This is a genomic window from Streptomyces oryzae, assembly GCF_017676365.1.
GTDB lineage: Bacteria > Actinomycetota > Actinomycetes > Streptomycetales > Streptomycetaceae > Streptomyces > Streptomyces oryzae.
In genome coordinates this window covers 1-49,414 of the sequence record NZ_JADKMA010000029.1, presented here as the reverse complement: position 1 = coordinate 49,414, position 49,414 = coordinate 1, and the positions used below count along the sequence as shown (strand labels likewise).

The window sequence follows — 49,414 nt, the reverse complement described above, 5'->3', positions numbered from 1 at the left end:
GGGGCGCCGGGTCGACGGGCGCGGGGACGGGGAGGGAGAACCACACGGTCTTCCCGGAGCCGTCGGGCTGGGTGCGCATCCCCCAGCTCTCGCTGATGGACGCCACCAGTGCCAGCCCCCGCCCGCTGGTGGACAGCTGCTCGTGCGTGGCCGAGCCGTGCACCTGGGGCAGCCGGGGATCGTGGTCGTGTACGGAGACCGTGAGCCTGTTCCACGCCAGGGACAGCTCAACGGTGCAGTGCTTGTCGGCCGGCGCGTGACCGTCGCCCGCGCGCCCCTCGGGGGCCGCGTGCCGGTGGACGTTGGCCAGCAACTCGGTCAGCCCCAGCGCTGTGGCGTCTGCCAGGGCGTCCAGACGCCAGTGCCGCAGCTGCGCGGAGATGATCCTGCGTACCTGGCCTATGCGCGAGGGCAGCGCCTGGAACTCCATGGCACAGTGGCGCGCCGGGGTGCTGTGCTTGCTCGTGCTGCTCGGTGGACTGATCACGACTGTGACTCCCTCACGAGGGGCCGCCCGGGGAGGGCGGGGACGGATCACATGTGACGTGTGCTACAGAGCCAGGATGCGAGCGGACGAGCAGAGGTGCAAACGCTCAGCGACGACGCGGTCACACAGCGGCTTGGCGCCGGCTCATCTGCCGAGGACACCGCGCTCGGCGGCGGCCTTCGCGCGCGCCGTACGCACGGCCGACAGCAGCCCCTCCCGGTGCCTCAGCCCGAGCCGCAGCAGATAGCTTCTGCCGCGCAGTGTCGCCAGTGCCTGATCGCGCATCCCATAGCCGCTGATCCGCACCTCGTCGACCGGCGCGCTGTCGATCTCACTGCCGTAGCTGGTCATCAGCACCAGCTCGCCGTCCCGCACCAGCACATGGCCGGCCCGGGTGAGTGAGCGAAGCATCCGGCTTATCCCAACCCCAGTCGCGTCGAACTCCGGCTCCGCCACTACACACCGCCTCCCACGGTCCTGCCGAGCAGGGGTACCCCCGAACGGTGCCCGTACACCCCGGAGAACGCCACCCCTCGCGGGGAGCATGCCCATGTCCGGGCCTGTCTACCTGCCCCCTCTATGATCGGCCCGTGAGCACGACCGAACCCGCCCCTCCCGTCCCGGACCTCCCCACCCAGGACGTGGACCGCAGCGACCCGGACCACCGCGGCTGGCTGAAGGAGGCGGTACGCAAGGTGCGGGCCGAGAGCGGCCGTAGCGCCGACACCCACCTGCTGGCCTTCCCGCTCCCCGAGGAGTGGGGTATCGACCTGTATCTCAAGGACGAGTCGACCCACCCCACGGGCAGCCTCAAACACCGCCTGGCGCGCTCGCTGTTCCTCTACGCCCTGTGCAACGGGTGGATCCGTCCGGGCCGCCCCGTCATCGAGGCGTCCAGCGGCTCCACGGCACTGAGCGAGGCGTACTTCGCCAAGCTGATCGGCGTGCCGTTCATCGCCGTGATGCCGCGCACGACGAGCAGCGAGAAGACCCGGCTGATCGAGTTCCAGGGCGGCACCTGCCATCTGGTGGACGACCCCCGCACCGTCTACGAGGTCTCCGCGCGGCTCGCAGCCGAGACCGGCGGCCACTTCATGGACCAGTTCACCTACGCCGAACGGGCCACCGACTGGCGCGGCAACAACAACATCGCCGAGTCCGTCTACCAGCAGCTCTGCCGCGAGCGCTACCCGGAGCCCGCCTGGATCGTCGCCACCGCGGGCACCGGCGGCACCTCGGCCACCTTCGCGCGCTACATCCGCTACATGCAGTACGACACCCGGGTGTGCGTCCCCGACCCGGAGAACTCCTGCTTCTTCGACGGCTGGACGCGCGGTGACCCGGACGCCACCAGCGAGACCGGCTCCCGGATCGAGGGCATCGGACGGCCCCGTATGGAGCCCAGCTTCGTACCGGGCGCCATCGACCGGATGATGAAGGTGCCGGACGCCGCCAGCGTGGCCGCCGTACGCACGCTCGACCGGGTGCTGGGACGCAAGGCGGGCGGCTCCACCGGCACCGGGCTGTGGAGCAGTCTGCGGATCGTCGCCGAGATGCTGGCCGCCGGTGAGCGGGGCAGCGTCGTCACTCTGCTCTGCGACCCCGGCGAGAGGTACCTGGACAAGTACTACTCGGACGCCTGGCTCGCCGCACAGCAGTTGGACATCGGCCCGTACACGCGCACGCTGGAGCACTTCCTGGCAACGGGGGAGTGGACGGAGCCTTCGTAGGCGGCCGGTCGCAGCGCTACGCCGCGGCGCTCACGGGCGGAGTCTGCGCTCCAGCTTCCGCATCGCGTCCCTGAAGGAGACCCCGAGCCCGGCCCTGCCCAGCCGCAGCACCGTACGCAGCGCCGGGGTGCCGTCCACGGCCATCGTCCAGCGCACCCGGGCGCCACCGGCCGGCGGGACGGCGAGATGCCAGTCCTCCACCATGGCGCGAAGGCCGGGGGCGTTGGTGCGGTCGATCCGGTAGGCGTACTGCTCGCCGGGGAGCGCTGCCAGCACCGTCTCCTCGAAGAAGCCGCCGCCCTTCAGCCGCACCTCCCGGCCCTTCCCTCCAGCGGTCGGCCGCAGCTCGGTGACCGCGGTGAACCAGCGCGGCCACACCTCCAACTCGTCGGCCAGCGCCACGTACACCCGCTCGACCGCAACCCCCAGGTCCGCGGTGAAGGAGAGCCGCAGTGGCGCGGTATCGGCGAAGTCGAGCCCTACAGGACGCAGTTGCCGTGCCGACAGTCGACGTGCCATGGGAACGACCCCCTGCAGTACGCGAACGGACGTGCGGAGCCCACCCAGCCTAACCGCCGGACAGGCCCTCGGCCCTGATGTCGGACAGGCCCTCGGCGTCCTGCTCCCCGGTCTCACCGGCCACCACCAGCTCCGGCAGGTGGTCCCGGATCTCCGCACGCGCCTCCAGCGGCATCCCGCTGTCCGTCACCAGCGCGTCCACCTGCTCGAGGGAGGCGAACGAACTCAGCCCCACCGTCCCCCACTTGGTGTGGTCGGCGACCACGATCACCCGGCGCGCCGAGCCCACGAAGTGCCGGTTCGTCTCCGCCTCAGCCAGATTGGGCGTGGACAGCCCGGCCTCCACCGATATGCCGTGCACCCCCAGGAACAGCGCGTCGAAGTGCAGCGCCCTGATGGCCGCGTCCGCGACCGAGCCCACCAGCGAGTCCGAGGGCGTGCGCACTCCGCCCGTCAGCACCACGGTCGCCGCACCGGGACGGTTCCCCGTGGCCCCGGCGCCCGCGCGCTGCGCGGAGTGGAAGACATCGGCGACCCGCACCGAGTTGGTGACCACCGTCAGGTTCGGCACGTCCAGCAGATGCCGCGCCAGCGCGAACGTCGTCGTACCACCTGACAGCGCGATCGCGGTGCCTGGCTGCACCATGGTGGCCGCCGCACGCGCGATGTCCTCCTTCGCGCTCAGCTCCAGGGAGGACTTCGCCTCGAACCCGGGCTCGTGGGTGCTCGCCTCGGCGACCGGTACGGCACCTCCGTGCACCTTCTCCAAGGCACCCTGCCGCGCCAGCGCGTCCAGATCGCGCCGCACCGTCATGTCCGAGACCGACAGCTTCCGGGTCAGCTCGTTGACCCGCGCCCCGCCCCTGCGCCGTACCTCCTCCAGGATCAGCGCGCGCCGCTGCTCGGCGAGGAGGTTCTGGTTGTCGCTCACTACCGCTGTCTCCGTTCCTTTCCTGACCGGTTTCTCGGGGCTGTGGGGGAGGCCGCCGGTGGGGTCATCCTGCCACGCGCACAAGGGGCGCGCCGCTGTCCCTGCCGAGCACTCCGCACCCCACCTTCACCCTTGAGGGGCTGGCACAGCGGCGGGCCCGGCGGAGATGCTGTCCCTACGGAGCCGACACCTAGCTGACACACCGTTCGGGGGACTCGGGGGAAGCACAGTGCCGTCAGACCACGCACCCGATGGCGCGCCCGGAAAGCCGGGACTCGCGCTCGAACTGCTCGTACACGGAGTGGGGGGAACCACTCCCGCCGAAATGCTCGGCGACCCGCGCACCGTGCGCATCACGGGGGACAGCACGGCGGCGGTCCACCGCCGTGCCGACGACAAGGACGCCGAGCAGCACCCGGAGGACCACACGGGCGAGCCGGTACCCGAGGCGTACTGCTGGTCCAACCTCACCTCGGGCAACGGGGCACGCGCCCTGTGGCTGATACTGCTGCCGTTCATGGTGGCCAACCTCGCGCACTGGACGCGGCCCGCCTCCCTGGGCCGCTGCCGCACCGTACGGCTGCACGGCCTCCTGGTCCGGCTGATCGCGCTCTCCTTGACCGTGCTGCTGGTCGCGGCGGTCTGCGAGGTCGCGCTGGACCTGATCGCCTGGCAGTGCGCCGGAGCCGCGCGCTGCGGCCAGGACCGCTCCTGGCTGGCGTTCATGACGGCGCCGCGGCAGCCCGGCGCCTCCGGCGGCTGGTGGAGCCAGCCGGGCCGCAGGCTGGCGCTGGCTGCGGTGCTGCCCGCCGCTGTGGTCGCACTGCTGTGGTGGCTCTCGCACCGCACCTGGAGCGCGTACGAGTCCCAGCCGCCGCTGGAGGGCACCGTCCCCGAGGACGCGCCGGAAGCCGACGGACGCGCGCCGCTGTCACTGCCCGGCTTCTGGTACGGCAAGCGCCTCGTCGCCCGGCTGCGGGCCGCGCACACCGCGATCGGCTTTCTGACCGTCGCCGCCGCACTCACCGCCGCCACCACCCGCCACGACCGGGGCCCCGGCGGCAGTGCCGTGCTGGAGGCCTGCGGGCGGCTGCTGGAGGGCCTGGTGCTGGTCGGTGCCGCCTGGGCGCTGTTCGTCGTCTGCCGCAGGGGCCGCAAGGAGAGCGAACCGGACCATAGGTCCGACTCCCTCGCCGTGACAGCGCTGCCCGGCGCCGCCCTCGCCGTGCTGCTGCTCGCCGTTGTGCACAGCGGCTGGAGCCGGTCCGGCTGGACCTCCCGTGGCACGCTCCCGGGCGACGAGACGTTCAGCGTCATCGCGGTGCTCCAGGGCACGCTCGTGGTCGCGCTCGGCGTGCTCGGACTGCGGCTGCACCGCGTCACGCGGGTGCCCCGCACCGCGCTGGGCGGGCTGGCCTCCGCCGCGGTGGGCATGCTGGCCTGCGCACTGGGCGGCCTGCTCTCCGGCGGCGTCTCCCAGCGGGTCGGCGACTGGCTGGACGGGTCCGGCACGCCCGGCCACGGCGGCGGCGACATCGAAGGGCCACCCACCGTCCTGACCTGGCAGGCGTCCATCATCCCCGTCCTGCTGGCCCTGGTGCTGCTGCTGGCCTGCTGGTTCGCGTTCCGCGTCTGGCGCGACGCACGCCGGCTCACCGACGACGTGGCGGCCGGCTATCCAGGGGTCGTGCCCGACGAGTCCCGGTCCCGGCGGATCGCGTCGGCGATCGCCAGGGCCGGACTCACCGACCGGGCGCCCTGGCTGATCGCGACCGTGGCCGCCGCCACGCTCGTCCTCGGCGGCGTCGCGGTGGTCGGCACCCTGTGGACGGGACAGGTTCCAGGGGAGGCGACCAACGGTGCGCCCGACGTCGTCGCGGGGTTCGCCGACACCGTGCAGACCCTCGGCTCCTGGCTGGTCGGCTTCGCCTTCGTGCTGCTGCTCGCCTGGAGCCGCCGCGCCTACAAGGACGCCTCGGCCCGCCGCACCATCGGCATCCTGTGGGACGTGGGCACCTTCTGGCCGCGCTGCGCCCACCCGTTCGCGCCGCCCTGCTACGCCGAGCGCGCCGTGCCCGACCTGGCCTGGCGGATGGCGATGTGGACCGACCGGCAGCCGGAACGGCAACTGGTGATCTCCGGCCACTCACAGGGCAGCGTGCTGGCCGCCGCGGCCGTCTGGCAGCTGGACCCCGGCACCCGCCGCCAGATCGCGCTGCTCACCTACGGGTCACCGCTGGAGCGGCTCTACGGGCGCTGGTTCCCCGCCTACTTCGGGCCGCACCGGCTCGCCGCGCTGCACGGCGGTCTGGAGTGCTGGCGCAACCTGTGGCGGCTGACCGACCCGATCGGCGGCCCCATCCGGCCCGAGACCGCCGATACACCCGAGCCGGGCCCGCCCGAGGAGTGCCGGGGCGTGGACCGCGGCCCGCTGCACGATCCCCTCGTCTACGGCCGTACCCGCGAACTGCCGCTGCCCGAGCCGATCCTGGCGCACGGCGACTACCAGGCGGACCCGGCCTTCGCCGAGGAACGCGCCGGACTGCTGGCCCGCCTCAAGGCCCGCTCCCGGCGGTCCGGCGAGCGCACCGAGGGCGTGCCGCGGCAGCCCGAACCCCGGCAGGACCGCTCGGAGAACGGCTCCCGGGTCCGGGCCGCTCAGTCCGAGCCGGGCAGGCCGGAGGCATGAGCCGGGCAGGCCGGAGAGGCAGAGCGCTGCTCAGTCCGACCCTGGCAGGTCGGAGGGGTAGAGCAGGGTGAGGTCCTCGGTGCTCGGGTCGGGCAGCTGTGCGACCCGGCCCGCGTGCCGCTCGACCATCGCCTCGAACGTCTGCCGCGCGGTGCGCCCGTTGCCGAACGAGGGGCCCTTGGGCAGCCGCGCGAAGTAGCCGAGCAGTGCCTGCCGCGCGCCCTCGCCCAAGTGGTATTCGTGCTCGTCGGCCTGTTGCTCCACGATGTGCAGCAGCTCCTCCGGCGCGTAGTCACCGAAGGTGATGGTGCGCGAGAAGCGCGAGGCGACGCCCGGGTTGGCGGCCAGGAAGTGCTCCATCTCGGTCGTATAGCCCGCCACGATGACCACCACGTCGTCGCGGTGGTCCTCCATCAGCTTCACCAGCGTGTCGATGGCCTCCCGGCCGAAGTCGCGGCCGGAGTCCTGCGGGGCAAGTGCGTACGCCTCGTCGATGAACAGCACGCCGCCCTTGGCCTTCTCGAACGCCTCCTGGGTGCGGATCGCCGTGGAGCCGATGTGCTCGCCCACCAGATCGACGCGGGAGACCTCGACCAGATGCCCGCGCCGCAGCACTCCGAGGGAGTGCAGGATCTCGCCGTAGAGCCGGGCCACCGTGGTCTTGCCGGTGCCGGGGGAGCCGGTGAAGACCAGGTGCCGCCGCGCGGATGCGGCCTTGAGCCCGGCGGCCTCCCGCCTGCGGCCGACCTCGATCATGTCGGTGAGCGCCCGGACCTCGCGCTTGACGCTCTCCAGGCCCACCAGCGCGTCGAGTTCGCCCAGTACATCCTTGGCCGGGCGCGCCGCCTGCTCGTCCGACTCGCTGGATGCGCCCTCGCCCGAAGCCGCGGGGCCGCCCGCCAGTGCGGCCGGCTCCGGCGCCGTCGCGGGCGTGCTGCCCGAACGCTGCCGGGGGAGGGCGGCCTGTGCGGTCAGCAGCCCGGTGGAGCCGTCGCCGGACCCGCCGCCGGCCGCTGCGGGAGAGGGGGCCGCGGCGTCGGCGGTGGCGGGCAGCGCGGTGACAGTGGCGGCGCTCTCGTCGCTGGAGCAGTCCTCGACTGTCGGGCCCTCTTCGGCGAACTCGTAGCCGCCGCGCGTGCACCGGTCGGTGCGGCAGCGGCGCAGCGTGGTGCGGCAGCCGTCGATGATGTGGAATCCGTAGCCGCGCGAGCCGGTCACCCGGCAGTTGTGGAACGTTCCGCGCCCCTCGGCGGACACATAGAACCCGGCCTCCCCTGAACCGCTCACCGTGCAGCGCTCGATGGTGGGATCCGCGCCCTTGGTGACGATGACGCCGGTCGCCGCCTGGTCGATGGTGCAGCCGTTGAGCACACCGCCGCTGCCGTGGTCGCGGAACCAGGCACCGGTGGCCGCCTTGCTGATCCGGCAGTCGTCCAGCTGTACGACGGCACCGTCGCTCACCGAGACGGCCGTACCGCGCACCTGGGAGAGGTCGCTGTCGAGCACGTCGGCGCGCGAACCCCGGTCGAGCACGAACAGCGCGTCGGGCACCGAGTGCACCCGGCAGGTGTCCAGCACCGCCGTGGCACCGTCGCTGACCCACACCGCCGGATAGTCGCCCGTACTGTCGTGTATCTCGCAGCCGTTGGCATCCGCGCGGGTGCCCGGGTCCCACACCGACAGACCGTTGCGGCCGAAGCGGCGCACGGTGGAGCGGGTCAGCGTCAGCACGGAACGGGAGCGCAGATCGACCGCGTTCTCCGGGATGTCGTGGATGTCGCAGTCGGCGAGGGTGAGCACGGCGTCGGCCTCCAGGGTGACCCCGTCGGCCGAGGTGCGGTGCACCCGGCAGTCGGTGAAGTGCCCGCTGGCGCGCGAAGCGACGCGCAGCCCGCTGCCTTTGATCTCGTACACCTCGCAGTCGAGCGCCTCCAGCGTGCTGCCCTCGCCCTGGAGCGCGATACCGGCCCCCGAGGCGAGGTGCACCCGGCAGTGCGCGAGCCGCGGGCGTGCGCCGTCCCGCACCAGGACACCGGACTGACCGGCGGCAACCACCTCGCACTCCTCGTAGACGCCGCTAGCGCCGCCGGTGATGCTGAGGCCGATCCCGGCCGGGTTGTCCACGGTGCAGCGCCGCACGGTGGGCCGGGCACCGGCGCGTACCTCGATGCCCGAGGCCGAGCGGGTCATCACCCGCAGCCCGGCAAGCTCCGGAGCCGCGTCCTCCACCAGCACGGCGGGCACTGCCGAGTCCTGGCCCTCGATCTGGAGGTCCTGTACGAGCGCCGCGGAGCGCACGGTCACTGCCACCCCGTCGGCGGGGGCGATACGAACAGGCCCGGAGCCGCCTCGCTCCGGGCCGCGCAGGGTCACCATGCGGTCGATGACGAGGTTTTCCCGGTAGGTGCCGGGCGCCACGGTGAGGACGTCACCGTCTCCCGCCGCCTCCAGCGCGGCGGACACCGTCGCGTATTCGCCCGTGCGCCGCCGCCACCGCGACGTGCCGCTGTGCGTCACCTGGACCGAGCCCTGTCCCATGGAGTGCTGTGCCCCAACCTCGTGCGTGCCAAGATGCGTTAAGCCTGTCGCACGGAACGCGGAGTGAGCCGCCCGTGCCGGCCGCACCACCGTAGCGTGCGCTGGTGGTCGGCGTTGACGGGTCCAACCGAGTGACCGGCACGGACACCGCTTCGTGACCGGCACGGACACCTCTCCGTGACCGGCGCGGACACCTCTCCGGAACCCCTTCGGGGCCGCTTCGGGATCTCTTGGGAATCTCCTGGGGAGCTCCTGGGGAGTTCTTCGGAACCGGCCCGGAATCCCTCAGCTACTGGTGCCGGTGCGGCCCCAGTCGGGGCCGATCCGCCCCCACTCCTCGTCCCAGCGCGCGTACCGGCGCCGCAGCAGCAGCCGTACGGTCGTGCGGCGCCCGGCCTCCAGCACTCCGGCTGTGACGGCGGCAGCGGCCAGCCCGGCCAGCAGCGAGTACGAGCCGGCGCTGCGCGCGCTCATCGGACGGGACGTCAGACGGCCGTGCGCATCGGCCCATACCGGGAAGCGGCTGCCGGGCTGCACAGGATGGCGCAGCATCACCACGCCGGTGTGCCGGCTGCCGTCGCGCCCCGTCCAGTGCGCCGTGACCCGGTTCCGGTTGGGGGCACCGGCGGCCGTCTCCGTCTCGGAGTCCAGTGGCGGGAGCACGGTCACATGCGCGACCGTCGCCCAGGTCCGCTGTCTTTCGTGCTGCTGCTCCTGCGCCGTGTTCAGCAGTGCTCCGTGGGCCGCCTCCGCCGCGCCCCAGCCCGCCAGTGGGGTGCCCAGGACGATCAGCAGCGCGGCCCACAGGGACAGCCAGGCCTCACGGCGGTCGCTGCGGCGGCACAGCGGATTTCCACGCCAGCGCCACAGGCCGACAACAGAGCGCACCGCTGCTCACCCCCTTCTCGCCGTCCCTTACGTACCTCATCGGGCTCGGTGCATGCACGAGAAGGGCCGAAGAGCCCCCGAAGCCGCCGAATTGTGACCGGTGTGCCGGTCGGCAGCCGCTTGGTCGGGTGGCGCCCGCATCTGGTCGAGGTGCGGGCGTGGTGTCCGGGCGCACTCCCTCTGTGGTCCGTGGGCCCCTTTCCATGCCGTGGGTCCGCTTCGTTCCCCTCGTGATCCGCCGAGTTTACCGAGTGGTCTTGCGGAGTCGGACGGCGGGCGCGGACCTCGTGCCGTGCGCTCCCATGGCGCGCCTGCACATCCTGGCGGGTTTCGTGACGGGGTGGGCACAAAACGCATCGGAAAGGTCGCGCACGGTGAGAGTTGCCCGATTTTCGTCACCGTCAGTTAATGAGGCCGGAGTCAACGGCGGCCTTTACCCCGGGAATCGTGCGGACATTCGGAAGGCGGCGTCATCTTTTGAGCGATTGCCGCCCCTCGCGCGCCTCACCTAGCTTCGAGCCGCAGCGCGCGAATTGACAGATGATCACGAGGATTGGCGGTGTCGGATGACGACTGCGGCGGAGCGGAATTCCGGTAACGAGGGCGCGGAGCAGACGCCGGGACAGGCGCAGCAGAGCCTCGCCACAACAGCGGCACGGAATCTCGCGACCACCACGAAGACACCCCCGCAGATGCAGGGGGTCACCTCGCGGTGGCTGCTGCGGGTCCTGCCCTGGGTGCAGGTGACCGGCGGCACCTTCCGGGTGAACCGGCGGCTCACCCACACCCTGGGCGACGGCCGCGTCGAGTTCGTCTCCACCGGCGCCGAGGTCCGGGTCATCCCGCTGGAGCTGACGGAGCTGCCGGCGCTGCGCGGCTTCGAGGACGGCGAGACGCTGGAGGCCCTCGCCGGCCGCTGCGAGCAGCGCGACTTCGGCCCCGGCGAAGTGATCGTCGAGGAGGGGCAGCCCGCCGACCGGCTGGTGCTGATCGCGCACGGCAAGCTGCGCCGCTCCGTCCACGGCAGGTACGACCAGGACATCGCCCAGGGCGTACTCGCGGACGGCGACTTCGTCGGCGACGACCGGCTGACCGGCGAGGCCGGCACCTGGGACCACACCCTCACCTCGCTCACCAGCGGCACCGTCCTCACCCTGGAACGGCGCGCGTTCGACGCGGTTCTCGCCGACTCCGACTCGCTTCGCGCCCATCTCGCCTCGACCCGCTCCCTGATCCCGCACCAGCGCACGGAGGACGGCGAGTCCGCGATCGAGCTGGCGTCCGGGCACGTGGGCGAGCCGGCGCTGCCGGGCACGTTCGTCGACTACGACATCAGCCCCCGCGAGTACGAACTGGAAGTCGCCCAGACCGTGCTGCGCGTCCACACCAGGGTCGCCGATCTGTACAACCACCCCATGAACCAGCTCGAGGAGCAGCTGCGCCTGACCGTCGAGGCGCTGCGCGAGCGCCAGGAGAACGAGCTGGTCAACAACCGGCAGATCGGACTGCTGCACAACGCCGGGATGAAGCAGCGCATCCACACCCGTTCAGGCCCGCCCACCCCGGACGACCTCGACGAGCTGCTGGCCACCGTGTGGAAGGACCCCAGCGTCATCCTTGCTCACCCCAAGGCGATCGCCGCGATCGGCCGCGAGTTCAGCAGGCGCGGCCTGTATCCGCAGTCCGTCGACTACGAGGGTCACTCCGTGCCCGCCTGGCGCGGCGTCCCCATCCTGCCCTGCAACAAGATCCCGGTCAGCCGGCAGGGCAGCACCTCCGTCCTCGCCATGCGCACCGGCGAGAAGGCACAGGGGGTCGTCGGACTGCACCAGACGGGAATTCCCGACGAGTACAGCCCGAGCCTTTCGGTCCGCTTCATGGGCATCAACGAAAAGGCCGTCATGTCCTATCTGGTGAGCGCTTACTACTCCGCTGCCGTGCTCGTGCCGGACGCACTCGGAATTCTCGAGGACGTCGAGATCGGGCACTGACGCAGAGCCGTCGCAGGACGTCGTAGACGAGCAATCAGGCAGTCGGAAACACCAGGAACTGGCGAGAGATGACGCACCCCGAAGAAGTCCGGCAGGACCGCTCCAGCCTCTCCACAGCGGCCGCGCGCAAGCTCACCACCACGACCAAGACGCCGCCGCAGATGCAGGGGATCTCCCCGCGCTGGCTGCTGCGCGTACTGCCCTGGACCGAGACCACCGGCGGCACCTACCGCGTCAACCGGCGGCTCACCCACACCCTGGGCGACGGCAGGATCGAGTTCGTCTCCACGGGAGCGGACATCAGCGTCATCCCGGCCGAGCTGCGGGAGATCCCGCTGCTGCGCGGCCTGGAGGACGAGGCGGCACTGCGCGCCCTGGCCGACGGCTTCACCCAGCGCGAGTACGCACCCGGCGACGCACTCGCCACCCGCGGCGAACCCGCCGAGGAGCTGCTGCTGATCGCGCACGGCCGGGTCGTCAAGCAGGCCGCCGGGCAGTACGACGAGGAGATCGAACTCGGCGTCATCGCGGACGGCGACCACGCCGGCGACCAGATTCTCACCCACGAGCCCGGCAGGTGGGAGTGCACCCTGCGCGCCACCACACGCTGCACCGTGCTGGCGCTGCCGCGCAGCACGTTCCAGCAGACGGCGGACGCCTCACGGCCGCTGCGCGACCACCTCGACGCGGTGCTCTCCCGCGCCGTCCCCGCGCAGAACCGGCGCGGCGAAGCCGATATCGCGCTCGCCTCCGGCCACACCGGCGAGCAGCTGCTGCCGGGCACGTTCGTCGACTACGAACTGGCGCCCCGCGAATACGAGCTGGCCGTCGCGCAGACCGTGCTCAGGGTGCACAGCCGGGTAGCGGACATCTACAACGATCCGATGAACCAGGTCCAGGAGCAGCTGCGGCTGACCGTCGAGGCGCTGCGCGAGCGCCAGGAGAACGAGCTCGTCAACAACCGCGAGTTCGGGCTGCTGTACAACGCGGACCTCAGCCAGCGCATCCGTACCCGCTCGGGCCCGCCGACCCCCGAGGACATGGACGAGCTGATCTCCCGCCGCCGCAAGACCCGCTATCTGCTGGCGCATCCGCGTGCCATCGCCGCCATCGGCCGGGAGTGCAGCAAGCGCGGAATCTACCCCGAGCGGACCGAGGTCGAGGGCCGCAGGGCACACGCGTGGCGCGGCATCCCGCTGCTGCCCTGCGACAAGATCCCGGTGCGCGAGGACGGCACGACCTCGGTGCTGGCCATGCGCACCGGAGTGGCGGACCAGGGCGTCATCGGGCTGCACCAGACGGGGATCCCCGACGAGGTCGAGCCCGGCCTTAACGTCCGCTTCATGGGCATCGACGACCGGGCGCTGATCTCCTACCTCGTCAGCGCCTACTTCTCCGCCGCCGTGCTGGTGCCCGACGCGCTCGGCATCCTGGAGGACGTGGAGGTCTGACCCCAGGTGCCGTCCGGCCCCCGGTGGCAGGGGCGGGACGGCACCTGGCGGTCACGGAGGTCACCGGCCCGGCCAGCGCCAGTCGGTGACCTCCGGCATGTCCGTGCCGTGCTCGACCACATAGCTCCGGTGCCGTTCGCGCAGATCGGCCGCCCGCTGCCGGACGCCAGCCGCTCGTGCGCCGAGCCCCTCCGTCCGGTCGATGACGTCCATCACCAGGTGGTAGCGGTCCATGCCGTTGCGCACCACCATGTCGAACGGCGTCGTCGTCGCGCCGGACTCGCGGTAGCCGCGCACCGCCAGCTGGTCGTGTACCGCGCGGGAGTAGGTCAGCCGGTGCACCAGCCACGGATAGCCGTGGTACGCGAAGATCACCGGGCGGTCCGTGGTGAAGAGGGTGTCGAACCCCGCGTCGCTCAGCCCGTGCGGGTGCTCGGCCGGGCTCATCAGCCGCGCCATGTCCACCACGTTGACGACCCGCACCGCCAGCTGGGGCAGCCACTCGCGCAGCAGCGAGGCGGCGGCCAGCGTCTCGTGGGTGGGTACGTCGCCCGCGCAGGCCAGCACCACATCGGGCCCGGTGTCACCGCGCTCCGTCCCGGCCCACTCCCACACCCCCAGGCCGCGCGCGCAGTGGGTCCGCGCCTGGTCGAGGTCGAGCCAGTCGAAGCAGGGGTGCTTGCCCGCCACCACCACGTTCACCGTGTCCCGGGTCCGCAGCGCGTGATCGGCCACGCACAGCAGGGTGTTGGTGTCCGGCGGCAGATAGACCCGCACCACGTCGGGACTCTTGCTCAGTACGTGGTCGATGAAGCCGGGGTCCTGGTGCGAGAAGCCGTTGTGGTCCTGACGCCAGGCGTGCGAGGTGAGCAGGTAGTTGAGCGCGGCGACCGGCCGCCGCCACGACACCTCCCGAGCGCTGTGCACCCACTTCACATGCTGCGCCGCCATGCTCGCTACCAGATTGGCGAACGCCTCGTACGAAGCGAACAGCCCACTCCTGCCGGTCAGTACGTACCCCTCCAGCCAGCCCTGGCACAGGTGTTCCGAGAGCACTTCCAGCACCCGGCCGTGCCGGCCCAGATGGACATCCGTACGCAGCAGATCGGCCTGCCAGCCGCGGTCCGAGGCGCCGTAGACGGCGGACAGATGGTTGGAGTCCGTCTCGTCCGGGCCGAACAGCCGGAAGTCACGGCGCTCCTCGGTGGCCGCCAGCAGCCCCTTCAGCAGCTCACCGAGCGCCCGCGTCGGCTCGTGCGCCCCGGCCCCCGGCCGCTCCACCGGCACCGCGCAGGACTCCAGAGCGGGCACCGGAAGCTCGCGCAGCAGCCGGCCGCCGTTCGCCTCCGGAACGGAACCCAGCCGCAGGTCGCCCTCCGGCACACACGCCAGCACCTCGGGCCGCGGCCTGCCGTCCTGGTCGAACAGCTCGTCGGGGCCGTACGAGCGCAGCCAGCGCTCCAGTTGCCGCAGCCGCTCCGGATCGTCCCGTACCCCGGGCAGCGGCACCTGGTGGGAGCGCCAGGTGCCCTCCACCGGCTCCCCGTCCAGCTCCCGCGGACCCGACCAGCCCTTCGGCGTACGCAGCACCACCATGGGCCAGCGCGGTCGCCCGCTGTCGGCGTCGCCCGAGCGGGCCGCACGCTGGATGGCGCCGATCCGGTCCAGCGCGGCGTCGAACGCCCCGGCAAGCGCGCGGTGCGCCTCCAGCGGCGGGGTGTGCTGGTCCGCCGTGACGAAGAGCGGGTCGTAGCCGTAGCCGCGCATCAGTGAGCCGAGCTCGTCCTCGGGCAGCCGGGCCAGCACCGTCGGGTTCGCGATCTTGTAGCCGTTCAGATGCAGCACCGGCAGCACGGCCCCGTCGTGCACCGGGTCCAGGAACTTGTTCGCGTGCCAGGAGGTGGCCAGCGGCCCCGTCTCCGCCTCGCCGTCCCCGACGACCGCACACACCAGCAGATCCGGATTGTCGAACGCGGCACCGTAGGCGTGCGCCAGCGCGTAACCCAGCTCGCCGCCCTCCTGGATGGACCCCGGGACACTCGGCGCCGTATGGCTGGGGACGCCGCCCGGCTGGGAGAACTCCGCGAACAGCCGCTCCATTCCAGCCACGTCCCGCGGCACGTCAGGCCGCAGCTCCTGATAGCTGCCCTCCAGCCAGGCGCCCGACAGCACGGCGGCGGCACCGTGCCCCGGCCCCCATACGCCCATCGCACGCTGCCCGCGCCCGCTGATCAGCCGGTTGAGATGGGTGTAGACGAAGGTGAGACCGGGACAGGTGCCCCAGTGGCCCAGCAGCCTCGGCTTGATGTGTTCCGGCCGCAACGGCTCGCGCAGCAGAGGGTTGGCACGCAGATACAGCTGGCAGGCCGAGAGGTAGTTGAGGGCACGCCAGTGCGCGTCCAGCGCCTCGGCCTCGCGATCGGTGAGGGGTTCGTGTTCCGGCATGCCGGATGGGTACCAGGACGGCCGGATTCCGACACCTTGATCCCCGGTCAGGGGGCCCGTACCGGGTCAGGTGGCCGAACCGTGGTCAGTGGGGGCGATACCGTGCGGGAGCCGTTGTCTGCCGCCCTCGGGCGCTGCACGATGACGGGGTGCGCAATCCATGGCTGGCGCTGGAAGCAGGCGCCGACGCGGCCGAGCGGGCCGGGCAGCTGCGCCGCGCCCACGAACGGTTCCTGACCGGCGGCCCCATTGCCGCGCCCGTCCGCGAGGTGGTGGCCGACTCCTGGCGCCGCTGCGCCGGAGCCCGGCTGGGACCCGAGAGCATGGCCGGGGTCGAGATGGACGACGCCGGGCTCGCGCTGCGCCGTGAGACCCACCCGCTGGCCCGCGCGATGCCGCTCTTCCGTGAACTGCTGGGCACCATCGCCGACGACGGCGCCCATCTGCTGTCCGTCTGCGACGAGCGCGGCACCATGCTGTGGGTCGAGGGCCATCCACAGGTGCTGCGCCGCGCCGAGCGGATGAACTTCGTCCCCGGCTCCCAGTGGGCCGAGCGGGCCAGCGGCACCAACGCACCGGGCACCGCGCTCGCCGTCGACCACGCCGTCCAGATCTTCGCCGCGGAACACTACTGCCGCCCCGTGCAGTCCTGGACCTGCGCCGCGGCGCCGGTGCACGACCCGCACACCGGGCGGGTCATCGGCGCCGTCGACCTGACCGGCGGCGACCATCTGGCCTCGCCGCACAGCCTCGCCCTCGTCCAGGCCACCGCACAGGCCGCCGAGTCACGGCTGGCCGCGCTGGAACCGGCACCCAACTCGAGCGGAGCGCCGTTACCGCCGGACGCCTGCACCCTCGCCGTCCTCGGCCGGGACGAGGCGCTGCTGCACACCCCGCAGACCCGCGCCGCCGGCGGCCCGCTGCGCCTGGGGCGGCGGCACAGCGAGATCCTGCTGCTGCTCGCGGCCCACCCCGACGGGCTGACCGGCGAAGAGCTCGCCCGCGAGCTGTACGGCGAGCGCGACGTCCACCCCGTCACGCTGCGCGCCGAACTCTCCCGGCTGCGGCAGTTGCTGGGCCCGCTGCTGGGCTCCCGCCCCTACCGGCTGCTGGAGCGCCCGCACACCGACTACGACACGGTCACCGACGCGCTGGCCGCCGACGAACCCGCCGCCGCGCTCGACGCGTACAGCGGCCCGGTGCTGCCCGGCTCCGAGGCGCCGGGTGTCGTACGGCTGCGCAGGCTGCTGGAGCAGCGACTGCGCCGCCGCCTGCTCACCAGGCCCGACGCGCGGCTCCTGGAGAGCTGGCTGTGCACCGCGGCGGGGGAGGAGGACCTGGAGGTATGGGAGACCCTGCACGCCGTACGTCCCACCCCGCACACGGCGGCGCGCATACACGAACTGCGCTCCTCTTACGGGCTTTTGCCGCCCGGCCCGCAGCCCGCGCGCACGGGGCGCCGGCGCGCAACGTATCCGCAACGTTCCCGGAACTAGCCTCCCGGCAACCTCGCCCGCGCACCGGACAGGCGGGGTGAGAACGCCCAGTACCGGCAGAGATGCCTGGTACGCCGAGCACAGGGAGGCACAGCAATGAGCCGCTACGCCGCACCGGGAACCGACGGCGCGCTGATGAGCTACCAGCCGCGCTACGACCACTGGATCGGCGGCAGCTATGTCGCCCCGAAACAGGGCGGATACTTCGAGAACCCCACCCCGGTGACCGGGCAGCCCTTCACCGAGATCGCCCGCGGCACCGCCGAGGACGTCGAGCGCGCCATCGACGCGGCCCATGAAGCGGCACCCGCCTGGGGCCGCACGCCACCCGCCGAGCGCGCCCAGCTCCTCAACCAGATCGCGCAGCGCATGGAGGGGCACCTGGAGGAGCTGGCCGTCGCCGAGAGCTGGGAGAACGGCAAGCCCGTCCGCGAGACGCTGGCCGCCGACATCCCGCTGGCCATAGACCACTTCCGCTACTTCGCCGCCGCGATCCGCTCCCAGGAGGGCTCGCTCTCCCAGCTCGACGAGGACACCGTCGCCTACCACTTCCACGAACCGCTGGGCGTCGTCGCGCAGATCATCCCCTGGAACTTCCCGATCCTGATGGCGGCCTGGAAGCTGGCGCCCGCCCTCGCAGCGGGCAACGCCGTCGTCCTCAAGCCCGCCGAGCAGACCCCCGCCTCCATCCACTACTGGATGAGCCTGGTGGCCGACCTGCTGCCGCCCGGCGTCGTCAACATCGTCAACGGCTTCGGCGCTGAGGCGGGCAAGCCGCTGGCCAGCAGCGCCCGCGTCGCCAAGGTCGCCTTCACCGGGGAGACCACCACGGGGCGGCTGATCATGCAGTACGCCTCGGAGAACCTCAAGCCCGTCACCCTGGAGCTGGGCGGCAAGAGCCCCAACATCTTCTTCGAGGACGTCTCCGCCGACCGCGACGACTTCTACGACAAGGCCCTCGAAGGCTTCACCATGTTCGCCCTCAACCAGGGCGAGGTGTGCACCTGCCCCTCGCGCGCCCTGATCCAGCGCAGCCACTACCGCGACTTCCTGGACGCGGGCATCGAACGCACCGAGGCCATCGCGCAGGGCCACCCGCTGGACACCGGCACCATGGTGGGCGCACAGGCGTCCAACGACCAGCTGGAGAAGATCCTCTCCTACCTCGACATCGGCAGGCAGGAGGGCGCCCGGGTGCTCACCGGCGGCACCCGCGCCGAACTGGGCGGCGAACTGGAGGGCGGCTACTACGTACGGCCCACCATCCTGGAGGGCAGCAACCGGATGCGGGTCTTCCAGGAGGAGATCTTCGGCCCGGTCGTCTCCGTCACCGAGTTCGAGGACTTCGACGACGCCGTCCAGCTCGCCAACGACACCCTCTACGGGCTCGGCGCCGGCGTATGGACCAGGGACGGCTCCCGCGCCTACCGCGCAGGCCGCGCCATCCAGGCCGGACGGGTGTGGACGAACTGCTACCACGCCTACCCGGCGCACGCGGCCTTCGGCGGCTACAAGCAGTCCGGGATCGGCCGGGAGAACCACCAGATGATGCTCGACCACTATCAGCAGACCAAGAACCTGCTGGTCAGCTACGCCCCGCAGAAAATGGGACTCTTCTGATGGAGCCCGGCCCCAGCTCCGCCACCGAGCGGGTCGCCGTCACCGAGGCAGCCGCCCAGCTGCTGCGCGAGCTGACCGGCAAACACGGACCGCTGATGTTCCACCAGTCCGGCGGCTGCTGCGACGGAAGCAGCCCGATGTGTTACGGGCGCGGCGAGTTCCGCACCGGCAGCTCCGACATCCTGCTCGGTGAGCTGGAGATCGACGGGCTGCCGGAGCCGGTGGAGTTCTGGATGTCCGCCAGCCAGTTCGCCTACTGGAGCCACACCCATCTGACCGTCGACGTCGTACCCGGCCGGGGCAGCGGCTTCTCCCTGGAGGCCCCGGAGGGGGTGCGCTTCCTGATCAGATCCCGGCTGCTGGAGAGCTGAGGGCCGGGCACCTGGCCGCCCTGGCCGGGGCTGGTGCCGCCATGGGCACCGCCGTCTCCCCAACGGCGGTGCCCGACGGCATCGTTCGCGGTCGCTGCCCGGTGGTTACGACGCTCAGTACCCGCGGCCGGGGTACTGGTGGCCGTCGTAGGGGTCCTCGTACTGGTTCGGCATCGGCCGGGGTGCCGCGGGCCGCGGCGCCACCGGGCGCATGTACTGCGTCGCCTGGTTCTGCACCGGCTGCTGTTGATACTGCTGCACCTGGACCTGCGGCTGCTGCGGCTGCATGGGCGGCTGCTGCTGCGCCGGGCCCCCCGGCCCCGGGTAGCCGTAGCCGCGCGGCGGTGCCTGCTGCGGGATGTGCGGTGCGGGCGTGTGCTGAAGCGGTACGGGGCCGCCCTGGCCGGCTCCGCCACCACCGGGCGGCAGCGCCGCGGGTGCCTGCCGCATCGGCTGCTGCCGCATCGGTGCGGGCGCGGCCTGCTGCGGTGCCGGCTGGGGCATCTGCGGCTGGGGCGCGGCAGGGCCCGGGTAGCCGCCGTAGGACGGCGCGGGGGCGTGCTGCATGGGGGTCGGCTGGGGCATCTGCGGCTGCGGTGCGGCAGGGCCCGAAGGCAGCGCGGGTGGCAGCGCTGCGAGCGCGCTGCCCGTGCCCCCCGTGTCATAGGCCGACGGCACCCGGATGGGAGCGATCTGCGGCGTGCCCCGCTCGGCGACGAGACTGTCGTAGATAGGCGTCTCGGGGTAGGACGTTGCAGCGTAGTAGCCGCCGCTATAAGAGCTGCGGGGGGAGGTCATGCTCATAAGTTAAGCCCAAAATCAGCATCGGCACTAGAGAGGTACAGAAGGAACGCCTGCCCCACCCACATCGGCGCAGGCGGAGCCGGTTTTCACCCCGCCGGGGACAGCCGCGCCAAAGGCGCGTACAGGGGAGCCCGAACAGGGCGAATACCCCCCATGCCGACCACCGTGACGGCTGATCAGGCACAGGGACATGGCTTGTTCCCGCCTGTCCCTTTTGTGGGCGCGCGGGAGGGGAAGCTGACAGAAGCATAAGCCCACCGGCCAGGACTTAGAACGCCCATGCCCTCCCCAGCCGTTCGAGTCCGAGGAGTCGCGGTGCCAGGGGCTTCGGCCGCGGCGGCGCCGTGCAATAGGTTGGAGACGGCACAAAGGGAACCGAGCCCAGGGGGAGTGGCCATGACGATGCGCAAGGGGACGAATGTCCCCGTACCCGCGACGGCGGTGCGGGTCGAACTCGGTTGGTCGGCGGGGCCCCTCGTGCCGGACGTCGACGCCTCGGCGCTGCTCCTCACCGAAGTAGGCAAGGTCCGCTCGGACGCCGACTTCGTCTTCTACAACCAGCCGCAGCACTCCTCCTCCGCCGTACGGCACGAGGGCAAGACCCCGCTCGGCGCCTCGTGCACCGACCAACTCACCGTCGACCTCGACAGCGTCGAACCGGACATCGCACGCATCGTCATCGCCGCCTCGGCCGACGGCGGCACCTTCGGCCAGGTGCCCGGACTGTACGTACGGCTGCTCGACGCCGGTGTCGGCGGCCCGGGCGCGGGCCAGGAGCTCGCCCGCTTCGACCCGGTCGACGCGGCCGGTGAGACCGCGTACCTCCTCGGCGAGCTCTACCGCCGCCAGGGTGTCTGGAAGTTCCGCGCGGTCGGCCAGGGGTACGACAGCGGACTGGCGGGGCTGGCGACCGATTTCGGCATCAGCGTGGACGACCCTGCGCCGAGCACCCCGCCAGGCCCTGCGCCCTCGGTGTCCTCGCCGTCAGTGCCTTCACAGCCGGTGCCCTCACCCTCCGCCCCTTCGCCCTCCGTTGCGACGCCCTCGGCGCCCGGTACCGCCGTGCCACCCGCCGCTCCCGCTGCGCCCGCCCCACCCGTTCGGTTGAGCAAGGTGACGCTCACCAAGGACGCCCCCTCGGTCTCGCTCACCAAGCAGGGCGGCACCTCCGGGGCCATGCGGGTCAACCTCAACTGGACCACCCAGGCGCAGCCGCCGAAGGGCCTGGCGGGGCGGCTCTCCCGCGCCATGGGCGTACTCACCGGGCCCGACCTGGACCTGTGTGCCCTCTACGAACTGACCGACGGGCGCAAGGGCGTCGTCCAGGCGCTCGGCAACTCCTTCGGGGCGCTGGACCGTCCGCCCTACATCCACTTGGACGGTGACGACCGCACCGGCGCCGTCGAGACCGGCGAGAACCTCACCATCAACCTCGACCACGCCGCCGAACTGCGCCGCGTCCTCATCTTCGTCACCATCTACGAGGGCGCGCGGAGTTTCGCCGGGCTTCACGCCACCGTCACCCTGCAGCCGCAGCACGGCGCCCCTGTCGACTTCTCCCTCGACGAGTGCACCGTCCCCTCCACGGTGTGCGCCCTCGCGCTGATCACCAATGTGAACGGGGAACTGATGGTGCGCCGCGAAGCGCGCTATCTCGTACCACGGCGCGGCGTCAGCCCGCAGCGCACCGTCGACGCGGAGTACGGCTGGGGCATGCAGTGGACGCCGGGACGGAAGTGACGGCCCGGCGGGCTCACGAGTAGGTGCGGCCCTTCCACGCCGCGCCCCGGCCCCGGTAGTGCTGCACCGCCGAGTCGACGGTCATCGCCAGATACAGGACCGCAGTGACCGGCAGCAGCGGCGCAAGCCACAGCGGCTGCCGGTAGTAACGCAGCATCGGTACGTACGACAGCGTCATCACCAGCCAGGCGGCGCCGCCCACCGGGGACCCCGCGCAGGCCCGGACCGGCGGCACCACATACACCAGGACGAGCCCCACGACGGTGCCCATCAGCAGGAGCGGGTTGTTGAGCAGTTGCGCGTAGGCGCTGCGCGAGACCATCCGCCACAGCGGGCCCAGCCCGACATACGGGCGCACACTGCTCACCCGTTCCGCCAGCCCCAGCCAGATCCGCCCTCCGGACCGCTTGACCGCACGGCCCAGCGTCACATCGTCGATGACGGCGTCCCGGATGCTGTCCGGCACCCCGGCCCGCACCGCTGCCTCGGTCCGCAGCAGCGCGCAGCCGCCGGCTGCCGCAGCAGTGCGCGCCCCCGAGTTGTTGACCCAGCGGAACGGATACAGCTGCGCGAAGAAGTACACGAAAGCGGGCACGATCAGCCGCTCCCATCCGGTCCGCACCCGCAGCCGCGCCATCTGCGAGACGAGGTCGAGCCGCTGGGCGACCGCGCCGCGCACCAGACGGCGCAGCGAGTCGGGCTCGTGCGCGATGTCCGCGTCCGTCAGCAGCAGGAATTCCGGCTCCTGAGGACCGGAGCGGGCATGTGCGATGCCGTGCCGTAGGGCCCACAGCTTGCCTGTCCAGCCCGGTTCCGGGTCGCCGGGGCTCAGGACCGTCAGCGGCGGCCCGTCCGGGGCGCGCCGCGCCAGCTCCCGGGCCAGCGCGCCGGTGCCGTCGCTGGACCCGTCGTCCACCAGCAGGATCCGCGCGTGCCCCGGATAGTCCTGGGACAGCAGCGTGGGCAGAGTCAGCGGCAGCACCTCGGCCTCGTCACGGGCAGGCACCACGACCGCGACGGACGGCCAGGTCGCAGGCTCCCCATCGCCGGGTGCGGGCGGCATACGCACATCCGTGCGCCAGAACATCCCCTGCCCCAGCAGCAGCCACGCCCATGCGGCCAGCGAGGCGAGCGGGACGGCAGAGGTCCAGGTGAGCGCGCTCATCGTGCGGCAGTCTGCCGTACGCCGCCCGGCACTGACATCCCGCCGCGCCCCGGGCCCGCGGGCCGCGTTCTCCTGAGGGACGTAGCGGCGATCGGACCCCCTCGCTTCACGTGAAGTACAGTTGCTTGGCGTGAAGATCGCGCTGATGGACTCCGGTATCGGCCTGCTGGCCGCAGCTGCTGCGGTACGCCGCGCACGCCCCGACGCCGACCTGGTGCTCTCCTCCGACCCGGACGGCATGCCCTGGGGGCCCCGCGACACGGACGACATCACCCGCCGTGCGCTCCGGATCGCCCGCGCCGCCGCCGCACACCGCCCGGAAGCGCTGATCGTCGCCTGCAACACCGCCTCCGTCCACGCGCTGCCCGCCCTCCGCGCCGAGCTGGAGCCCGGCCTTCCGGTCATCGGCACCGTGCCCGCCGTCAAGCCCGCGGCGGCCGCCGCCGCCCGCACCGGCGGCCGCGTCGCCATCTGGGCCACCCCGGCCACCACCGGCAGCCCCTACCAGCGACGGCTGATCGAGGAGTTCGGCAACGGCACCGACATCACCGGCGTGCCCTGCCACGGGCTCGCCGACGCGATCGAAAGCGGCGACGAAAACCTCATCACCGCCGCCGTCCGGGCCGCCGCCGAGCTCACCCCGCCCGACGTGGAGACCGTCGTCCTCGGCTGCACCCACTACGAGCTGGTCGGCAACCGCATCCGGGAGGCGCTGCGCGGCGACCGTCCCGCCGGGCCCGCGCTGCAGGGCTCGGCCGCAGCGGTCTGCGCCCAGGCGCTGCGCCGCGCGGGCGCCCGGCCCGACCCCGGCGCTGCGCCCACCGGGAACCTCACCGTCCTGCACAGCGGCCGGATGGCCGCCCTTCCGGAGGCCGCCCTCGTCTATGCGGAGGGCCGCCTGCTGGCCACCGCGGGCGCCGAGGCGACTGCCGTAGGCCGCTAGCGCGGGCCCCGCCGGGGGCGGAGCGACCGGCCTCCCGGCGCAGCAGGCGTACTCACGGAACGCATGGGCGGCTTTACGGAGCGTGCTGGATCTCGCATCCGGCAGGCCCGGCCTGCGCGGGCTGCCGAGGCGGGGCACCGGGAGTACTCTGCCGAACATGAGTGACCCTCCCTTCGACGGCGCCCCACTCGCCGAGGGTGGTGCCGGATTCCGCGAAACGACCGACCGCACGACCGCTCGTCCCACACCGCTGGAGGACGTTGCGCCGCCGCCCGGCGCCGAGGTGTGGACGGGCCGGGCGACCAGCCGGCTGCAGTGGGCGCTCGCCGCCGTCGGTGCCGGCTGTGTGGCGCTCGGTATCGACCTCGCGGTGGACGTGACCTGGTCCGGCGGGCTGGTGCCGCTGGTCATGTCCGTCGTCGGCTGCGTCGCGGCCGGCCTGCTCATCCTCTTCGGCACCCTCGCCTTCGTGCACGTCGAGGTGAAGGTCGAGGGCGACACGCTGGAGGTGCGATGCGGCCACGCCGGTGTGCCGCGTCGCCGTATTCACCTGCGGGATGTGGTGGAGGCCGACCACGCGCCCAGCGTCACGCCGCGGCACTGGGGCGGGTGGGGCTACCGATGGCGGCCCGAGAAGGGCACGGCCGTTGTCATCCGCCGCGGCGAAGGGCTCGTTCTGCGGCTGGGGGACGGGCGGCTGTTCACCGTGACGGTGGACGACGCCGAGGCCGCCGTGCGGCACATCCGCTCCCGCCTGCACGCACTGCGGACCTGATCCCGCCTCGTCCGATCGCATACGACCTGATACGGCCTGATACGACTCGTCCGAGCTGGTCAGAGCTCTGGCTCCGCTGACGAACGGTGTCCCGGGGTGGAGCAGGCTCCACCCCGGGACACCAGAAGGCCCGCTCCACCCGGCTCGCCCCGCTGCATAGCGTCCACGTGGCACTCCCGCACACGGAAAGGACGCTCATGCTCGGGCGCCCCCGCACACACCCACCCGCTCGCCCACGTACTCGACTGGCGGCCGCACGCTCCGCTCCAGCGGGCCGCTCCGCTTACCCGGCTCTGGAACTGGACGGTGTCAGCCGCAGCTACGGCAGCCGGCGCGCTCTGGCCGGGGTCGATCTCGTCCTGCCACCGGGCCGCTTCCTGGCCGTCATGGGCCGCTCCGGCTCCGGCAAGTCCACGCTGCTCGCCTGCGCGGCGGGTCTGGACCGGCCCGACGAGGGGAGCGTCACCGTCGGCGGTACGGATCTGGCCGCGCTCGGCGAGCGGGACCGCACCCGGGTGCGCCGGGACCGCATCGGCTTCGTCTTCCAGGACCTGAACCTGCTGCCCGCACTCAGCGCGCGGGAGAACGTGGCGCTGCCGCTGCTGCTGGCCGAGGAACAGAGCAGCGCCCGCGCACTGGACGGTGAACCGCTCGCACCGCTCCGGCGTGCCGACCGGGCGCTGGCCCAGGTCGGGCTGCCGGATCGGGCCGAGGCGTATCCCGGACAGCTCTCCGGTGGCCAGCGGCAGCGCGTCGCCGTGGCCCGGGCGCTGGTGACCGCGCCGGAGGTGATCCTCGCCGACGAACCGACCGGAGCGCTCGACCCGGTCACGGCACAGGAAGTCCTCGGCCTCCTCCGCCGCGCCTCGGCGGCGGGCGGGCCGGCCGTGCTGATGGTCACCCACGACCCCGCGGCTGCCGCCATGGCCGACCGGACCGTCTTCCTCACCGATGGCCGGATCACCGCCACCCTCGAACGCCCCTCCCCGGAGGCCGTACGAGGGGAGCTGGCCCGATGCTGACGCGGACCGGGAGGACGGTGGGGGAGACCGGCGCGGTGGCGGAGGGAGCCGGTCCGGTGCGGAGAGGGAGCGGTGTCCGGCTGCTCGCCCGCCGGGCCGCGCACCAGCACCGTGCTGCTTGGTCCACCACGCTCGCCGCACTTGCCCTGACCTCCCTCCTGCTGGGCACCGCGGCGCTGTCCGTCGCCTCTCTGGCGCTGGGCCACCCCCGGGTCACGGCCCGCGCGGCTGCGCCTGTGGTCGTGGCGGGCAACCAGAGCACCCGGTTCACGGCCAAGCCGTGGGGCAGCGAGCCCGAGACAGTGAACGCAGCCCTCACCGAACGGGTCCGCGTACCGCGTGCTGCCCTCGGGGTGCTCCGCGGGGTGGCGGGCGTCTGGACCGCCATTCCCGACGACGCGTTCACCATCCGCACCGGCGCGGGCGACCGGCCGCTGCCGGGCCGCTCCTGGGAAGCGGCCTCGCTCGCCCCGTACGCGCTGCGCGAGGGCCGGGCACCGCGCTCCCCGGGCGAGGCCGTGGCGGGCGCCGGGCTGCACGCCGCACCGGGGCAGCGGCTGGCGGGGCGGCGGGTCGTGGGCGTCGCGGAAGGGCCGGGCGTGCTCTATGTGACCGCGGCCGAGGCCCGCAGGCTCGCCGGACACCCAGGCTCCGTCGACGCGATCGGCGTACTGGCCGAAACCGGCACCTCGACAGACCAGTTGGCCGGCCGGATCCGTGTGGCACTGGACCGGGCGGGGGTGAAGGACACGAGCGCCGGCTCACGAGCCAAGGGAGACCCGGCCGGTCTGCGGGTGCTCACCGGCGACAGCCGTGGCGCGGCCGAGAACCTGCGTGCGGCTCCCGCCCGTTCGGCGCTGCTGGAACTGCTCGGGTCCATCACCGCGAGCCTGGTGCTGGTGGCGCTGCTGGTGATCTGCTCACTCGCCGCCCAGGCGCTGCACCAGCGCGAGCCCGAACTCCGGCTGCTGCGTACGGTCGGTGCCACGCCGCGCCAACTGCGGGCCGCAGTCGGCCGCGAGGTGTCCGGCAAGGCCGCCCACGCCGCCCTCTGGGGCGCGCTGTCAGCCGTCCCCGCCTTTCTGACGCTGCACGCCGCGCTGCTGGCACACGGTGTCAGGCGCGAGGGACTGGAACTGCCCACTCCCGCCTGGATCTTCCTCCTCCCGCTGGGTACGGCAGCACTCACGGTCGGCGTCGCCCGCCTCGCAGCGCTGCTCGCCTGTGCCCGCGTCGCACGGGAGCGTCCCGCGGGCAGCAGCGGAGGCGGCAGCGCGGGTGGCAGCGGCAAGGGGCGCAAGGTCGCCGGGTTCATTCTGCTGACGGCCGGGGCGAGTTCCGCGGGGACGGCTGCCCTGCAGCGCGGCGAGGCGGCTGCCGCCGCAGCAGGCGCCGCAGCCGTCACCCTGGTCATCGGCTGTGCGCTGCTCAGCCCCTGGATCGCCGCCACAGCCGTACGCCTGCTGCGGACGCCGCTGCGGAAGCTGGGCGGCGCCGGGGGCCGGCTGGCCGAGACGTACGGCACCGCAGACTCCCGCCGACTGGGCGCGGCGCTCACCCCGGTTGTCCTGGTCACCGCGTTCGCGGGCGTACAGCTCTCCGCCGCCGCCACAGCCGACGAACAGACGGGACGTCAGGCGGCCCGGGCCCTGCGCGCCGACCTGGCCGTCACCGCGCCGGGCGGACTGCCCGCAGCCGCATTGCACCGGCTACGCGAAACCGACGGGGTCGCAGCGGCGACCGGACTGGCACACAGCACGGTCGTCCTCGCCCGCAAGGAGACCGGCGAGCCCCGGCTCGAACGGCTGGCAGCCCTCGGGGTCACCCGGCACGGCGTGCTGGCCACGCTCGATCCCGGCGTCCGGGAGGGCGGTCTGGCCGCCCTGCGCCCCGGCAGCGTCGCCGTCGGCGCCGACCGCGCCCGCAGCCAGGGCCTGCACCCCGGTTCGACCGTACGGATCCGCTTCGGCGACGGGGCCGAACGGGCACTGCGGGTCGTCGCCGTCTACGAACGCTCCCTCGCACTGGGCGATTTCCTCCTCTCCCGCACCGAACTGCTCCGGCACACCGCGGACACCCGCCTCACCCGCGTACTGCTCGCCACCGCACCCGGCGCCGACCCGGCGCGGACCCGGGCAGCGGTCCAGCGGCTCCTGGACGCGACGGCTCCGGGAGCGCGTGTCGCAGCCGCCGGTCCGCCGACGCCGCCGCGGACGGAGGGCGAGGACGCCGCGCGGTTGCTCTCCGGCATCGCGGTCACCGCCATCGGAGCGCTCGCCGCACTCACGGTGGTCAGCACCCTCCGCCTCGTCCGGGCCGGCCGGCAGCGGGAGTTGGCGCTGCTGCGTGTGCTGGGCGCCGTGCGCGGGCAGCTGCGGCGGATGCAGGCGGCGGAGGCCACCGTGCTCGCCTTCGCCGGCCTCGCCTGCGGAGCAGGCGCCGCAGCCCTGCCGCTGACCGCACTGAGCTTCGCACTCGCCCGCTCCTTGCCCACACTCCCGCTGCCACAGGCCGCCGCCGTCATCGCCCTCGCAGCAGCCACCGTCACGGCCGGCGTGCTGTGGCCGGTCCGGGACCGGGCCCAGGGGAGGTAGCTGCGCGCGGGGAGCTGTGCGAGCAACCACAACTCACCCGCAGCCACACTGCGCACAGAGGCACCCCGCTACCGGTACATCCGCGGGTCCCGGTGCCACTCAGCGTTTGAGGTAGGCCAGCACCGCGAGGACCCTGCGATGTCCGCTGTCGCTGGGTGGCAGACCCAGCTTCGCGAAGACGTTCCCGATGTGCTTGTGCACTGAACGCTCCGTGATGACCAGGGCTTTGGCGATGGTGGCGTTGTCGCGGCCCTCTGCCATCAGACGCAGCACCTCCTGCTCGCGCGGGGTCAGGGAGTCCAGCGGTCCCTTCCCGCGGCTCCGCGACATCAGCTCCGTCACCACCTCCGGGTCCAGCGCTGTGCCTCCCGCAGCGACCCGCTCCAGTGCTTCCAGGAACTCGTCCACCCGGCCGACCCGGTCCTTGAGCAGATAGCCCACCCCGTGCGCCCCGCCACCGAGCAGCTCTGCCGCGTACGTCTCCTCGACATACTGCGACAGCACCAGCACGGGCAGCGCGGGGAGCTTCCTGCGGGCGTCCAGCGCGGCGCGCAGCCCCTCGTCGCGGAAGCCGGGCGGCAGCCGCACGTCGAGAACGGCGACGTCGGGGCGCTGCTCCAGCAGCAGCGGCAGCACCTCGGGCCCGGTGGCGGCGACCCCCGCAACTTCATGCCCCGCAGACCCGAGCAGCAGCACCAGCCCCTCCCGCAGCAGGGCATTGTCCTCCGCGATCACCACGCGCACGGCAGCACCACTTCCACCACGGTCGGTCCCCCTGAAGGGCTCGTCAGACAGACGCTGCCGTCCAGCGCCGCCACTCTGCGCCGGACACCGAGCAGCCCCGTGCCCGAGCCCTCGTCGGCGCCGCCGCGCCCCTCGTCCCGCACCCGCACCCGCAACATCCCGTCCTCACGCCATAGTTCCACGGTGGCGCGGTCGGCGCCGCTGTGCTTGGCAGCGTTCGTCAGGCCCTCGGCGACGACGAAATACGCCGCTGCCTCCACGGCGGCCGGCGCGCGCCCACCGTCCTCGGGCCCGTCCGCCAGCCCCTGGACGGCGACCGACACCTCCAGCCCGCTTCCCGCAGCCAGCGCCCGGACCGCGCCCACCAGTCCGCGGTCCGTGAGCACAGGCGGGTGGATGCCGCGCACCACGTGCCGCAGCTCGGCCAGCGCCTCCTCGGCCTGGTCCTGCGCGGCGTCGAGCAGTGTGCGGGCGGCGGCCGGTTGCTGGTCGTAGGCGCGGCGGGCCAGGCCAAGCCGCATCGACAGCGCCACCAGATGCGCCTGTGCGCCGTCGTGCAGATCCCGCTCGATGCGCCGCAGCTCCGCGCCGTGTGCCGCGACGGCACCCGCGCGGGTTGCCGCGAGCTGGTCGATCCGCTCGGACAGCCGTGCGCTGGGGGAGGGGAGCAGCAACTGCCGGGATATTCGGGCCTCCAGCGTGGCGAGCTCCGAGAGCCGCGGCAGCAGGACGGCCGGACGGCGCGCGAGCCCGCACCATACGCCGTCGACCAGCAGCCCCAGGGGCCACAGCACCATCGCCGCGTAACAGAGCACGAGCCCGTACAGCAGCTGTGCGGCCAGCCAGCGCAGGTCCCGATAGGTGCCAGGGTCCGAGCCCGCCGCCCGGACGCGCTCCAGCAACGAGCCCTGGTCCAGCGGGAGATACCTCTCGGGAACGGGCGTGCCGAGCCAGGCGGCGACCCTGCGCCGCTCGAAGCCCGCCAGCCCGCGCAGCACCCGCACGGTCTCGGGCAGCATGCCGGCGCCGATGACGCATGCGGTCGCCGTGGCGGCGAGCAGCGTCAGGCCGATCATCAGATAGCAGACGACGCTGAGCCCGGCCCCCGTCACCAGGTGGAACGAGGCCCGGACCGCGCTCCGCAACACCTCTCGCACCGTGACCCGCCGCATGACGATCAGCGTATGCGCGCCCGGGCCCCTGGCGCGGTAGAGCTGGCTACACCTTCGATTCGGGAGCTGGTGCCATGGGATCGGGACAGTGGGACGGGGAGAGTTGAAGACGGTCAACGCACAGCCACCTTCGGCTGTGTGCTCGTTCAACGGAGGAGTCCTGTGAAGACCCTGCTCTGGCTCGTGCTCGCCGCCTGTGTCGTCGCCAACGTCTTTCTCAGCCTTGCCGGCCCCGGCGGCGCCACCGGGATAGTCCTGAGTGTGCTGACCGGCCTGGGCGTGCTGGCCTGCGGCGCCGGTCTGTGGTTGCTACGGGACCGGCGCGTGGTCTGACCTGCCGGTACGTCGCGCGGGCCGGTTCGCCGGGGACGTAGGCTCGGGGCATGGCGACTCCCGACTTCATCCGCGAACTGCGGCGCTCCGCAGGACACCAACTGCTCTACCTGCCCGGCGTCAGCATGGTCGTCTTCGACGACCAGGGCCGGGTGCTCCTCGGCCGGCGCGCCGATACGGGCCAGTGGTCGCTGATCGGCGGCATCCCGGAGCCCGGTGAGCAGCCTGCGGACTGCGCGGTGCGCGAGGTCTTCGAGGAGACCAATGTGCGGTGCGTGCCGGAGCGGGTCGTCCTCGTCTACGGCTTGGACAAGCCCGTCACCTACCCCAACGGTGACATCTGCCAGTTCATGGACATCACCTTCCGCTGCCGCGCCACCGCGGAGGCGGCAAGCGTGGCGCGAGTCAACGATGAGGAGTCCCTGGATGTCGGCTGGTTCGGTCTGGACGAGCTCCCGACGATGAAGGAGTACGCGTACTTCCGCATCAAGCAGGCCGCCCAGGAGGGCCCCGCCTGGTTCGCCGCGTCCCCGCACGTGGCCGACTGACGGAGCGGACTGGTCCGACGGGGTGACCCCGGCTCCTCGTGCCGAGCCTGCCCACGTCGGGTTGCCGAGCCTGCCCACGTCGGCTGCTGGAGTCAGAGCGGGCTGGGGGTGGCCGGTGAGGTGACGTGGACGGTGGCGGGCAGTGTGCGCAGCCCGCGCAGCGTCGCGGTGCGTTCGTACTCGGCGGGCCCCGCGGGCTCGAATGCGATCCCCGCCGTGTGCAGTGCGGAGAGCACCGTGCGCAGTTGCAGGGTGGCGAGTCCCGCGCCCAGGCAGGCGTGTGCACCGCGGCCGAAGGCCAGATGGATCCCCTTGCGCCGGGTCAGGTCGACGGTGTCGGGGTCGGCGAAGACCTCGGGGTCGCGGTCGGCGGCCCCCAGCATCAGGACGACCTCTTCACCGCGCCGTACCCGCTGCCCCGCGACTTCGCTGTCCGCGACGCAGACCCGGGCAGCGGCCTGCACCGGCCCGTCGAGCCGCAGCAGCTCGTCGACCAGCGCATCCAGCCGGTCCTCGGCCGCCGCGCGGCCGAGCAGCGCGGGCTCGGCCACCAACCGGGCGAGCGCGTTGCCCAGCAGCCGGCTGACCGACTCGTACCCCGCGTGGAACACGCTGCGCAGCGAGTTGGCCAGCACTGCATGGGAGACGTCCCGAGCCTGGGCGTGTGCGGAGCGCACGGCGCCGATGAACCCTCCCTCGTCGGCGACCTCCAGCCACTCGCTCACCAGCCGGCTGAGCTCGGCCTTCGCCTTGATGCCCGGTTCCGCGCGTGAGGGGTCGAGACCGGCGTCCATGCTGCGGACGATCGCGTTGGACAGCTCCTCCAGCCAGGGGCCGTCGGGTGCGGTGACACCGAGGAAGCCGCACATCGTGTGCAGGGCGTGGGGGCGGGCGAACTCGCTGATGAGATCGACGCAGCGGCCGGCGTCCCGCAGTTCTGCCGCACGTTCCGCCGCGAGCCGGGCCGCGGTGTCCTGCACAGCCGTGTGGGAGCGGGCGTGCAGTGCGGAGACGAGGAGGCGGCGGATGGCTCCGTGCGCGGGCGGGTCGAGGGTCTGCACGCTCAGCTGGGCGTCCGGGATCTCCTCTCCCATTCTGCGGAAGTCGGAGCCGAACGCGCCGGTGTCACCGAGGATCTGACGGCACTCGTCGTAGCCGGTGAGCACCCAGGCGCCCAGCTGCGTATGCCGGTAGACCCTGCGGTGCTCGCGCAGCCGTCGGTAGACGGCGTAGGGGGCGGCGATGACGTCGGGAGCCAGGGGGTCGTAGAGGGGGTCCCGTGGAGGGTGTTCCGCCGTTCCCGTCATGGCCAGCCTCTCTCGGGTCCGGGTGGTGTGGGGAAGTCCAGGTTGGGGGTGGGGGCCGTCGGCGGCCACGCGAGGTTCGCGCGGCCGCGACGACGCCGAGAACTCATCAGTAGAAGTAACGCATGGGGCTCGCTCCCTTCTGCGTGGATTCTGGGGTCTGCCGTCACCCGAAGCGGACGGCGGCCTTTTCCTTACTGCCGACACGGAATCCGGCTGTAAAAAGGGAAATCAGGCCAGTGCTCCGGTGCCGGGCCGGGACATGAACATACCTGGCATTCAGAGCCGCGAGCGCCAACGATGGCATGGATGCGAAAGGAATCCGTACGTCCCGCCTTCCCTGTGGGGTCGTCGCGACCGGATGGGGCCGTGGTCACCCTCCGACAACCGGTACGTTCGGCGCAAGGGGGTGGCGCATTGAGGACACCTAGTTTTCCACGCAGGGAAAAGTAGGTGTCGCATTGTCGGCTGAATCTGGGATTCCGTAAGAAGTGGTGAATGCGAGTGACCGAGGCGGGGCATCCGAAACGACGGTGATCGGATTAGTCACAGTGGTTGAGCTGTGAAGATCTCCGAAATCTACCCGGGTTCAAAGGTGTGTATCTATGACGAGATCCGTGGCGTGCCGTCCAGGGCAACACCGTCCGCACACCGGGCGGAACGGGCTGCCCAGCGCCGGAAGTGCCTGGTGAGTGCGGCGAGAGGGTTCGCGTTACTGGCGGCGATGACGGCCCTGGAGCGGGAGGAGCCGGGGACTCCGCATCGGCTGAGCGTGATAGCCCGGCGTGCCGGACTGAGCGCGTCCAACGCGAACAAACTCCTCGCCCAGGCCGCGGAGCACGGGCTGGTCGACCGCACCGGATACGGGCAGTACGCGCTGGCCGGTGCGGCGGCCCGCGCCACGGCCGAAGCGGCTCGGCGCGCCGGTGCCCGGATTCCACCCCCGGCCCCGCGATCCGGCGGCGCACCGTGGCGCCCGCCGCCCACCACAGCGCCGACGGCTCCGGGCCGCGAACGGCGCGTGAATCAGCGCACCGACCGGCGAGCGGACCGGCGTTCCAACCGGCGTGCGGATCAGCGTGCGGACCGGCGTTCGGACGAACGCGCCGACCCGAGTGCGGACCAGCGCGCCGACCGGCGTGCGGACCAGCACTCCGACCGGCGCGCGGACCGGCGTGCGGACCAGCTCTCCGGTCCACGTGCGGATGGCCGCCCCGACCGACGAGCGGAGCGGTGTCCGGACGGGTGCTCCGAGTGGCGTTCCGATTCCGATCGGCGCGGGGACAAGTCCACCGACAAACGCTCCGGGCGGAGCGGTGAGCAGGGCGTCGCCCTCGGACCCCAGCAGCACGGGCCCGGGGACGCAGCGGGCGAGGGCGTCGGCGCCGGCCCCGGGCGCCGCCGCCTCACCGCTGTTCAGAGCTTGCGGTAGGTGTACGCCTCCTCGGCCGCCGCGGCCACCGTATCCAGGTCGCCCCCGCCCGCAGCGGTCACGACGGCGGCGACCGCGCCCTCGATCAGCGGGGCGTCCACCAGCCGTGCGGGCTCGGGCAGTTCGTCTCCCTCTGCAAGCAGGGTCTTGACCGTCAGCACCGCGCTGCCCAGATCGGCCAGCAGGGCGACGCCTGCCCCCTCGTCCATCCGGCGCGCGGCCTCGACGATCAGCTCCTCGCTGGTGCCCAGGCTCCCGTCGGGCAGTCCGCCGGCGCCGGCGACCAGCGCGTCAGGCACCCCGGCGAGCCCGGCTGCCAACCGGGCCGTCGAGTCGGCCACTTCCTTGCTGTGCGAGACAAGAACGATCCCGACCCGCTTACCGCCGTGCGCCTCGACCACGGTCACTCACTCCCACCGCTGCCGCCCTGTGCGGACCCGGTCCCGTCCGCGTCCCCTTCAGGTTCCACCGCGGTGTCCGCTTCCGCCAGCGCGGCCACCAGCAGTGCCGCCGAGGTCGCGCCCGGGTCCTGGTGGCCGATGCTGCGCTCGCCCAGATAGCTGGCCCGGCCCTTGCGCGCCTGGAGCGGCACCGTCTCCTCGGCGCCCTGCTCGGCCGCCGTACGTGCTGCCTCGAAATCCTTCCCGCCGCTGTCCGCCAGTGCCTCGACGGCCGGGAACAGCGCGTCGAGCATCGTCTTGTCGCCCGCGACGGCGCCGCCCAGCTGCGCCACCGCGTCGATCCCCGTACGCAGTGCGCCTGCCAGCTCCTCCCGGCTGACCCGTTCCGCGCTGCCGAGTGCCTTGCCGGCGCGGCGCAGCAGCGTGCCGTAGAGCGGTCCGGACGCCCCGCCCACCGTCGAGACCAGCTTTCTCCCCGCCGTCATGAGCACAGCACCAGGTGTCGCGGGGACCTCCTCGCCCAGTTCCTCCCGCACCGCTTCGAAACCGCGGCGCATGTTGCCGCCGTGATCCGAGTCGCCGATCGCCGAGTCGAGCTCGGTCAGCCTGTCGGCCTCGCGGGCAACGGCGTCCGCCGCGGCCGTCATCCAGCGTGCGAAGAAGGCGGCGTCCAGCTCGGGTGTGCCTTCGCTGCCGTCGCCACCGTCACCGGACCCGCCGGCGCCGTTCGTCACCTTGCCGCTCACTCTTGCTCCTTCGCCGCTGTCCCGATCGTTGGTGCTGCTTGCTGCTGCAGCAGGACTGCCGTACTGCTGTAACGCCGTGCTGCTCGCTGTCTGTAACGCCGTACTGCCCGCTGTGGTGCCGAGCCCTCGCCCGGCGTGGCGGGTCGCCGCCGGGCGTCGGGCGCTCAGACGCCCCACCGCAGTCCGGGGGTGCGCACGGGTGCGTCCCACAGGCGCAGCAGCTCCTCGTCGGCCCGGCACAGTGTGACGGAGGCGCCCGCCATGTCCAGCGAGGTCACGTAGTTGCCGACGAGGGTACGGGCGACCGGGATCCGCCGCTCGGCCAGGACCCGGTGCACCTCGCCGCAGAACCCGTACAGCTCCAGCAACGGCGTCGCCCCCATGCCGTTGACCAGCGCCAGCACCGGTTCCTCCGGCTGCAGGTCCTCCAGTACGGCGTCAACGGCGAAGTCCGCGATCTCACCCGCCGTCATCATCGCCCGCCGCTCGCGGCCCGGCTCCCCGTGGATGCCGACGCCCAACTCCAGCTCCCCGGGCGGCAGCTCGAACATCGGTCCGCCCTTGGCAGGTGTACTGCACGGGCTCAGCGCCACCCCGAAGCTGCGCGACGAGCCGGCCACCTGCCGCGCGACAGCCTCCACCTGCTCCAGCGGTGCTCCCTCGGCGGCGAGCGCACCCGCGATCTTCTCCACGAACAGGGTGGCGCCCGTGCCGCGGCGCCCGGCAGTGTGCGTGCTGTCGGTGACGGCCACGTCGTCCTCGACCAGCACCTTGCCGATCCGCACCCCCTCGTCCTCGGCCAGTTCGGCCGCCATGTCGAAGTTGAGTACGTCGCCTGTGTAGTTCTTGACGATGAACAGCACGCCTTCGCCGCTGTCCACGGCCGCGGCCGCGGCGACCATCTGGTCGGGCACGGGAGAGGTGAAGATCTCGCCCGGACAGGCGGCGTCCAGCATGCCGGGCCCCACGAACCCGCCGTGCAGCGGCTCGTGTCCGGAGCCACCGCCCGAGACCAGTGCCACCTTCCCGTCCACGGGCGCGTCCCGCCGCATCACCACCCGCCGGTCCACGTCCACCGTCAGCTCCGGATGGGCCGCCGCCATCCCGCGCAGCGCATCCGGTACCACCGATTCGGGAACGTTGATCAGCATTCTCATGTGTACCTCCTGGTGAGGGGAGCAGCTGCCGCTGTGAGGAGCGTCTTTGCAGGTCACAACAGTTCCTGACGGCGATTCAGTCGAACTTCTGAGCGTCATCGTCCGTCTCGGACAGTCTCTCGCGTAGGGCGTTGGCCGTCACGCATCTGATACGCACGTGACTTCTCGGGACTGTGTTGCATCCGGGGAACCAGGGGATCGCTGAGCCCGGCCGACGCCTCTCGGAGGAGTGTGCGCTGACCGGGTGGCGTCCATTTGACTGCCAGCGCCTGGCATCTCCCGGGCTCTGGCCCCCTGAATCCAGCCCTGAGCTGAGCGGCGGCCGCGTCGGCGGGGAACAGAGCCGGGTGTTGGCAGAGGTGGGGATCCAGGCGAGGGTGCCGCAGCGACCTGCTGGAGACAGCGGTGTCCTGGACGTGCTCGCGCTGTGCCATCCGCCGGGCGCACGGACGCGTCCGATCCCGCCGGCGGCCTCGCGCTGCACGACTTGCAGCATGGCACCAGTGTCACCGGCGACATCCCGGGAGTGGATCGCCGCCCAGGAGGAGTGGCCCTGAACCGCTCTCGGAAACCGCCACCCACACCACCTGAAACAAGCCGGCCGGAGAGACCGGCACGTCCGTGCTTCCCCGCCTCCTCCCACGCTGGGGTGCCCGACGCCGATGACGATCACGGAGGCGGGCTGATCCAGTAGCCGCCGACACCCGGGTGGCCACCCGCCCACGGCCGGAGCACCATATGCCGGCGGCCCGGCAACTGCCGCTCGTGCTCCCTCAGCCGACCTGAACTCATCATCAACTGCCACCTAGGGAAGATCTGCTGTGCGCAGTGCACCGAAAGGGCTGACCCTCACCTCAACACCACTGGCCACGCTGATGGCCACGATCCTCGCCGCCGTCCTGACAGGTTGCAGCGGGGAGTCGCACCCCGAGTCCCTACCCGCCACCCAGAAGACCGCGTACGCGATCCTCCCCGACCGGGCCACCATGGAGGGGACACCGTACGAGGGCAGCAAGACGTCTCCCGACGGGGAACGGGGCGGCTACAAGTCCTCGGTCTGCGGGGACTATCCGGACGCCTGCAAGGATCGCGTACGGGCGGGGCCGTAACAGCCTTCGCCCCCGACCTCGACGAAGAGGTCGGCAAGCACGTGCAGTTCCACGCTCTGGCCCATGCCTCGGAGGACGACGCCAAGCGCACTTTCGCCGCATTGGAAACCGCCTTCGAAAAGGACTCCACCTCCTGCGGCCCTTCGTCATACGAACCGCCGCAAAATGCGCAGAACGCGGACGAATTCGACAGCTACACCATCCTCTACGAGGGCCAGAACGGCGGGTGGCGGAGCGCTACCGCGGGCGGTTCGTCGGCGGGCCGGGCACGCAGTTCCGCGCACATCCGCGCACTGGGTCCCGACATCATGTGCACGACCACGTCCTCCTTGGACTGGAAGTAGCGGGAGAACGTGCGGCGTGACAATCCCACGGCGGTCGCGATCTGGTCGACCGTCGTCTCCTCGAATCCCTGATCAGCCAGCAACGTCACCGCAGCCTCGGCCAGTTCGCCGCGTACGAGTTGGCGCTTGCGCTCCGCGATGTCGGCCGTTGGGGCTGCGTTCCTACCCACCACAATTCCGTTGCTACCTTGCGCTGTTTCGGGCTCGCCAGGACCAATTTGACCCACTGCGTCAGTAATGGCAGCGCTGGGAAGCGTGAGCAACACCGCCACGCAAGGGCGGGGGAGGTCAGCTCTGGGCGGTGGGGCGGACGACGATCTCGTTCACGTCGACCGTGGCGGACTGTTCGATCGCGAAAGCGATGGCCCGGGCGATCGCGTCGGGCGGGATCGCGATGTCGTCCCGCATCTTGGTGATCTCTGCTCTGACCTGGCTGTTGGTTGACGCCTCGGCGAAGTCGGTCGCCGTCGCACCAGGTGCGACGGTGGTCACTCGCAGGGAGTCGCCGGCCTCCTGGCGCAGTCCTTCGCACAGGGCCCGGACTGCGAACTTGGTGCCGGCGTAGACGGCCATGGTCGGCACGATGCGAAACGCGGCCGTGGAAGCGGTGGTGATGAAGTGGCCGCTGCCCTGCGCCCGGAAGACCGGCAGCGCGGCACCGATCCCGTACAGCACGCCCTTCACATTGACGTCGACCATGTGGTCCCACTCCTCGACGCGCAGATCGTCGAGAGGCGAGATGGTGCCGACTCCGGCATTGCTGACGAGTACGTCGAGTCGGCCGAAGCGCTCACCGGCCAGCGCGACCAGGGCCTGCAGGTCCTCCCGCCGGGTCACGTCGGTGCGGATCTGCACGGCCGTGCCGCCTGCCTTCCCGATCCGGGCCACCAACTCCGCCAGGCGTTCGGACCGGCGTGCGCCGAGCACGAGTCGTGCACCGCGTTCGGCGAGCAGCAGCGCGGTCGCCTCGCCGATGCCACTGCTGGCTCCCGTGATCGCCACTACTTTGCCCTTGATTCCGGACATGAGTTGCCCTCTCCATCTTCGGCACCGGGGCCGGGGCCGGGGCGACGAGCGGCAGCGGGGCCTCGAGTGGGGCCTCGGGAAGCCGTTGCGCTCTGGGCGGCCGGGTGCCGGTATGACCGTGTGAGGCCGTCGGTAGTGCCGCGGCCCGTGCTCGCACACCAGTCTCCAGGGGGCTTAGCCTGGTATCCAGAACGTATTTATTCTGGAACTGAAGGTGCCATGCCCAGTCAGCCGGACCAACGCCGTCAGCTGAGTGAATTCCTGCGCAGCCGGAGAGAGCGTCTGACCCCTGAGGAGGTGGGCCTGCCCCAGACCAGCCGCCGTCGGACTCCGGGACTTCGCCGGGAGGAACTGGCACTGCTGGCCGGGATCAGCGCCACCTGGTATACGTACCTGGAGCAGGGGCGGAAGATCCGCGTCTCCGAACAGGTGCTCAACGCCCTCGCCACGGCGCTGCGGCTCGACCGGCACGAGCGCGAGCACCTCCTCCAGCTTGCCGGTCACGCGCCCGCGGCCGAAGCCGAGGACCCCGAGCCGCTGACGGCCGAGGCGGGTGCCGTCCCCCTGCTGCTCCAGCCGAACCCGGCGTACATCATCGGCGGCAACTACGACGTCCTCAGCCACAACCAGGCGGCTCACGAGCTGTTCCCGAGGCTCATCACTGACGCGGAGCGGCCCGCCAACTTCGCCCGGTGGGTGTTTCTCGAACCGGTGGCCCGGGACGTACTGGTCGACTGGGAACCCGAAGCACGCGGCCTGCTCGGCCGACTTCGGACGCTGGCGGCACGCCATTCCGGCGACCCGCGGTACACCCGGCTGATCGAGGACCTGAACGAGGGCAGCCCGCAGGTGCGGGACTGGTGGCCGCAGTACGAGGTGCAGGCCCGGCACAGCGGTCGAAAACGGCTACGACACCCCCAACGGGGAGCGGTCGATTACGCGTACATCGCCTTCCACCTGGCCGAACAGCCGGAGCAGACGCTGGTCGTCTATGCCGACAGCAGCGAGCCGCCCGCCGGGGGCGCAGCCGTGACCGGCTGATGAAGGAGGACACCGGCGGCAGTACCAGCGCTCGCCATACGGCGGCGGAGGACCAGCGGCGGCGCGACGAGCAACTGCCGGAGAAACGGTCGGGTGCTCCCCGTTCTTCCGTGCCGACCTGCACACGGTTGCTTCTCTGCCGGCTCCGGGGCGGGCGCGACCCCGGGCTTCGGTCGAGGGGAGCTGTTTCCCGGGTCAGAGGCGGACGACGAGCAGGGCAATGTCGTCCCGTGCCCCGCTGGCGACGCCGAGGCGTGCCAGGACGGTGTCGGCGAGCTGTTCGGTGCCGAGCCGGCCGCACTCGCTGAGCACGTCGGTCAGCCGGCCCAGGCCGACGTCGATGTCCTCGTCCCGGCGCTCGATCAGACCGTCGGTGTACAGCACGAGAGTGTCGCCGTGCCTGTACGGCAGGCTCGCCTGCGGGCGGGCGACGTGCTGCGGACGGGCGCCGAGCGGTGGGTCGGTGGCCCGGTCCAGCAGTTCGCAGCTGCCGCCGGGGTGGAGGAGCACCGGTGGTGGATGGCCCGCGTTGCTGTAGGTGATCAGTTGGCTGCGGGCGTCGACGATCGCCTTGACCGCGGTGGTGCCCAGCGCCCCCTCCACGGACCGGGCGTACAGCCCGAGGACTTCCAGCGCCTGGGCCGGACGCTCCAGGGCACGGATGGCGGCGGACAGGGCGCTGCGGAGCATGCCCATGACGGCGGCGGCCTCCAGGCCGTGGCCTATGACATCGCCGACCGCGAGGGCGATCTGGTCGGGCGGGATGTCGACGACGTCGTACCAGTCGCCGCACACGTTGAGCGAGCCGATGGCGGGCAGATAGCGCACCGTGATGTTCCGGTGGTGGGCCAGATCGGGGACGTCGAGCATGGCTTCCTGCAGGGTGACGGCGACCTCGCGTTCCCGGGTGTGCGCCTTCCGCAGTTCCTCGTTCAGCCGCTGCAGCTCCCGCGCCCGTGCGTACAGCTCGGCTTCCAGAGCCTGGGTCTCGCCCAGGAACTCACCCACCCGGGCGCTCGCGGGGTGGGCCGTCCGGTGAGCTTTGACGAAGGCGGTGACGTCCTCGACCCGGTGAATGATGTAGGCCACCCGGCCGTCCGGGTCCAGGACCGGGGTGTTCACCGGGGACCACCAGCGCTCCTCGAACGCCCCCGGCCGCCCGGGCGCTGGGATGTCGTACTTCTGCAGCGCCATCGTGTCGGGCTTGCGGCCGGCCAGCACCCTGTGCAGGGAAGCGCCGAGATTACGGACTCCGTCGGCCTCAGGGTCGTCGGGGTTGTCCGGGAACGCGGTGAAGATGTGCTGGCCCACCAGTTCGTCGTGGGTGCGGCCGGTGGCCTCCAGATAGGCGCGGTTCACATCGACGATCACCAGATCGGGGCCCAGCACCAGATAGGGGCTCGGTGTCGCGGCGAACAGCGCCGCATAGTCAACCCGTGATGCCACCGGTGGCACTCCCTTCCCGCCCCCAACGGCTTCACTCTCAAATCTATGATCCGTCCCCCGTCCGCGCTCGCCGTCCGCCCGCCCGGACACCTCGGCGCTCGCACCGGCCGGGCCGACACACAGGTTTCGGTCAACCTTCGGCGACCGGTTTCGGCGAGGGGTTTCAGTACATTGAGACAGCCAGAGCGTGCGACTGCCAGGCGTGCCGATGGTCGCGTCCGTGCTCATGAACCTCGCGAGCGGGAACACCATGTTCGAATTGAGTACGCCGATCGTGACCGTGTTCGCCGTGTACGTGGTCGCCATGATCGGAATCGGCGTCTGGGCCTACACGCGTACCCGCACCTTCGCCGCCTTCGCCCTCGGCCGCCGCAGGCTGAGCGCGCTCGTCGCGGCCCTGTCCGCGGGGGCCAGCGACATGTCCGGCTGGCTGTTCCTCGCGCTTCCCGGAGCGGTTTACGCCGCGGGTCTCGGCGCCAGCTGGATCGCCGTCGGCCTGGCGGTCGGCACCTATCTCAACTGGCTGTTCGTCGCGCCGAGGCTGCGTACCTACACCGAGCGCGCGGGGAACGCGGTGAGCCTGTCGGCCTATCTGGAGGAGCGGTTCGAGGACCGCACCCGGATGCTCAGGCTGGTTTCGGCGGCGGTCACCCTGGTGTTCTTCACCGTCTATGTCGCCAGCGGTCTGGTGGCGGGCGGGGTGCTGTTCGAGCAGGTCTTCGGCATCCGTTTCGGGCTCGGCGTGACCCTGACCTGCCTGGTGATCCTCACGTACTCCTGTCTCGGCGGCTTCCTCGCAGTGAGCCTGACGCATGTGATGCAGGGCGTACTGATGTTCGTCGCCCTGCTGGTGCTCCCGGTGACGGGCGTCGCGTTGCTCGGCGGCTTCGGGGCACTGGGGACCGCCCTCGACGGCAAGGCGCCGGGCCTGCTGGACATGGGATCGAAGGTCCACTACGTGAACGGCCACTGGTCCACAGGCGGCGGGCTGGGTGCCGTCGCGATCGTCTCGCTGCTCGCCTGGGGCCTCGGCTACTTCGGGCAGCCGCACATCCTGGCCCGCTTCATGGGGATCCGCAGTATCCGTGCCGTTCCCGCGGCCCGCCGTATCGGCACCGGGTGGGTCGTGGTCGTACTCACCGGGGGCACGCTCGTCGGCCTGGTGGGCATCGCGAAGCTCGCAAAGCCGCTCTCCGAACCGGACACGGCGTTCATCGTGCTGAGCCGGACGCTGCTCAACCCGTGGGTGGCCGGGGTGATACTGATCGCCGTACTGGCCGCCATCATGTCGACGGCGGACAGCCAGCTCCTCGTGTCGTCCGTCGCTCTCACCGAGGACTTCTACCGCGCGTTCCTCAACCGGCGTGCCTCGGACAGGACGCTGGTGTGGGTCGGCCGCGGCGCGGTCGGCCTGGTGATCGCGGTGGCCCTCGTCATCGCGCTCAGGGGCGGCGGGCTGCTCGGCATCGTCGCGTACGCCTGGGCGGGCTTCGGTTCCGCCTTCGGGCCGGTCGTCCTCCTCTCGCTGTACTGGCCGCGTATGACCTGGGCGGGGGCCATGGCCGGGATCGTGTCGGGAGCGGCCACGGTGCTCCTCTGGAAGCGGATCAACCCGCTGCTCGGACCGCTCGAGTCGGGGATCTACGAAATGGTCCCCGGCGTGCTGGTCGCCACGAGTGCCGCGCTGCTCTTCGGCAGATTCGTCGGCCGGCCACCGGCGCGTGCCTTCTGGCGGATGCCGGGCGGCGGCGTGAGCCAGCTGATGCTCACGCCGTTCCTCACCCACGCCCCGGTCGGAATCGCCGTTCTGGACACGGACCTGCGCTACGTCTGGGTGAACAACCAATTGGACCGCCTGATCCCCCTCGAAGAACGGCTGGGGCAACAGGTGAGCGAAGTGCTGCCCGCGCGGGAGGCAGGGGGGTTCGCGGACAAGATGCGGTCGGTCCTGGAGACCGGAGCCCCGGTCATGGACTACGAGTTCCGCGGCTTCGGCTACGCGGACCCGGGCGGCAACCGCGCCTTCTCCGCTTCCTTCTTCCTGATGAAGGACCGCCATCGCCGGCCGGTGGGCGTCTGGTACATGATCATCGACGTCACCGAGCGCTGGCGGGCCCAGCAGCGGCTGGCCCTGCTGAACGACGCCGCCGCGCGGATCGGCAGCACGCTGGATGTGACGCGGACCGCGCAGGAACTGGCCGACGAGGCCGTGCCGTCCCTCGCCGACTTCGTCGCCGTCGACGTGCTGGACTCGGTGATGCGGGGCGAGGAACCGGCCCCCGGCCCGGTCGGCATGACGCCCGTGCTGCGCCGCGCGGGGCAGCAGTCGGTGCGTGAGGGCTGTCCGGAGGCGACCTGGGCCGTGGGAGAGGCGGTCAGGCGCGCCCCCTCGTCGCCGGTGACCCGCTGTCTGCTGGAGAGCAGAACCCTGGTGGAGCGGACCCTGGACCGCGCCAGCAGCCCTTGGGTGACCGAGGACCAGCCGCTGGGCGCGTCCATCCGTGCGTTCGACTTCCGCTCACTGACGGTGATTCCGGTACGGGCACGCGGCGTCACCCTGGGCGTGGCGACGTTCGCCAGATCCCGGGAGCGTGACCCCTTCGAGGAGGACGACGTACGCCTCGCTGAGGAAATCGTCTCGCACGCGGCGGTATGCGTCGACAACGCGCGCCGCTTCACCCGCGAGCGCACCGCAGCCCGTTCCATGCAGCGCTTCCTGCTGCCCCAGGAGCTGACGGCAGGGTCCGCGCTGGAGGTGGCGTCGTGGTATCTCCCGGCAGACGCCCCCAGCGGCGTGGGCGGTGACTGGTTCGACGCGATTCCGCTCTCCGGGGCCCGGGTCGCCCTGGTCGTCGGAGACGTGGTCGGGCACGGCATGAACGCGGCGGCAACCATGGGGCGGCTGCGTACCGCGGTGCGCACACTCGCCAACCTGGACCTCCCCCCGGACGAACTGCTCGCCCATCTGGACGACCTCGTGATCGGCCTCATGGAGGCCCACGGCAGCGAGGCGCCGACCGCGACCGAGGACGAGACCGCGCGCGCCGCGTTCCTGGGGGCCACCTGTCTGGTCGCCGTGTACGACCCCGTCAGCAGGCGGTGCACCCTGGCACGGGCCGGCCACCTCCCGCCCCTGATCGTCGGCCCAGACGGCAGCGCCGACATCCTGGAGCTGCCGGCAGGACCGCCGCTCGGCCTCGGATACCTGCCCTTCGAATCCGTCGAACTGGAGCTGTCCGAGGGCAGCCTCATCGCGCTCTACACCGACGGCCTCATCGAGAGCTTCGACCGGGACATCGACGTCGGTCTCGCCCGACTGGGCGATGCCCTCCTGACACCCGGACCCACGCTCGAGGAGACCGGCCGCACCGTACTCGATGCCCTGCTGGCGGGGCCGCCGTCCGACGACGCGGCCCTGCTTCTGGCCAGGACCCGGGTGCTGGCCCCCGACCACGTCGTCTCCTGGGAGCTGCCCAGCGACCCGGCCGCTGTCGCGGACGCCCGCACCATGGCCGGCCGGCAGCTGGGGGAGTGGGGCCTGGACGAGCTGACGTTCACCACCGAGCTGATCGTGAGCGAACTGGTCACCAACGCCATCCGCCATGCGACCGGACCGATCGGCCTCCGCCTGATCCGGGACCGCTGCCTGATCTGCGAAGTCTCCGACGCCAGCAGTACGTCGCCGCGGCTGCGCCATGCCCGTACCACCGACGAGGGAGGGCGCGGTCTGCTGCTCGTGGCCCAGCTCGCCCAGCGCTGGGGCACCCGCCACACGGCGACGGGCAAGGTCATCTGGACGGAACAGGTCCTCCCCGGCCCTGCGGTCGGCTAGGAAGCCGCCGGCCACGTCCTCGGGCCGACGCCCGGTGTGTAGGTCCGCCCCTCGACGCCGAATTCACCCGCGTCAGGTGCCAGCCCGGCATCCATGGCACGGAGGGTCGGCCGTCCGATGTGGGCGTAGACCAGCCGCCGCACCCGATGGCGGGCGGCCTGCTCGGCGACCTGGTGGAGGTCCGCATGACCGCCGACGCCGCCGCGGAAGCGGATGGGCCGCTGCCAGGAGGCGGCTTCGGCGAACATCAGATCCGCGTCCGCTGCCCAGGCGGGGAACTCATAGAACTCCGGGGCCCACACCGCCACGTGACCGGCAGCCGCGATGCGGTAGCCGTACGCGGGGTGTGAGGTGTGCACGACGGGGAGACAGGCGATGCGCAGGTCACCCGGCGTCAGGCTCGCTGCGCGCGGTTCGACACCCCGTTCGGCGGCCAGCCGTCGCAGCGCCGAGCGCAGCTCCGCGTGTTCGTCGGTGACCAGCCAGGCGTCCAGCCGCTCAGGCGGTTCGGCTCCCGGACCGCCGTCGAAGGCGATCCGCAACCTCCCGTAGCGCAGCAGCAGACCAGCCGGCCGGTACCGGGGCGAATTCATCGCCCCCACCCCCAGCAGCGTCAGCCGAAGCCGCGGGCTCATGCCGCGCACCGCCGAGGCATGGATCGCACGCGGGCCTCCTCGTTCAGCTGGGCGCCGTTCCAGTGTGGGTCATCCCCGTGGCCGTGGCACTTCGCAGCGGCCCGATGGGCTCCGCACCGTGCACGAGTGGACGGACTGCGGATGCCATGCGGCAGCGCTCCGCGCATTCTGGCCACAGCGGTGTTGTCCTGCCAGCTCTGCGCTCGGATACACACCAGCCACGCCGAGACAGGAGACCGACGTGCGGGCAACTCTTCCACTGGGACGGATCGCGGGAGTGCGGATCGGCGTCCACTGGAGCGTTGTGCTCATTTTCGCGCTCATCACCTGGATCCTGGCCCGCAGCCGCTTTCCGGAGGTCGAGCCCGGGCGCGCGGAGGCGCTGTACTGGGTGGTCGCCCTGTGCACCGCCGTACTGTTCTTCGGCTCGCTCCTCGCCCACGAACTCGCGCACGCCGTCGTGGCCCGGCGCAACGGAGTGCTGGTGGAGGACATCACCCTGTGGCTGCTCGGCGGTCTGGCCCGGCTCAAGTCCGAGGCGTCGCGGCCGGGAGCCGAGTTGCGGATCGCGGGTGTCGGTCCGCTGGTGAGCCTGCTGCTCGGAGTGGGCTTCGGGCTCTGCTCCTGGCTCATCCATCTCCTGGGTGCTCCCAGGCTTTTGGTGGAGTCGGCAGCCTGGCTGGCGGTCATCAACGTGCTGCTCGCCCTCTTCAACGCCATTCCGGCCGCACCGCTGGACGGTGGGCGCCTGCTGCGGGCCGTGCTGTGGTGGCGTACCGGGGACCGGCTGCGGGCGGCTGTCGGAGCGACCCTGGCGGGGCGGGCCTTCGGGTGGCTGCTCGTGGTCGGAGGGCTACTGCTGTTCTTCACGACCAGGGTCTTCGACGGGCTCTGGCTGGCCCTGATCGGCTGGTTCCTCCTCACCGCCGCGACCGCGGAAGGCAGACAGGCACAGCTGCGCAGCACCCTGGCGGGCGTTCCCGTACGACGGGCCATGACCGAGCAGCCCGTCACGGCCGGCTCCGGGCTCACCGTCGCACAGTTCCTCGCGGACGCCCGCTACCGGTACCGGCACTCGGCCTTCCCCGTCGTGGACGCGGCGGGCGACGCGGCGGGTCTGATCACCCTGGACCGCGCTCGGCGCGTCCATGCCGACCAGCGGGACACCACCACGGTCGGCGAGGTGATGCTGCCGCTGTCGGAGGTCACCACGGTTGCCCCGGACGACCTGCTGTCGGACCTGCTGCCGCGCATGGAGCCCGGCGCGGAGCACCGGGTCGTGGTGCTGGACGGCCGCCGAGTCGCGGGCATCGTCTCTCCCAGCGACATCAACCGCACACTGACCTGGTTGATGCCGCCACAGCCGCCGCCCCGGTGGAACCGCTGAGGACGGTCCGACACCACCGGACGGAGAGCGCTATCGGTTGCCGACGTGCGGCTCGGGCCGGTAGACGCACAGCGCCCAGATGATGAAGGCGTAGAGCGCGATCAGGATGATGGACCAGAGCGGGTAGTACGGCAGGGCCAGGAAGCTGCTGATCAGCAGGAGCCCGGCGATGACCACTCCGAGGACGCGGGCCCAGAGCCTGCCCTTGAAGAGGCTGGCGCCGACCAGAATCGCGAGCACACCCAGGGCCAGGTGAATCCAGCCCCACCCTTCCACGTTGAACTTGAAGACGTAGTTCGGTGTGCTCACGAAGATGTGGTCCCGGGCGATGGCCATGACCCCCCGCAGAATGTCGAGTACGCCGGCGAGGACGAGCATGGCACCGCCGAAGGTCACCAAACCGCCTGCCAGCGAAGGGGAGCCCCTCTTGCTCATCGTGGATTGAGTCATGGAAAGCCTCCTCGAATCAGGGCCGTTGACGACTCATACGGCTCGGGCTCATACCAGAATCAGGACGATGAAGAGCGCGTAGACCAGGATGTTCACCAGCCAACTGTGACTGTTCGTCCAGTCGCGGACCTTCGGCATGACATCCGCCGCCCGGTGCCCCGCGGCCAGGCGGATCAGCAGGGGAAGCGATGCGATCAGGAGCGTCGCGGCAACGAATGGCAACGCCTGGGCGAACGAGCTTCTCGCCTGGTCGAGATGGACCCCGACGGTGAGCATCACCATCAGGTCCGAGGGCATGAGCAGAATGACCAGGAGGCCGGTACGGAAAGCCTGCCGAGGGTCCGCTCCCATCAAAGCGCGCAGCCATTTCGGAGGTTGCACGGTTTCGCGATTCCGCCAGTTTCTCAGCGCGGCCAGGACCAGCAGGGCGACCAAGGCGTACTCGATGGCGTGGCCGACCGAGCCTTTGTCACCGGAACTGCCCAGGCTGACCGTGTCGCCGAACAGCGAGGCGATCCCCAGCATGGCGGCCACACCGGCGAGCGTTGCCACGGTCACCGCGCTCAGGAACCCGAGGGAGACGCGTACCGCTCGCGGTGCCGTGGCGAAGATGATCGCCGACATGAATTGCGGCCCGGCCATCATCGTGATGGCCAGGGGAAGGATCTTCAGACCGTCCATGGCGAACCCGCCGCTGAGAAGGCCGCTCGCCGACCGTCCGGAACGATGCCCCTACGGGGCCGGAGCGGAGCGGCCGCTGGTCGATGTGTCGGGGCAGTGACTCAAGCCGACCAGCATTCACGGCGCGGCGCTGCACAGCGTAGGCCGATCGGGTGACGGTTCCCGGTGATCCTCACCTCTGGCGGGCTTCCGCAGCCCGCCTCGTTGTGTAGCAGAATCAGCCGGCGACCCGCCGGTCATGCGGCCCGGAAGCATTTGCACTCCCGGGAGCATTCGCACTGTGGATGTCGCGCTCGGCAATGGTCAGCAGTTGCTGGGCGAGGTCGTGCATGGCCCTGCCCGCCGCCAGTTCGTCGCCGATCTCCGGTACGTCCGTATCCGCCGGGTTGCAGCGCGCGGCTCCGCGGCCGGTGAGCGCTGCGGTTCCGGTGTCCAGCACGATCTGTGCCTTTGTCGCTCCCTCGTCGTCCTCGAAGAGGTCGACATGGACGTTCCATTCCTTGGTGTGTGCCATGGCTCTCTCCTCACCTGGTCACGGTCCGACGTCGGCCGGAAACGGGGTGTTCTGGCGAGCCCTGTGACCTCGGGAGGCGGCCTCCGGCAGGTCGCCGGGCCGTTTCCCCGCTCGATTTCATTATCGAACGCGGCGGCTTCGGCCGCAGGGCCGGAAAAGACCGGCGGCTCCACCCCTTGACACCGCTCGCCCCCGCCCTTGAGGATCCTGCACCGTGAACCTGTCAGACAGCCAGACACCTTCAATGCCTCGGCGGGTCAGCGCGATGGAAGCCGTGCTGACGCATCTGCGCGGTGCCATCGAGCGCGGGGAGTACGCGGTGGGGGACAAGCTGCCCTCGGAGGCCGAGCTCTGCCGTCGCCTGGAAGTGAGCAGGCCCGTGCTCCGGGAAGCCCTGCGGGCCCTGGCGACGATGGGGCTCACCGTCTCGCGCACCGGCAAAGGCACCTTCGTCGTCTCCAACGGCGCGGTGGAGGACCCGACCTTCGGGGACTACACGGCCAGTCACCTCCTGGAGGTGCGCCACCACGTCGAGATCCCGGTGGCCGGGTACGCGGCACTGCGACGTACTCCCGAGGACCTCGACCAGCTCTCCCACCTGCTGGACCGCATGGAGCGGGAAACCGACACCACCGCCTGGGTGGCGATGGACTCCCTGTTCCATCTCGCCGTCGCGCAGGCGGCCCAGAACCCGGTCTTCCGCAGGATCGTCGAGGAGATCCGGGACGCGCTCGCCAAGCAGTCGGCCTTCCTCAACGACGTCGGCGGACGGCGCGAGCAGTCCAACCGCGAGCACCGGGCCATCGTGGAAGCGCTCGTGGACGGCTCAGAGCGGGACGCCGTGGACGCCATGACCCACCACCTCGAACGGGTCGAGACCACCCTCGAATCCATCGTGCGCCCCCACCGCACC

General features: G+C 71.7%; 42 protein-coding genes. 20 read left to right on the top strand and 22 right to left on the bottom strand.

The features are described 5' to 3' along the window. Together ITI46_RS08635 and ITI46_RS08630 are read right to left on the bottom strand one after the other, a co-directional pair. A partial coding sequence (locus ITI46_RS08635) for an ATP-binding protein (protein WP_209238844.1) occupies nt 1–430 on the bottom strand: 430 nt, incomplete at its 3' end. Between the two features lie 201 nt (nt 431–631). Next, the gene (locus tag ITI46_RS08630; protein ID WP_209238837.1) at nt 632–943 is read right to left on the bottom strand and encodes a hypothetical protein; all 312 of its coding nucleotides are present in this window, start codon (nt 941–943) and stop codon (nt 632–634) included. Nucleotides 944–1,077: 134 nt separating this feature from the next. On the opposite strand from ITI46_RS08630, the gene ITI46_RS08625 reads away from it, so the two are divergent. After that, on the top strand, nt 1,078–2,217 hold the full coding sequence (locus tag ITI46_RS08625; protein ID WP_209238836.1) for a PLP-dependent cysteine synthase family protein: 1,140 nt from the start codon (nt 1,078–1,080) through the stop codon (nt 2,215–2,217). 30 nt (nt 2,218–2,247) lie between these two features. Here ITI46_RS08625 and ITI46_RS08620 read toward each other — a convergent pair whose 3' ends face one another. Both ITI46_RS08620 and ITI46_RS08615 read right to left on the bottom strand, forming a co-directional pair. Beyond that, nucleotides 2,248–2,736, bottom strand: a complete 489-nt coding sequence (locus ITI46_RS08620) for an SRPBCC family protein (protein WP_209238835.1) — start codon at nt 2,734–2,736, stop codon at nt 2,248–2,250. A 49-nt stretch (nt 2,737–2,785) separates the two neighbouring features. Then, nucleotides 2,786–3,667, bottom strand: a complete 882-nt coding sequence (locus tag ITI46_RS08615; RefSeq protein ID WP_209238834.1) for a DeoR/GlpR family DNA-binding transcription regulator — start codon at nt 3,665–3,667, stop codon at nt 2,786–2,788. Between the two features lie 325 nt (nt 3,668–3,992). Here ITI46_RS08615 and ITI46_RS08610 point away from each other — a divergent pair, with 325 nt between their 5' ends. After that, nucleotides 3,993–6,356, top strand: coding sequence for a hypothetical protein (locus ITI46_RS08610; RefSeq protein ID WP_247745677.1), 2,364 nt, complete (start codon nt 3,993–3,995; stop codon nt 6,354–6,356). Nucleotides 6,357–6,386: 30 nt separating this feature from the next. Here ITI46_RS08610 and ITI46_RS08605 read toward each other — a convergent pair whose 3' ends face one another. Both ITI46_RS08605 and ITI46_RS08600 read right to left on the bottom strand, forming a co-directional pair. Next, nucleotides 6,387–8,894, bottom strand: coding sequence for a right-handed parallel beta-helix repeat-containing protein (locus tag ITI46_RS08605; RefSeq protein WP_209238832.1), 2,508 nt, complete (start codon nt 8,892–8,894; stop codon nt 6,387–6,389). A gap of 285 nt (nt 8,895–9,179) precedes the next feature. After that, nucleotides 9,180–9,782 (bottom strand): Rv1733c family protein, encoded by a 603-nt coding sequence (locus ITI46_RS08600; RefSeq protein ID WP_209238831.1) that lies wholly within the window; start codon nt 9,780–9,782, stop codon nt 9,180–9,182. A 566-nt stretch (nt 9,783–10,348) separates the two neighbouring features. On the opposite strand from ITI46_RS08600, the gene ITI46_RS08595 reads away from it, so the two are divergent. Further along, nucleotides 10,349–11,773 (top strand): family 2B encapsulin nanocompartment shell protein, encoded by a 1,425-nt coding sequence (locus ITI46_RS08595; protein WP_209238830.1) that lies wholly within the window; start codon nt 10,349–10,351, stop codon nt 11,771–11,773. Nucleotides 11,774–11,841: 68 nt separating this feature from the next. After that, nucleotides 11,842–13,224: a family 2B encapsulin nanocompartment shell protein gene (locus ITI46_RS08590; protein ID WP_209238829.1), complete on the top strand. Its 1,383-nt coding sequence runs from the start codon at nt 11,842–11,844 to the stop codon at nt 13,222–13,224. Nucleotides 13,225–13,284: 60 nt separating this feature from the next. Here the strand turns inward: ITI46_RS08590 and ITI46_RS08585 are convergent, their stop codons facing one another. After that, nucleotides 13,285–15,669, bottom strand: coding sequence for a phosphoketolase family protein (locus tag ITI46_RS08585; protein ID WP_209238828.1), 2,385 nt, complete (start codon nt 15,667–15,669; stop codon nt 13,285–13,287). Between the two features lie 149 nt (nt 15,670–15,818). On the opposite strand from ITI46_RS08585, the gene ITI46_RS08580 reads away from it, so the two are divergent. The 3 genes from ITI46_RS08580 (at nt 15,819) to ITI46_RS08570 (ending at nt 19,156) form a co-directional block, all read left to right on the top strand. Beyond that, nucleotides 15,819–17,165: a helix-turn-helix domain-containing protein gene (locus tag ITI46_RS08580; RefSeq protein WP_209238827.1), complete on the top strand. Its 1,347-nt coding sequence runs from the start codon at nt 15,819–15,821 to the stop codon at nt 17,163–17,165. Nucleotides 17,166–17,261: 96 nt separating this feature from the next. After that, nucleotides 17,262–18,785, top strand: coding sequence for an acetaldehyde dehydrogenase ExaC (exaC, locus tag ITI46_RS08575; protein WP_209238826.1), 1,524 nt, complete (start codon nt 17,262–17,264; stop codon nt 18,783–18,785). Continuing rightward, nucleotides 18,785–19,156, top strand: coding sequence for a DUF779 domain-containing protein (locus ITI46_RS08570; RefSeq protein ID WP_209238825.1), 372 nt, complete (start codon nt 18,785–18,787; stop codon nt 19,154–19,156). Before exaC ends, ITI46_RS08570 begins: the two co-directional genes overlap by 1 nt. A gap of 114 nt (nt 19,157–19,270) precedes the next feature. On the opposite strand, the gene ITI46_RS08565 is transcribed toward ITI46_RS08570, so the two are convergent. Beyond that, nucleotides 19,271–19,954 (bottom strand): DUF6643 family protein, encoded by a 684-nt coding sequence (locus tag ITI46_RS08565; RefSeq protein ID WP_209238824.1) that lies wholly within the window; start codon nt 19,952–19,954, stop codon nt 19,271–19,273. Nucleotides 19,955–20,356: 402 nt separating this feature from the next. Between ITI46_RS08565 and ITI46_RS08560 the strand changes: the two genes are divergently transcribed. Further along, nucleotides 20,357–21,700 carry a TerD family protein gene (locus ITI46_RS08560; protein ID WP_209238823.1) on the top strand — a complete coding sequence of 448 codons (1,344 nt, stop codon included), beginning with the start codon at nt 20,357–20,359 and terminating at the stop codon, nt 21,698–21,700. A 13-nt stretch (nt 21,701–21,713) separates the two neighbouring features. On the opposite strand, the gene ITI46_RS08555 is transcribed toward ITI46_RS08560, so the two are convergent. Further along, nucleotides 21,714–22,865 carry a glycosyltransferase gene (locus tag ITI46_RS08555; RefSeq protein ID WP_209238822.1) on the bottom strand — a complete coding sequence of 384 codons (1,152 nt, stop codon included), beginning with the start codon at nt 22,863–22,865 and terminating at the stop codon, nt 21,714–21,716. Nucleotides 22,866–22,995: 130 nt separating this feature from the next. Here ITI46_RS08555 and ITI46_RS08550 point away from each other — a divergent pair, with 130 nt between their 5' ends. The 4 genes from ITI46_RS08550 (at nt 22,996) to ITI46_RS08535 (ending at nt 28,199) form a co-directional block, all read left to right on the top strand. Then, nucleotides 22,996–23,808, top strand: coding sequence for a glutamate racemase (locus ITI46_RS08550; protein ID WP_209238821.1), 813 nt, complete (start codon nt 22,996–22,998; stop codon nt 23,806–23,808). Nucleotides 23,809–23,965: 157 nt separating this feature from the next. Further along, nucleotides 23,966–24,583: a hypothetical protein gene (locus tag ITI46_RS08545; RefSeq protein ID WP_247745668.1), complete on the top strand. Its 618-nt coding sequence runs from the start codon at nt 23,966–23,968 to the stop codon at nt 24,581–24,583. Between the two features lie 197 nt (nt 24,584–24,780). Beyond that, complete coding sequence (locus ITI46_RS08540; protein WP_209238820.1) at nt 24,781–25,605, top strand: ABC transporter ATP-binding protein; 825 nt, start codon at nt 24,781–24,783, stop codon at nt 25,603–25,605. Continuing rightward, on the top strand, nt 25,599–28,199 hold the full coding sequence (locus tag ITI46_RS08535; protein ID WP_247745667.1) for an FtsX-like permease family protein: 2,601 nt from the start codon (nt 25,599–25,601) through the stop codon (nt 28,197–28,199). The genes ITI46_RS08540 and ITI46_RS08535 overlap by 7 nt, the downstream gene beginning before the upstream one ends. 99 nt (nt 28,200–28,298) lie before the next feature. Here the strand turns inward: ITI46_RS08535 and ITI46_RS08530 are convergent, their stop codons facing one another. Together ITI46_RS08530 and ITI46_RS08525 are read right to left on the bottom strand one after the other, a co-directional pair. After that, nucleotides 28,299–28,943, bottom strand: coding sequence for a LuxR C-terminal-related transcriptional regulator (locus ITI46_RS08530; protein WP_209238819.1), 645 nt, complete (start codon nt 28,941–28,943; stop codon nt 28,299–28,301). Continuing rightward, the gene (locus ITI46_RS08525) at nt 28,931–30,115 is read right to left on the bottom strand and encodes a sensor histidine kinase (protein ID WP_247745666.1); all 1,185 of its coding nucleotides are present in this window, start codon (nt 30,113–30,115) and stop codon (nt 28,931–28,933) included. Before ITI46_RS08525 ends, ITI46_RS08530 begins: the two co-directional genes overlap by 13 nt. 162 nt (nt 30,116–30,277) lie before the next feature. Here ITI46_RS08525 and ITI46_RS08520 point away from each other — a divergent pair, with 162 nt between their 5' ends. Beyond that, the gene (locus tag ITI46_RS08520; protein WP_209238818.1) at nt 30,278–30,448 is read left to right on the top strand and encodes a hypothetical protein; all 171 of its coding nucleotides are present in this window, start codon (nt 30,278–30,280) and stop codon (nt 30,446–30,448) included. Nucleotides 30,449–30,498: 50 nt separating this feature from the next. Continuing rightward, nucleotides 30,499–30,996 carry an NUDIX hydrolase gene (locus ITI46_RS08515; protein WP_209238817.1) on the top strand — a complete coding sequence of 166 codons (498 nt, stop codon included), beginning with the start codon at nt 30,499–30,501 and terminating at the stop codon, nt 30,994–30,996. A gap of 92 nt (nt 30,997–31,088) precedes the next feature. Here the strand turns inward: ITI46_RS08515 and ITI46_RS08510 are convergent, their stop codons facing one another. Beyond that, nucleotides 31,089–32,303, bottom strand: coding sequence for a cytochrome P450 (locus ITI46_RS08510; protein WP_209238816.1), 1,215 nt, complete (start codon nt 32,301–32,303; stop codon nt 31,089–31,091). A 685-nt stretch (nt 32,304–32,988) separates the two neighbouring features. Here ITI46_RS08510 and ITI46_RS08505 point away from each other — a divergent pair. After that, nucleotides 32,989–33,732 carry a helix-turn-helix domain-containing protein gene (locus ITI46_RS08505; RefSeq protein ID WP_209238815.1) on the top strand — a complete coding sequence of 248 codons (744 nt, stop codon included), beginning with the start codon at nt 32,989–32,991 and terminating at the stop codon, nt 33,730–33,732. On the opposite strand, the gene ITI46_RS08500 is transcribed toward ITI46_RS08505, so the two are convergent. The 3 genes from ITI46_RS08500 to dhaK form a co-directional block, all read right to left on the bottom strand. Continuing rightward, a complete protein-coding gene (locus ITI46_RS08500; RefSeq protein WP_372451872.1) occupies nt 33,717–34,139 on the bottom strand; it encodes a PTS-dependent dihydroxyacetone kinase phosphotransferase subunit DhaM in 423 nt (140 codons plus the stop codon). The genes ITI46_RS08505 and ITI46_RS08500 overlap by 16 nt on opposite strands. Next, nucleotides 34,136–34,780: a dihydroxyacetone kinase subunit DhaL gene (dhaL, locus tag ITI46_RS08495; protein WP_209238839.1), complete on the bottom strand. Its 645-nt coding sequence runs from the start codon at nt 34,778–34,780 to the stop codon at nt 34,136–34,138. The genes ITI46_RS08500 and dhaL overlap by 4 nt, the downstream gene beginning before the upstream one ends. A gap of 263 nt (nt 34,781–35,043) precedes the next feature. Beyond that, complete coding sequence (gene dhaK, locus ITI46_RS08490; protein ID WP_209238814.1) at nt 35,044–36,036, bottom strand: dihydroxyacetone kinase subunit DhaK; 993 nt, start codon at nt 36,034–36,036, stop codon at nt 35,044–35,046. Between the two features lie 821 nt (nt 36,037–36,857). Here dhaK and ITI46_RS08485 point away from each other — a divergent pair. Beyond that, complete coding sequence (locus tag ITI46_RS08485) at nt 36,858–37,145, top strand: hypothetical protein (protein ID WP_209238813.1); 288 nt, start codon at nt 36,858–36,860, stop codon at nt 37,143–37,145. A 205-nt stretch (nt 37,146–37,350) separates the two neighbouring features. Here ITI46_RS08485 and ITI46_RS08480 read toward each other — a convergent pair whose 3' ends face one another. Then, nucleotides 37,351–37,659 carry a TetR family transcriptional regulator gene (locus ITI46_RS08480; protein WP_307808097.1) on the bottom strand — a complete coding sequence of 103 codons (309 nt, stop codon included), beginning with the start codon at nt 37,657–37,659 and terminating at the stop codon, nt 37,351–37,353. 118 nt (nt 37,660–37,777) lie between these two features. Further along, entirely contained in the window at nt 37,778–38,515 is a 738-nt protein-coding gene (locus tag ITI46_RS08475) for an SDR family oxidoreductase (protein WP_209238812.1), read from the bottom strand. 219 nt (nt 38,516–38,734) lie between these two features. Here ITI46_RS08475 and ITI46_RS08470 point away from each other — a divergent pair, with 219 nt between their 5' ends. Continuing rightward, nucleotides 38,735–39,556 (top strand): helix-turn-helix transcriptional regulator, encoded by an 822-nt coding sequence (locus tag ITI46_RS08470; RefSeq protein ID WP_209238811.1) that lies wholly within the window; start codon nt 38,735–38,737, stop codon nt 39,554–39,556. 195 nt (nt 39,557–39,751) lie between these two features. Here ITI46_RS08470 and ITI46_RS08465 read toward each other — a convergent pair whose 3' ends face one another. Then, entirely contained in the window at nt 39,752–41,002 is a 1,251-nt protein-coding gene (locus ITI46_RS08465; RefSeq protein ID WP_209238810.1) for a PP2C family protein-serine/threonine phosphatase, read from the bottom strand. A 250-nt stretch (nt 41,003–41,252) separates the two neighbouring features. Here ITI46_RS08465 and putP point away from each other — a divergent pair, with 250 nt between their 5' ends. Then, the gene (putP, locus tag ITI46_RS08460) at nt 41,253–44,834 is read left to right on the top strand and encodes a sodium/proline symporter PutP (protein ID WP_209238838.1); all 3,582 of its coding nucleotides are present in this window, start codon (nt 41,253–41,255) and stop codon (nt 44,832–44,834) included. On the opposite strand, the gene ITI46_RS08455 is transcribed toward putP, so the two are convergent. Then, on the bottom strand, nt 44,831–45,469 hold the full coding sequence (locus tag ITI46_RS08455; RefSeq protein ID WP_209238809.1) for an MBL fold metallo-hydrolase: 639 nt from the start codon (nt 45,467–45,469) through the stop codon (nt 44,831–44,833). The two genes, putP and ITI46_RS08455, sit on opposite strands and share 4 nt — an antisense overlap. Before the next feature lie 241 nt (nt 45,470–45,710). Here ITI46_RS08455 and ITI46_RS08450 point away from each other — a divergent pair, with 241 nt between their 5' ends. Next, a complete protein-coding gene (locus tag ITI46_RS08450; RefSeq protein ID WP_209238808.1) occupies nt 45,711–46,856 on the top strand; it encodes a site-2 protease family protein in 1,146 nt (381 codons plus the stop codon). 30 nt (nt 46,857–46,886) lie between these two features. Here ITI46_RS08450 and ITI46_RS08445 read toward each other — a convergent pair whose 3' ends face one another. The 3 genes from ITI46_RS08445 to ITI46_RS08435 form a co-directional block, all read right to left on the bottom strand. Further along, nucleotides 46,887–47,306 carry a DUF7144 family membrane protein gene (locus tag ITI46_RS08445; RefSeq protein WP_209238807.1) on the bottom strand — a complete coding sequence of 140 codons (420 nt, stop codon included), beginning with the start codon at nt 47,304–47,306 and terminating at the stop codon, nt 46,887–46,889. Between the two features lie 48 nt (nt 47,307–47,354). Next, nucleotides 47,355–47,987, bottom strand: a complete 633-nt coding sequence (locus ITI46_RS08440) for a GAP family protein (protein WP_209238806.1) — start codon at nt 47,985–47,987, stop codon at nt 47,355–47,357. A 217-nt stretch (nt 47,988–48,204) separates the two neighbouring features. Further along, nucleotides 48,205–48,501 carry a DUF1876 domain-containing protein gene (locus tag ITI46_RS08435; protein ID WP_209238805.1) on the bottom strand — a complete coding sequence of 99 codons (297 nt, stop codon included), beginning with the start codon at nt 48,499–48,501 and terminating at the stop codon, nt 48,205–48,207. A gap of 214 nt (nt 48,502–48,715) precedes the next feature. Between ITI46_RS08435 and ITI46_RS08430 the strand changes: the two genes are divergently transcribed. Beyond that, nucleotides 48,716–49,414 (top strand): FadR/GntR family transcriptional regulator (locus tag ITI46_RS08430; RefSeq protein WP_209238804.1); only part of this gene is annotated, 699 nt, incomplete at its 3' end.

Excerpts from the sequence above, each read along its gene's own strand:
- ITI46_RS08440 (WP_209238806.1), bottom strand. The coding sequence starts at position 47,987 with ATGGACGGTCTGAAGATCCTTCCCCTGGCCATCACGATGATGGCCGGG.
- ITI46_RS08455 (WP_209238809.1), bottom strand. The coding sequence starts at position 45,469 with ATGAGCCCGCGGCTTCGGCTGACGCTGCTGGGGGTGGGGGCGATGAAT.
- ITI46_RS08510 (WP_209238816.1), bottom strand. The coding sequence starts at position 32,303 with ATGACGGGAACGGCGGAACACCCTCCACGGGACCCCCTCTACGACCCC.
- ITI46_RS08610 (WP_247745677.1), top strand. The coding sequence starts at position 3,993 with ATGCTCGGCGACCCGCGCACCGTGCGCATCACGGGGGACAGCACGGCG.
- ITI46_RS08565 (WP_209238824.1), bottom strand. The coding sequence starts at position 19,954 with ATGACCTCCCCCCGCAGCTCTTATAGCGGCGGCTACTACGCTGCAACG.
- dhaL (WP_209238839.1), bottom strand. The coding sequence starts at position 34,780 with ATGACGGCCGCGGCGGACGCCGTTGCCCGCGAGGCCGACAGGCTGACC.
- ITI46_RS08620 (WP_209238835.1), bottom strand. The coding sequence starts at position 2,736 with ATGGCACGTCGACTGTCGGCACGGCAACTGCGTCCTGTAGGGCTCGAC.
- ITI46_RS08540 (WP_209238820.1), top strand. The coding sequence starts at position 24,781 with ATGCTCGGGCGCCCCCGCACACACCCACCCGCTCGCCCACGTACTCGA.
- ITI46_RS08560 (WP_209238823.1), top strand. The coding sequence starts at position 20,357 with ATGACGATGCGCAAGGGGACGAATGTCCCCGTACCCGCGACGGCGGTG.
- ITI46_RS08545 (WP_247745668.1), top strand. The coding sequence starts at position 23,966 with ATGAGTGACCCTCCCTTCGACGGCGCCCCACTCGCCGAGGGTGGTGCC.
- putP (WP_209238838.1), top strand. The coding sequence starts at position 41,253 with ATGTTCGAATTGAGTACGCCGATCGTGACCGTGTTCGCCGTGTACGTG.
- ITI46_RS08470 (WP_209238811.1), top strand. The coding sequence starts at position 38,735 with ATGCCCAGTCAGCCGGACCAACGCCGTCAGCTGAGTGAATTCCTGCGC.
- ITI46_RS08475 (WP_209238812.1), bottom strand. The coding sequence starts at position 38,515 with ATGTCCGGAATCAAGGGCAAAGTAGTGGCGATCACGGGAGCCAGCAGT.
- ITI46_RS08585 (WP_209238828.1), bottom strand. The coding sequence starts at position 15,669 with ATGCCGGAACACGAACCCCTCACCGATCGCGAGGCCGAGGCGCTGGAC.
- ITI46_RS08535 (WP_247745667.1), top strand. The coding sequence starts at position 25,599 with ATGCTGACGCGGACCGGGAGGACGGTGGGGGAGACCGGCGCGGTGGCG.
- ITI46_RS08435 (WP_209238805.1), bottom strand. The coding sequence starts at position 48,501 with ATGGCACACACCAAGGAATGGAACGTCCATGTCGACCTCTTCGAGGAC.
- exaC (WP_209238826.1), top strand. The coding sequence starts at position 17,262 with ATGAGCCGCTACGCCGCACCGGGAACCGACGGCGCGCTGATGAGCTAC.
- ITI46_RS08515 (WP_209238817.1), top strand. The coding sequence starts at position 30,499 with ATGGCGACTCCCGACTTCATCCGCGAACTGCGGCGCTCCGCAGGACAC.
- ITI46_RS08605 (WP_209238832.1), bottom strand. The coding sequence starts at position 8,894 with ATGGGACAGGGCTCGGTCCAGGTGACGCACAGCGGCACGTCGCGGTGG.
- dhaK (WP_209238814.1), bottom strand. The coding sequence starts at position 36,036 with ATGAGAATGCTGATCAACGTTCCCGAATCGGTGGTACCGGATGCGCTG.
- ITI46_RS08570 (WP_209238825.1), top strand. The coding sequence starts at position 18,785 with ATGGAGCCCGGCCCCAGCTCCGCCACCGAGCGGGTCGCCGTCACCGAG.
- ITI46_RS08590 (WP_209238829.1), top strand. The coding sequence starts at position 11,842 with ATGACGCACCCCGAAGAAGTCCGGCAGGACCGCTCCAGCCTCTCCACA.
- ITI46_RS08595 (WP_209238830.1), top strand. The coding sequence starts at position 10,349 with ATGACGACTGCGGCGGAGCGGAATTCCGGTAACGAGGGCGCGGAGCAG.
- ITI46_RS08555 (WP_209238822.1), bottom strand. The coding sequence starts at position 22,865 with ATGAGCGCGCTCACCTGGACCTCTGCCGTCCCGCTCGCCTCGCTGGCC.
- ITI46_RS08445 (WP_209238807.1), bottom strand. The coding sequence starts at position 47,306 with ATGACTCAATCCACGATGAGCAAGAGGGGCTCCCCTTCGCTGGCAGGC.
- ITI46_RS08525 (WP_247745666.1), bottom strand. The coding sequence starts at position 30,115 with ATGCGGCGGGTCACGGTGCGAGAGGTGTTGCGGAGCGCGGTCCGGGCC.